38 protein-coding genes, 1 tRNA gene and 2 pseudogenes are annotated in these 42,096 nt (G+C 69.2%); 23 read left to right on the plus strand and 18 right to left on the minus strand.

All coding sequences use genetic code 11. The annotated features are described in order from the left end of the window. From AO398_RS18665 to AO398_RS18670, 3 genes and pseudogenes are all read right to left on the minus strand, one after another. Positions 1-364: pseudogene (locus tag AO398_RS18665) on the minus strand (sugar transporter); the annotation flags it as partial. A gap of 191 nt (positions 365-555) precedes the next feature. Beyond that, positions 556-807, minus strand: a complete 252-nt coding sequence (locus AO398_RS27595; protein ID WP_082643342.1) for a hypothetical protein — start codon at positions 805-807, stop codon at positions 556-558. Between the two features lie 230 nt (positions 808-1,037). Further along, a complete protein-coding gene (locus AO398_RS18670; protein ID WP_058193625.1) occupies positions 1,038-1,289 on the minus strand; it encodes a DUF3072 domain-containing protein in 252 nt (83 codons plus the stop codon). A gap of 177 nt (positions 1,290-1,466) precedes the next feature. Between AO398_RS18670 and AO398_RS18675 the strand changes: the two genes are divergently transcribed. From AO398_RS18675 to AO398_RS18705, 7 genes and pseudogenes are all read left to right on the plus strand, one after another. Continuing rightward, positions 1,467-2,042, plus strand: a complete 576-nt coding sequence (locus tag AO398_RS18675; RefSeq protein ID WP_058193627.1) for a gluconokinase — start codon at positions 1,467-1,469, stop codon at positions 2,040-2,042. A 3-nt stretch (positions 2,043-2,045) separates the two neighbouring features. After that, complete coding sequence (locus tag AO398_RS18680) at positions 2,046-2,867, plus strand: Cof-type HAD-IIB family hydrolase (RefSeq protein ID WP_058193628.1); 822 nt, start codon at positions 2,046-2,048, stop codon at positions 2,865-2,867. Between the two features lie 188 nt (positions 2,868-3,055). Then, entirely contained in the window at positions 3,056-4,018 is a 963-nt protein-coding gene (locus tag AO398_RS18685) for a transglycosylase SLT domain-containing protein (RefSeq protein WP_058193630.1), read from the plus strand. A gap of 335 nt (positions 4,019-4,353) precedes the next feature. Further along, positions 4,354-5,238, plus strand: a pseudogene (locus AO398_RS18690) (helix-turn-helix transcriptional regulator); the annotation flags it as partial. 333 nt (positions 5,239-5,571) lie between these two features. Beyond that, positions 5,572-6,435, plus strand: coding sequence for a serine O-acetyltransferase (gene cysE / locus AO398_RS18695; protein WP_058193634.1), 864 nt, complete (start codon positions 5,572-5,574; stop codon positions 6,433-6,435). A gap of 105 nt (positions 6,436-6,540) precedes the next feature. Beyond that, positions 6,541-6,756, plus strand: a complete 216-nt coding sequence (locus AO398_RS18700) for a DUF3126 family protein (protein WP_007565940.1) — start codon at positions 6,541-6,543, stop codon at positions 6,754-6,756. A gap of 128 nt (positions 6,757-6,884) precedes the next feature. Beyond that, complete coding sequence (locus AO398_RS18705) at positions 6,885-7,214, plus strand: hypothetical protein (protein WP_058193636.1); 330 nt, start codon at positions 6,885-6,887, stop codon at positions 7,212-7,214. 7 nt (positions 7,215-7,221) lie between these two features. Here the strand turns inward: AO398_RS18705 and AO398_RS18710 are convergent, their stop codons facing one another. Further along, on the minus strand, positions 7,222-7,929 hold the full coding sequence (locus AO398_RS18710) for a transglutaminase-like cysteine peptidase (protein ID WP_058193638.1): 708 nt from the start codon (positions 7,927-7,929) through the stop codon (positions 7,222-7,224). A 319-nt stretch (positions 7,930-8,248) separates the two neighbouring features. Between AO398_RS18710 and AO398_RS18715 the strand changes: the two genes are divergently transcribed. Next, positions 8,249-8,506: a hypothetical protein gene (locus tag AO398_RS18715; protein ID WP_007565945.1), complete on the plus strand. Its 258-nt coding sequence runs from the start codon at positions 8,249-8,251 to the stop codon at positions 8,504-8,506. Between the two features lie 90 nt (positions 8,507-8,596). On the opposite strand, the gene AO398_RS18720 is transcribed toward AO398_RS18715, so the two are convergent. From AO398_RS18720 to AO398_RS18750, 7 genes are all read right to left on the minus strand, one after another. Continuing rightward, positions 8,597-9,229 carry a transglutaminase-like cysteine peptidase gene (locus AO398_RS18720; protein ID WP_058193640.1) on the minus strand — a complete coding sequence of 211 codons (633 nt, stop codon included), beginning with the start codon at positions 9,227-9,229 and terminating at the stop codon, positions 8,597-8,599. A 209-nt stretch (positions 9,230-9,438) separates the two neighbouring features. Further along, positions 9,439-11,172, minus strand: coding sequence for an AMP-binding protein (locus tag AO398_RS18725; RefSeq protein ID WP_058193642.1), 1,734 nt, complete (start codon positions 11,170-11,172; stop codon positions 9,439-9,441). A gap of 229 nt (positions 11,173-11,401) precedes the next feature. Beyond that, positions 11,402-12,178 (minus strand): enoyl-CoA hydratase, encoded by a 777-nt coding sequence (locus AO398_RS18730; RefSeq protein ID WP_201025799.1) that lies wholly within the window; start codon positions 12,176-12,178, stop codon positions 11,402-11,404. Continuing rightward, positions 12,178-13,071 (minus strand): 3-hydroxyisobutyrate dehydrogenase, encoded by an 894-nt coding sequence (gene mmsB / locus AO398_RS18735; protein ID WP_058193682.1) that lies wholly within the window; start codon positions 13,069-13,071, stop codon positions 12,178-12,180. The genes AO398_RS18730 and mmsB overlap by 1 nt, the downstream gene beginning before the upstream one ends. A 185-nt stretch (positions 13,072-13,256) precedes the next feature. Continuing rightward, positions 13,257-14,318 (minus strand): enoyl-CoA hydratase/isomerase family protein, encoded by a 1,062-nt coding sequence (locus AO398_RS18740; protein ID WP_058193646.1) that lies wholly within the window; start codon positions 14,316-14,318, stop codon positions 13,257-13,259. Beyond that, positions 14,318-15,460 (minus strand): isobutyryl-CoA dehydrogenase, encoded by a 1,143-nt coding sequence (locus tag AO398_RS18745; protein WP_058193648.1) that lies wholly within the window; start codon positions 15,458-15,460, stop codon positions 14,318-14,320. Before AO398_RS18745 ends, AO398_RS18740 begins: the two co-directional genes overlap by 1 nt. Before the next feature lie 258 nt (positions 15,461-15,718). Further along, a complete protein-coding gene (locus AO398_RS18750; RefSeq protein WP_058193650.1) occupies positions 15,719-17,215 on the minus strand; it encodes a CoA-acylating methylmalonate-semialdehyde dehydrogenase in 1,497 nt (498 codons plus the stop codon). A gap of 119 nt (positions 17,216-17,334) precedes the next feature. Between AO398_RS18750 and AO398_RS18755 the strand changes: the two genes are divergently transcribed. Both AO398_RS18755 and AO398_RS18760 read left to right on the plus strand, forming a co-directional pair. Beyond that, entirely contained in the window at positions 17,335-18,246 is a 912-nt protein-coding gene (locus tag AO398_RS18755) for a LysR family transcriptional regulator (protein WP_058193686.1), read from the plus strand. 86 nt (positions 18,247-18,332) lie between these two features. Beyond that, a complete protein-coding gene (locus tag AO398_RS18760) occupies positions 18,333-19,496 on the plus strand; it encodes an iron-containing alcohol dehydrogenase (RefSeq protein WP_058193652.1) in 1,164 nt (387 codons plus the stop codon). A gap of 144 nt (positions 19,497-19,640) precedes the next feature. Here the strand turns inward: AO398_RS18760 and AO398_RS18765 are convergent, their stop codons facing one another. After that, the gene (locus AO398_RS18765; protein ID WP_058193688.1) at positions 19,641-20,816 is read right to left on the minus strand and encodes an ABC transporter substrate-binding protein; all 1,176 of its coding nucleotides are present in this window, start codon (positions 20,814-20,816) and stop codon (positions 19,641-19,643) included. 324 nt (positions 20,817-21,140) lie between these two features. Here AO398_RS18765 and cpaB point away from each other — a divergent pair, with 324 nt between their 5' ends. The 7 genes from cpaB to AO398_RS18800 all read left to right on the plus strand — a co-directional run bounded on the left by cpaB (position 21,141) and on the right by AO398_RS18800 (position 29,109). Then, positions 21,141-21,950, plus strand: a complete 810-nt coding sequence (gene cpaB, locus AO398_RS18770) for a Flp pilus assembly protein CpaB (protein WP_058193654.1) — start codon at positions 21,141-21,143, stop codon at positions 21,948-21,950. 5 nt (positions 21,951-21,955) lie between these two features. After that, entirely contained in the window at positions 21,956-23,527 is a 1,572-nt protein-coding gene (locus AO398_RS18775) for a type II and III secretion system protein family protein (RefSeq protein ID WP_058193657.1), read from the plus strand. A gap of 24 nt (positions 23,528-23,551) precedes the next feature. Next, positions 23,552-24,310 (plus strand): CpaD family pilus assembly protein, encoded by a 759-nt coding sequence (locus AO398_RS18780; RefSeq protein ID WP_058193659.1) that lies wholly within the window; start codon positions 23,552-23,554, stop codon positions 24,308-24,310. A gap of 68 nt (positions 24,311-24,378) precedes the next feature. After that, positions 24,379-25,623 carry an AAA family ATPase gene (locus AO398_RS18785; protein WP_058193662.1) on the plus strand — a complete coding sequence of 415 codons (1,245 nt, stop codon included), beginning with the start codon at positions 24,379-24,381 and terminating at the stop codon, positions 25,621-25,623. Between the two features lie 54 nt (positions 25,624-25,677). Beyond that, the gene (locus AO398_RS18790; RefSeq protein WP_058193664.1) at positions 25,678-27,123 is read left to right on the plus strand and encodes a CpaF family protein; all 1,446 of its coding nucleotides are present in this window, start codon (positions 25,678-25,680) and stop codon (positions 27,121-27,123) included. Position 27,124: 1 nt separating this feature from the next. Then, complete coding sequence (locus AO398_RS18795; protein ID WP_058193666.1) at positions 27,125-28,102, plus strand: type II secretion system F family protein; 978 nt, start codon at positions 27,125-27,127, stop codon at positions 28,100-28,102. Between the two features lie 26 nt (positions 28,103-28,128). Beyond that, entirely contained in the window at positions 28,129-29,109 is a 981-nt protein-coding gene (locus AO398_RS18800) for a type II secretion system F family protein (RefSeq protein ID WP_058193668.1), read from the plus strand. Between the two features lie 27 nt (positions 29,110-29,136). On the opposite strand, the gene AO398_RS18805 is transcribed toward AO398_RS18800, so the two are convergent. Next, complete coding sequence (locus tag AO398_RS18805) at positions 29,137-29,370, minus strand: GcrA family cell cycle regulator (protein WP_039903524.1); 234 nt, start codon at positions 29,368-29,370, stop codon at positions 29,137-29,139. Positions 29,371-29,787: 417 nt separating this feature from the next. On the opposite strand from AO398_RS18805, the gene sseA reads away from it, so the two are divergent. Continuing rightward, positions 29,788-30,633 carry a 3-mercaptopyruvate sulfurtransferase gene (sseA, locus tag AO398_RS18810; protein WP_058193670.1) on the plus strand — a complete coding sequence of 282 codons (846 nt, stop codon included), beginning with the start codon at positions 29,788-29,790 and terminating at the stop codon, positions 30,631-30,633. 118 nt (positions 30,634-30,751) lie between these two features. Here the strand turns inward: sseA and AO398_RS18815 are convergent, their stop codons facing one another. The 4 genes from AO398_RS18815 to AO398_RS18830 all read right to left on the minus strand — a co-directional run bounded on the left by AO398_RS18815 (position 30,752) and on the right by AO398_RS18830 (position 33,974). Next, positions 30,752-31,576 carry an FTR1 family protein gene (locus tag AO398_RS18815; RefSeq protein WP_058193673.1) on the minus strand — a complete coding sequence of 275 codons (825 nt, stop codon included), beginning with the start codon at positions 31,574-31,576 and terminating at the stop codon, positions 30,752-30,754. Positions 31,577-31,606: 30 nt separating this feature from the next. After that, the gene (locus AO398_RS18820) at positions 31,607-32,923 is read right to left on the minus strand and encodes a 4Fe-4S binding protein (protein ID WP_244498821.1); all 1,317 of its coding nucleotides are present in this window, start codon (positions 32,921-32,923) and stop codon (positions 31,607-31,609) included. A 112-nt stretch (positions 32,924-33,035) separates the two neighbouring features. Continuing rightward, on the minus strand, positions 33,036-33,356 hold the full coding sequence (locus AO398_RS18825; protein ID WP_243957827.1) for a cupredoxin domain-containing protein: 321 nt from the start codon (positions 33,354-33,356) through the stop codon (positions 33,036-33,038). Between the two features lie 42 nt (positions 33,357-33,398). Beyond that, the gene (locus tag AO398_RS18830; protein WP_082643344.1) at positions 33,399-33,974 is read right to left on the minus strand and encodes an iron transporter; all 576 of its coding nucleotides are present in this window, start codon (positions 33,972-33,974) and stop codon (positions 33,399-33,401) included. Between the two features lie 354 nt (positions 33,975-34,328). On the opposite strand from AO398_RS18830, the gene AO398_RS18835 reads away from it, so the two are divergent. After that, positions 34,329-36,440, plus strand: a complete 2,112-nt coding sequence (locus tag AO398_RS18835; RefSeq protein WP_082643347.1) for a carbohydrate porin — start codon at positions 34,329-34,331, stop codon at positions 36,438-36,440. A gap of 10 nt (positions 36,441-36,450) precedes the next feature. On the opposite strand, the gene lipB is transcribed toward AO398_RS18835, so the two are convergent. Then, on the minus strand, positions 36,451-37,182 hold the full coding sequence (gene lipB, locus AO398_RS18840; protein WP_082643345.1) for a lipoyl(octanoyl) transferase LipB: 732 nt from the start codon (positions 37,180-37,182) through the stop codon (positions 36,451-36,453). Positions 37,183-37,283: 101 nt separating this feature from the next. Between lipB and AO398_RS18845 the strand changes: the two genes are divergently transcribed. The 4 genes from AO398_RS18845 to AO398_RS18860 all read left to right on the plus strand — a co-directional run. Continuing rightward, the gene (locus AO398_RS18845) at positions 37,284-37,589 is read left to right on the plus strand and encodes a FliM/FliN family flagellar motor switch protein (RefSeq protein WP_058193676.1); all 306 of its coding nucleotides are present in this window, start codon (positions 37,284-37,286) and stop codon (positions 37,587-37,589) included. Between the two features lie 122 nt (positions 37,590-37,711). Further along, a tRNA-Leu gene (locus tag AO398_RS18850) sits at positions 37,712-37,796 on the plus strand. A gap of 621 nt (positions 37,797-38,417) precedes the next feature. Next, on the plus strand, positions 38,418-40,364 hold the full coding sequence (locus AO398_RS18855; RefSeq protein ID WP_058193678.1) for an oligopeptide transporter, OPT family: 1,947 nt from the start codon (positions 38,418-38,420) through the stop codon (positions 40,362-40,364). 379 nt (positions 40,365-40,743) lie between these two features. Then, positions 40,744-42,096: DEAD/DEAH box helicase (locus AO398_RS18860; protein WP_058193680.1), on the plus strand; the 1,353-nt coding region annotated here is incomplete at its 3' end.

The raw sequence follows: 42,096 nt of genomic DNA on the forward strand, positions 1-42,096 counted from the left end.
CGGGGATGAGGGCGGATTTGGAGCCGGCGGAGAACCGGTCGGCGACCAGCGGCCCGGAGAACAGGCCACCGGATCCGGCTTCCCAGACCGAGACCGAGACCATGTCGCCGATGCCGATCACCGGCTCCGTGGACGGGCGGTGGTCGCCGAAGGAGGCGAGCAGGCTGTCGAGGGGGCGTCCGCGCAGGGCCTCGATCACGGATGGGGTGACGTCGATGATCTCGTAGCGGGCGAGCACGCCCCCGTCGGCCGTCGCGACTTCCGCGCCCGCCTCGATCGCGCTCGCCGTCGGACCCGCCGCGGGCAGATACGTGCAGCCCGACATCGCCGTCATGGCGAGCAGAGCGAGGGGAAGTTTGCGCATCCAGATGTTGCCCATCGGTTTTGCCGAGCCCGTGCCTAGCCCATAGCGGCTAGGGTGTCCGTAGCGGGTGGGCCACACTCCGCCCGCGACGGGCGAGAGGCCGGTTTCATCCTCGCTAAGCACAGCTTTTTCGGGGCAGACGCGGGATAAATGTGCGGCATGCGCCGGTTTCAGGCGGCGGACGACCGGGGTCAGTTGGCCTGGGTCACCGTCGTGCTGATCTGATCGTAGATCGGGACCATTCGGGAGCCGTAGTACCGGATGCTGCCCGCCACCACGGCGAAGATCAGGGCGCCGATCATGGCATATTCAATCGCCGTGGAGCCTCGTGCATCGCGGGCGAACCGCGCGGCGCGGGTGGGCGCCTGCCAGGCGCGGGCGCGGGCATAGAAACGGGATCGTCCGAGACGCGTCCCTGGCCTGTCGCAGCTCGGCTCAGCCATCCGTAACTCCGACTCCCGTTGCACGCGTCCACCTGGACGGACGCGCCGCACAGGCAGTGTCTAGCGCAGCGCCCATTGCCACGGGCTTAAGAGAGTCCGCGAAACGAGGCGTTTTCAGTACTGCACTCCGAAACATCGAAGGGCCGAGACCTGGACAGGTCCCGACCCCCTCTGAAGCATCCGTGTAGAACCGGGATCTCCCCGAGCTACAGAGCCAATGAAGAAAATACTCAGGCGTGGCCGGCCTTGTGCCGCAGATCATCGATCCGCTTGGACGCTTCGGCCTTGTCGATCTCGGCGTCGAACGCCTCCGGCTCCTTGGCCTCTTCCGACAGAGTCTTGAGATACGAAGCCTGCGCCCCGGTCATCGGCTCACCGCCGGTGGTCCACTGATCCGGATCCTTGATCTGGTTCGAGACATCCTTCGGATCCGTCTTCGGGTTCTCCTGGGTCGCGTCGTGCTTGTCCGCTGCCTTGGCCATGGGATTCTCGTTCCTGAAATGTTCCGCACTCGCCAATGAGAACGCGGCGCCCTCCCCGGGGTTCCGGCGGATATCGCGGCAGGACCGGTGTTCCCCAAAAAACCTTTCCTTCCCGTCCCCCGGTCCTATTGATGAAACGCGCGGCGCGCGGTTGCGCCCCTGAGCACGGGGATCCCGATGGCCTCGGAGAAGCGGATTCAGAACGCGGCCGAAGCGGCGGCCAGCGCAGCGCAGGTCCTCGTGGTGATGGGCGTCTCGGGCTCGGGCAAGAGCACCGTCGGCGCCCTGATCGCCGAACGACTCGGCTGGATCTTCGTCGACGGCGACAGCTTCCACACCCCCGAGCACGTGGCCAAGATGCACGCCGGCCACGCCCTGGACGACGAGGACCGCGCCCCGTGGCTGGCCCGGATCGCGGTCTGGATCCAGCACCGGCTCGCGGCCGGGGAATCCGGGGTGGTCGTCTGCTCGGCCCTGCGCCGGGCCTACCGGGACGTGCTCACACACGGAAGCCGGCGCGTGCGCATCGTCTACCTGGACGGCGACAGGGCCGTGGTTGCCCGGCGCCTCGCCGAGCGCCACGGCCACTTCATGTCACCCCGCCTGCTCGACAGCCAGTTCGCCACCCTGGAAGCCCCCGGCCCCGACGAGCACCCGATCAGCGTGGGGATCGATGCGCCGCCGGAGGTCATCGCCGACCGCGTCGTGGCGCAGCTCGCCGAAGAAGCCCACATCCGAGCCGAACGGAGCTGAACGATGGCAACGGACGCACAGAAGGCGACCGGCATCGCCCTGGTCATCTCCGATGTGGACGGCACGCTGGTGACCGACGACAAGCGGCTCGCCGCCTCGACGGTTGCGGCGGTGAAGCGCCTGCGCGCGGCCGGGATCGGCTTCACCATCGCCTCGGCCCGCCCGCCGCTCGGGCTGCGAACCCTCGTCGCCGAGCTGGGCCTCGACCTGCCGATGGGCGCGTTCAATGGTGCGAGCGTTGTCCGGCCGGACCTCTCGACCATCGAGGAGCGGCTGATCCCGGAGGCCGCCGCCCGCGAGGCCCTGGAGCGGCTCGAAGCCGAAAACCTCGATGCCTGGGTCTTCGCCTCGGGCGCCTGGTGGCTGCGCGACCCGGTCGGGCCCTATACCGACCTCGAGCGGCGGACGATCGGGGCCGAGCCGCGCGTGGTGGCCGATCTCGGCACGCTCATGGGGGCGGCCTCGAAGATCGTCGGCGTCAGCCCCGATCACGCCCATCTCGCCGCCTGCGAGGACCGGATCGGCACGGCGCTCGCCGAGCGCGCCACGGTGCACCGCTCGCAGGCCTATTACCTCGACGTGACGCCGCCCGGGCTCGACAAGGGCCAGTTCGTGACCTGGATGAGCCGCCATCTCGGCATCCCGCCCGAACGGATCGCGACCTTCGGAGATGCCGGCAATGACCGTCCGATGTTCGAACGCAGCGGTCTCTCAGTGGCGATGGGCAATGCCGAGCCGGCCGTGAAGGCCGCAGCCAGCGCGGTCACGGAAGGCAACGGCGCAGACGGCTTCGCCCACGGCGTCGCGCGCTTCATCCTCACCTGACGGCCGGCGGATCCCGCCCTCCTGTGGATAACCGGGATGGTTAATCCGACGGCGCATGCCTGTGGCTCACGGGGCACAGACGCGCCCGACATCCCCGTCGCCCACAGGCCGTCGAATCCAGGCCGCTTTCCGGCCTCATTTCCCCGCGACCTAGCTTGACCACAGAACAAGCAGGACCGGGTCCAAGAATGCATCGCCTTCTCCTGGCTGCCGCTCTCGCGGTCGTGCCCGTCGCCGCCTTCGGGCAGGGCGCGCACGACAACATCGACGCACTGATCGAGCAGCAGGCCAAGGCGAACGGCGTCCCGGCGAGCTTCGTCCACGCGGTGGTCAAGCGCGAGAGCAACTACAACCCAAAAGCGAAGGGTGGCAGCGCCCTCGGCCTGATGCAGATCAAGCACGCAACGGCGCGCAGCCTCGGCTATACCGGCGACGCCGCGGGGCTCTACGATCCGGCGACCAACCTGCGCTACGGCGTCGCCTATCTGGCGGGGGCCTATCGCACGGCCCAGGGCAACGTCAGCCAAGCCTACCAGTATTACAACCGCGGCTATTACTACGCAGCCAAGCGCCAGGGCATTTCCAGCGAAGTCGCAGCGGTGGTGGCCCCCGTGGCGGCCTCGGCGAGCGCCCTGGCGAGCCTGTTCGGCGGCGGCGTCAGCGATTCCAGCGCCGCTTCTGCGGCCCTGGCCTACGCGCCCACGTCCGCGGCGGTGGCGGCCGTGCCGACCGAGACGGTCGAGGTGCCGCTTCCGCCCCGGCGTCCGGCCGCCCTTAGCGGCGTGGCCGAATATGCGAGCCTCTCCGTCGAGCCGGCCGCTGCCGCCGCGAGCCCCATCGTGCAGATGGCCTCGGCCGAAACCGTGGAGGTGCCGCTGCCGCCGCGCCGGCCAGCCGGCCTCGCCAACGCGTTTGCGGAGGCCGCCCCGGCCCAGCTCGCCGAGCTGCGCCTGTCGCCGCAGGCCGAGACGACCGCCGTGACGCAGGGAATTGCGATGACGCCGGCGGCTGCGACGGCCCCGGTCGCCGAAGCGATCGAGGTGCCGCTGCCGCCGCGTCGGCCGTCGATCCAGCTGCTGGCCGCCGCCGCACCGCGCCGCGCGCCCGCAACCGCGCCCGTGCGCGAGGCTACGGCGATCCCCGTCGAGTGATACGGCGCACGGCAGGATCGGGCTTGGACAACCAGCGCTTGTCCAACATCTGCCCACACGAGGATCCTGCTCAAGGCTTGACCACCGGGCCGTTCCGCAACACATAGGCGCCACGCCAGCAACAGGGTTGGATCGATGCGGCCAGAGCCCGTCGATCGGTTGAAGCCGCCGGGCACAGGCGGCGCAATACAGATTTCAAGGCAGGATACGCCGGGCTTCGTACGAACAGTCGGGCAGCACCCGCTCAATCTGCGGGTGCGAATCAGAATTCATCTTGAAGTGGCAGACATGCAGGGCAAGCACTCTGCTTTCGGGCTGGCAGGAAAGCGGACGACGCCATGACCGGCGTGTTGGAACAGGAATCGCTCTTTCTCACGGATCTCGGGCGGCGCGTCAGGCACGCGCGCACCGTGCGCGGTTTGTCGCGCAAGGTGCTGTCCCAGACCTCGGGCCTCTCGGAGCGCTACATCGCGCAGCTCGAGGGCGGGCAGGGCAACGTCTCGATCATCCTGCTGCGGCGGGTGGCCAACGCCATGGGCGTTCGGCTGGACGACCTGATCACCGGCAATGACGGCCTGCCCGATTGGCCGGTTGTCCGCGACCTCCTCGGCCAGGCGAATCCGGCCCAGATCGCCGCCGCCAAGGAGGCGCTCTCCGGCGGCAGCCGCCCGGAATCCAGCGGCCGCCTGCGCGTGGCGCTGATCGGTCTGCGCGGCGCCGGCAAGTCGACCCTGGGCAAGCTCGCCGCCGAGCGCCTGGGCTGGACCTTCGTCGAGCTGAACGCCGAGATCGAGCGCGAGAACGCGCTCTCGGTGCAGGAGATCTTCGCGATCTACGGCCAGGAGGGTTACCGCCGGCTGGAGCAGGCGGCTCTGCGCCGCCTCACCGAGCATCCGGGCCCGCTGATCCTGGCGACCAGCGGCGGCATCGTGGCCGAGCCGCTGACCTACGACCTGCTGCTCCAGGCCTTCTACACGATCTGGCTCCGCGCCCGCCCCGAGGAGCACATGAGCCGGGTCCGCGAGCAGGGCCACCTGGCCACCACCGGCGACCATGCCTCGGCCATGCAGGAACTGCGCGCCGTGCTGGCGAGCCGGGAGCCGCTCTACGCCCGGGCTTCGGCCACGGTCGACACCTCCGACATCCCCCTCCAGACCATGGTCGACCGGCTGATCACGGCGATCGAGGCGCGGTTCGGCGACGCGATGGTTGCCGGCTGAGCAGCCTTCGGGACCGGTGACAGGGACGCCAGTGCGGCATCTCCCTCGCCCCCTGTACCCTTGATCGGCGTGGTGCGGCGCACCACGCTATGGCTTCGTCCCGCCCCAGTCCGCCAAGTTTGGGAACGCACGATGCCTGAGACCAAGCGCCCCGCGCATGGCCCCGCCGGTAGGACGATGTGCTAGGATGACCCGCGGTGGCAGGGCCCTTCACCGCGTCTGCCGCTGCGCCAAAGCTCCGCTGCAGCGTTCGGCCAGGGCAAGTGACCGGGCCCGATCCGCCGCCGCACCAGCGAAGCGCGAGCCCGACATCTCGATCATGAGCCACCGTCCATGAGCGCCAGCCCAGCCCTCAGCCCAGCCTTCCGTCAGGACACGGGCGACGTCGCGGTCTGCGATCCGGTCTGGTCGCGGCTGCGTGCCGAGGCCGAGGACGTGCTGCGCACCGAGCCCCAGCTCGCCTCCTTCATCGTCGCCACGGTCCTGAACCACGCCACCCTGGAGGGCGCCGTCTCCCACCGGGTCGCGGCCCGGCTGGGGCACCCGTCGCTGCCCGCCGAGCTCGTCGCCCATGCCTTCCACGAGGCGATCGGCGCCGATCCCGCCATCGGGCAGGCGTTCCGGGCCGATATCGGCGCGGTGATCGACCGGGATCCCGCGACGCTGCGGGCTCTGGAGCCGGTCCTGTACTTCAAGGGCTTCCACGCGCTCCAGGCCTACCGCTTGGCCCACCACGTCTGGACCCGGGGGCGGCGCGACCTCGCGCTCTACCTGCAGAGCCGGGTCTCCGAGGTGTTCCAGTGCGACATCCACCCGGCCGCCCGGATCGGCCGGGGCGTGTTCCTCGACCACGCCACCGGCCTGGTGGTCGGCTCGACCGCGGTGATCGAGGACGACGTGTCCATCCTCCACGGGGTGACACTCGGCGGCACCGGGAAGCAGCGCGGCGACCGCCATCCCAAGATCCGCCGCGGCGTGATGATCGGTGCCGGCGCCAAGATCCTCGGCAATATCGAGGTCGGCGCCTGCGCCCGCGTGGCGGCGGGCTCGGTGGTGCTACGGCCCGTCCCGGCCAACACAACGGTGGTGGGCGTGCCGGCGCGGGTCGTCGGCACCGCGGGCTGCGACGATCCGGCCCGGGCCATGGACCAGCTGGTCGCCCTCGACCAGTTCATCCACGTGGGCGACGGGATCTGACCCCGACAAGGCTGCGCTTGCCGCTCCGCCGCTCGCGTGGCAAGCCCTCCGCCGATCCGGGCGTCAGCGCCGCAACATCATTGTCGCCATGGGAGGCCAGACAGCGTGACCAAAGCCGAGACCGCGAAGCTGCAGGACTACCTGCGTCGCAAGTTCGCCAACAACAACATCCGCCTGACCGCGATGAAGACCGGCGATTCCGCCGAGGTGTTCATCGGCGAGGAGTCGATCGGCGTCATCGCCGACGACAAGGAGGACGGCGACGATTCCTTCGTCTTCCGCATGGCGATCCTCGACATCGACCTCGAGGAAGAGGCCTGAGGCACCCGACGCGGGCCGGGTTCCACCGGCCCGCGCCTGTGTACGGGTTAAGGCTAACCCGCGTGATTGCTTAACAATCAGTAAACCGTGTGGCTAAACTGCGCGCAGCCTTTTTAGGAGCGCGAATAATGGTCCTCACGCCTGCGGCCCTCGAATCGATCCGGACCTTGTGCATCGGCCTGGCCCTGTCCGGGCTGATTGCCAGCGCCTTCGAGCTGTTCGCGACGCGGCGGGCGAGCTTCAGCCTGCTGGAGCGTGGCGGCCTGCCGGCGGTGGCGGCCCTGCCGATGCTGGCCTTCTCGGCGCCGTTCATCATCCTGCGCAACACCCTGCGCGGCCGCAAGATCGAGGGCCGGCCGATGCCCTTCGTGATGCTGGCGACCGTCATCGCCTGCGGCTGGGGCCTGCTCTCAGGCCGGGTCGCCCTCGATCTGGCGGCGATGCTGGTCGGCGCCTGACGCTGTCTCACGGCTCCGCGGTCGCCACCTGCGCGGCGCCATCCCGGCCCTCCAGGGAGACCCAGGTCTGGCCGTCCTGGCCCGCGCGCTTGATGAAGCTGTAGCCGGTGCGCCGCCAGGGGCGGATCGCGTCGGTCTTGTTGTCGAGGATGAAGTCGCCCTGATCGGTGCGGACCGTCAGCACCGCGTGGCCCGCATTGGTCTCGTCGATCACCACGGTCATCAGCAGGGCCCGCCGCGGCAGGCCGCGCTCGGCCAGCATCCGCCGCTTGAGCAACTGGTAATCCTCGCAATCGCCGAACCCGTCATCGGGAAAATCCCAGCGGTCGACGACGCCCCAATGCGCCTGGTCGGTGATCGGCCGGATGCGGCTGTTCACCCGATGATTCACGCTTCGCAGGGTCCGCCACACCGCCACGGTGAGCGGGATCGCCGCGGGCTCTGCGGCGTCGATGCGGCATTCCTCCGGCATCCGCTCGCAGAACTCGGTCCAGCCGGTGATCGCGCCGACGGGGCCGTTGGCTTCGGGGGCGGTCGCGCCCTCCGGCAGGGTCAGGCGGGCATGGGCGTGGGTGTTGGCGCCGCCCAGCATCAGGATCGTCCCGACCAGGGCAAGGCTCGCGGCCTGGCGGGCTCGGCGGAGCGGCATCGACCATCCGCGCCAGTGCGGCGCGACGAGCGCGAGAGCCGGAATCCCACCATCCGCGTGCCGCATGGATCACGCCCCATCGACCGATGATGACGGGAAGGTGACACGCGCGGGTGCAACGCACAATGGTGGAAACGGCCGAATAAACGTCCGGCGCGCTCGATCGGTTCCGCTTTTTATGAGTGCGGCATCGGCGTTGCTGCCGCTTTGCGCATGCGCTGGCGGAATGGCCGCCCTGCCAGCTCACGGAAGCGCTTGATTCGAACCAGCTTTGCCGGCTTGAGACAGGGGATGCCCGCGGGTGGATTCGCGGGTGGATCAATCATTTCGCAAGAACCCGGCCATCCCCGCGCGGGATTGCCTCAGGCCAGAGAAGGATTTCACGATGCAGCCCGCCATCCAGCAGGTGATCAGAGCGCTCGCCGAGGATGGTCGGGCCGGGGCCATCGGCATCGCCGAGCACGCCGTGGAAGCCTATCTCGCCGGGTCGCCCACCGAGGGCGACCGTGCCCTGTCGCGCGACATCCTGGTCCGCGACCTCGCCAGCCTCCGGGGCATCGCCCCTCACCTCGCCGGCTTCATCGGCCGTGTCGAGACCTTCGTGGCGAACCTCGCGCAGCCGTCGCTGAGCCGCGCCGCCTGAGCAAGACCTCTCGGGACCCCGTCCCGAGCCCGACCACAGGGCCTGAGGTCCTTTGGAAACCCCGAACGGACTGGCGGGCCGAAGGCCCGTTCAGCGGTTGGCGGTGGTGACCGGCGAGGTGACGCCGCCGAGCGAGACCCAGGCCGTCGCGTCCTGGCTCTCGCGCTTGATGAACACGTAGCCGGTCTTGTGCCAGGCCTCGATCACGTTGGTCTTGTTGTCGAGGATCAGGTCGCCCCGGTCGGTGATCAGGGTCAGGACCGCGTGGCCCTCGCCCTTCTCGTCGATCACCACGGTCATGCGCATCGCCCGCCGGGGCAGGCCGGCCTCGGCCAGCAGATGGCGCTTGAGCAGCTGGAAATCCTCGCAATCGCCGATGCCATCCTCGGCGAGGTCCCAGCGGTCGGCGACATGGAGATGCTCCATGTCGGTCTTTGGCTCGACCGACTTGTTCACCCGGCGGTTCACTGAGACGATCGTCGCCCAGATTGCCGGCGTCAGGCTGATGCGGGCCGGCTCGCTTCGGTCCACCGCGCATTCCACCGCGTAGGATTGGCAGAACGTCACCCAGGCCGCGATCGGGCGGGCATCGCCGAGCACCTTGGCACCGTTCTCCGCGGGCAGGCTCGCCAGGGTCTGGGCCTCGGCGGTCGCCGCGAGGCCGAACAGCACCAGCGCGCCAGCGAGCGTCACCCGAACCGTCTTGAGAAGCCCCGCGCCCATCGAACCCGTCCTCGTTGTTGAGGACAGGATTGCGCCGCAGAGCCTCCGCGGCGCTGAAGCGGATCGGCGCAATTTTATCGATTCGCCCGCGGCGGCGGGCTCTAGCGCGACACCGTCGATGGGCGCCTTGAGAAACCCGGACAATCCGCGGCTTCCGGTTCGGAAACCGGAAACCTTGAGGGTGCGTTACGGTCCGTAGAAGAGCCGGATCACCCCGCCGTCTGGTCGAGCTTGCGCTCCGTCTCGCCCTTCAGCTCCGGAAAATCCGCCTGCGTGTAGGCTCGGCCCCGGTGCGGGTCCTCGGTGACGCCGTCATGCTCCAGGCGGCGCAGTTGCACACGGCGGATCTTGCCCGAGATGGTCTTGGGCAGCTCGGTGACGAATTCGAGCCCGCGCAGCCGCTTGAACGTCGCCAGCCGGGCATTGGTGAAGCGGAAGATATCGAGCGCCGTCTCCGGGCCGACCGAGGCGCCCGCCACCAGCGAGACATAGGCCTTCGGGATCGTGTGGCGCATCGGATCGGGGATCGGCACCACCGCGGCTTCCGCCACCGCCGGATGCTCGATCAGCACGCTCTCCAGCTCGAACGGGCTGATCCGGTAGCCGGAGGATTTGAACACGTCATCGGCGCGGCCCACGAAGGTGTAGCATCCCTGGTCGTCCACGAAGGCGACGTCGCCGGTGCGGTAGAGCGCGCCGTCCGCGCCCGACAGGTTGCCGCTGCCGTCGTCGTAGCCTTGCATCAGACCCGCGGGGCGATGCGCGCCGAGTTCGAGGCAGACCTCGCCCTCGCTGGCCGGCTCGCCATCCGCGTCGAGGACGCGCACGCGATAGCCGGGCAGCGGCCGGCCGAGGGCGCCGGGCACCACCGGCTGTCCGGGCGTGTTGGCCATCAGGGCCGTGCTCTCGGTCTGGCCGTAGCCGTCGCGGATCGTGACACCCCAGGCGTCCTTCACCCGCTCGATCACCTCGGGGTTCAGGGGCTCGCCGGCGGCGCAGATCTCGCGCAAAGCCAGCGTCCGGCCGGTCAGATCCTCCTGGATGATCATCCGCCAGACGGTGGGCGGCGCGCAGAGCGTGGTGGCGCGCGTGCGCTCGAGTTGCGTGAGCAGCGCGGCCGCATTGAACGGCGCCTGGTTGATCACCAGGATGGTCGCGCCGGCATTCCAGGGGGCGAAGAACGACGACCAGGCATGCTTGGCCCAGCCCGGCGAGGAGACGTTGCAATGCACGTCCCCCGGCTTGAGCCCGAGCCAGTACATGGTCGAGAGCGCCCCGACCGGATAGGAGCGGTGGCTGTGGCGCACCAGCTTCGGCTTCGCGGTGGTGCCGGAGGTGAAGTAGAGCAGCAGCGGGTCGTCGGCCGCGGTCGGCCCGTCGGGGGTGAAGGTCTCGGGCGCGCTAAACGCGTCGTCGTAGGCGCTCCAGCCCTCCGTCGCCGCACCGGTGACGATGCGGATCGCGCCGCCGGTCTCCAGGCCGGCGAAGCGCCCGAGCTGCTCCGGGCCGGCGATGATTGCCCGGGGCCGGCCGCGGGCCAGGCGGTCGGCGAGCTCGTCCGCGGTGAGCAGGGTGGTGGCCGGGATGACCACGGCCCCGAGCTTCATCGCCGCCAGCATGGTCTCCCACAGGGCCGGGACGTTGCCGAGCAGCAGGAGCAGGTGGTCGCCGCGCTTCAGCCCGAGCCCGCGCAGGTGGTTGGCGACCTGGTTGGACCGGCGCGCCATCTCCCGGAAGGTCAGGCTCTGCTCGGCGCCGCTGGCGGCCTCGACGATGTGCAGCGCGGTGCGGTCGCGGCTTTCCGGGCCGGCGAGCTCGGCGTCGAACCAATCGAGCGCCCAGTTGAACGGCACCGGGTCCGGCCAGGCGAAGGCCGAAACGGCCGCCGCGTAGTCGGTACGATGGGCCAGCAGAAGATCGCGGGCCTCCCGGAAGCTAGGCATGGTCGTTCCCCCCGTCGTTATTCGTAGGCTCTTGGATCCCCTCCCCCCTCTGCGGGGGAGGGTGGCCCCTGCGTCAGCAGGGGTCGGGTCGGGACGAAGTCCCGCAAGAGGGGAGCGCCATATCCGGAATGGTCGCGACGGGCGTCATACTCTGCTGCGTCGCGCTGCCCCTCTCCCGACCCGCTTCGCGGGCCACCCTCCCCCGCAGAGGGGGGAGGGAAAATCGGAATTACGTGTTCTCGAACCGGGCCGGCCGCTTCTCCACGAAGGCGGCCATGCCCTCCTTCTGGTCCTGGGTGGCGAACATCGCGTGGAAGACCCGGCGCTCGAAGCGCACGCCCTCGGTCAGCGTGGTCTCGTAGGAGCGGTTGACCGCCTCCTTGGTCATCATGGCAATCGGCAGCGACATCGACGCGATGGTCTCGGCCGCCTTCAGCGCCTCGTCGAGGAGCTGGTCCGCGGGGATCACCCGGGAGACCAGGCCGGCGCGCTCGGCCTCGGCGGAATCCATCATCCGGCCGGTCAGGCACATCTCCATGGCCTTCGACTTGCCGACGAAGCGGGTGAGCCGCTGGCTGCCGCCGATCCCCGGCATGACGCCGAGCTTGATCTCGGGCTGACCGAACTGCGCCGTGTCGGCGGCCAGGATGAAGTCGCACATCATGGCGAGTTCGCAGCCGCCGCCCAGCGCGTAGCCCGCCACCGCGGCGATGATCGGCGTGCGCACGGACGTGAACCGCTCCCAGTCGGCGAAGCGGTCGCCAGCATACATCTCCGCGTAGGTCGCGTGCTGCATCTCCTTGATGTCGGCCCCGGCCGCGAAGGCCTTGGCCGAGCCGGTGATGACGATGCAGCCGATGCCCGGATCGGCATCCGCCTCGGTCGCCGCCCGGATCACCTCAGCCGTGAGCTGCGCGTTGATGGCGTTGAGCGCCTTGGGGCGGTTGAGGGTGATCAGCAGGACCCGCCCGCGCGTCTCCGTCAGGATCGTCTCGTAGGCGTCCATCACGACTCACTCCCCGATCCGCGAAGCATACGGATGATCGCGGAAAAGTCCTCTCCCCCGTGGCCCAGGCCCTCGAACAGCCCGTAGATCTGTGCGGCCTCGGCGCCGAGCGGCGTCGCCGCCCCCGAGGCCAGCGCCGCCGCCTGTGCCAGGCGGAGGTCCTTGAGCATCAGCGCGGCGGCAAATCCCGGCTTGTAGCCGGCATTGGCCGGCGAGGTCGGCACCGGACCCGGCACCGGGCAATAGGTGGTGAGCGACCAGCACTGGCCGGAGGAGACCGAGGCGACGTCGTAGAGCGCCTGGTGCGACAGCCCGAGCTTTTCGCCCAGCGCGAAGGCCTCGCTGACGCCGATCATCGAGATCCCGAGGATCATGTTATTGCAGATCTTGGCCGCCTGGCCGGCGCCGGCCGCGCCGCAATGGAACACGTTCTTGCCCATGGCCTTCAGCAGGGGCTCAGCCTTCGCGAAGGCCGCCTCGGCTCCGCCAGCCATGAAGGTCAGCGTCCCGGCCTTGGCGCCGCCGGTCCCGCCGGAGACCGGCGCATCCACCGACAGGCAGCCCCGCGCCTCGGCGAGGCCGTGGGCCTTGCGCGAGCTCTCGACATCCACCGTCGAGGAATCGATCAGCAGGGTGCCGCCCGGCAGGGCGTCGGCGAGCTGGGTCCAGACCTCGACCACGTGCCGCCCGGCGGGCAGCATGGTGACCACCACCTCCGCCCCCTCGGCCGCCTCCAGGGCCGAGCCCGCCACCGCGACCCCCGCTTCCCGGGCCGCCTCCAGGGAAGCCGGCGCGAGATCGAACCCGCGCACCTCATGCCCCGCCTTCACGAGGTTGGCCGCCATGGGCCCGCCCATGTTGCCGAGACCGATGAACCCGATGGTCTGTGCCATCATACCCCTCCCGTTCGCTTGTTATTGCCCCTCCAAACCATCCCCTCATCCTGAGGTGCGGCGAAGCCGCCTCGAAGGAGGGCTCCAGGGATCGCGCGGCGGCTGGAGGGCTCCTTCGAGGCCCGGCGATCTGTGTTCGCCGGGCACCTCAGGATGAGGGTGTGCTTGGGAGAAACCGCCTCACATCACACCGGCCCCGTGCGGCCTTGCGAAAACACCGGCTCCGCCCGCGGATCGAGCCAGCTTGCGATCCGGGCCGGATCGACCGCGTCGAGGCTCGGCGGGTTCCAGCGCGGGCTCTTGTCCTTGTCGATCACCGCCGCCCGGATGCCCTCGCGGAAATCGCCCTCCTCCAGCAGCGCCAGCGAGGCGTGGAACTCGCGCTCCAGGCAGGCTTCGAGGTTGGGCGAGCGCCGGCCGAGGCGCAGCAGGCAAAGCGTCAGGACCAGGCTCGACGGGGACTTGGTCAGCAGGGTCTTGCGGGTCGCCGCTGCGAAGGCGGAGCCGTCCGCCGCCAGGGCCGACAGGATCTCGTCGACCATGTCGAAGCCGAAGCAGCGTTCGATGGTCTCGCGATGCTGCGCCAGGGGCGGTTCGCCGGGATCGCGCGTCAGCCGGCCGAGCGCGTCCCGGACTCCCGCATCGCCGGCATTGGGGGGCAGCGCCGACAGCGCGTCGATCAGGTCGGGGAGCGCCTGCGTGGGCACCAGCAGATCGGCGAGCCCGCAAAAAATCGCTTCGGCGGCGCCGACCGGCTCTCCAGTGAGGCCGAGATAGGTGCCGACTTGGCCAGGCGCCCGCGGCAGCAGCCAGGTGCCGCCGACATCCGGCAGGTAGCCAATGCCGGTCTCCGGCATGGCGACGCGCGAGCGCTCGGTGACGACCCGGTGGGCGGCATGCCCCGCGAGACCGACGCCGCCGCCCATGGTGATGCCGTCCATCACCGCCACGAACGGTTTTTCGTAGGCCGCAATCCGCGCGTCAAGCCGGTACTCGTCCCGCCAGAAGGCTTCCGCGAACGCGGCACCCGGGTTGTCGTACAGGCCGCGCAGGTCGCCGCCGGCGCAGAGGCCGCGCTCGCCCTCGCCGGTGAGCAGCACCGCAGCGAGGCCGGGATCGGCGGAGAACTGGTTCAGGGCCGCGTCGATCTCCCGGACCATGCCGTGGGTCAGGGCGTTCAGGGCCTTGGGCCGGTCGAGGCGCAGGCGCCCCAGAGCGCCGACGCGCTCGACGATCACATCGGACATCAGCGTCCCCCGGTCAGCGCGCGGGCGATGATCACCCGCATGATCTCGTTGGTGCCTTCGAGGATCTGGTGCACGCGCAGGTCCCGGACGATCTTCTCGATCCCGTACTCGGCGAGATAGCCGTAGCCGCCGTGCAGCTGCAGGGCCTGGTTGGCGACCTCGAAGGCAGCGTCGGTAACGTGGCGCTTGGCCATGGCGCAGAGCTGCGTCGCGGCGGGATCCTTGGCATCGAGCGCGGCCGCGGCGTGGCGCAGGAAGGTGCGCGACACCTCCAGCGACGTGGCCATGTCGGCCAGCCGGAACTGCAGCGCCTGGAAGTCGGTGAGCTTCGCCCCGAAGGCGCGCCGGTCGCCCATATAGGCCAGGGTCTTGTCGAGGGCCGACTGGGCGCCGCCCAGCGCGCAGGCGGCGATGTTGAGGCGGCCGCCATCGAGGCCGCTCATGGCGATGCGGAAGCCCTGGCCCTCCGCGCCCAGGCGGTTGGCCACCGGCACCCGGCAGCCGTCGAACCGCACGGCCCGGGTCGGCTGCGCGTTCCAGCCCATCTTGCGCTCTTCCACGCCGAAGGAGAGGCCGGGCGTCCCCTTCTCGACCACGATCGCCGAGATGCCCTTCGGCCCCGCCGCGCCGGTGCGGACCATGCAGATGTAGAGGTCGCTGACGCCGGCGCCGGAGATGAACTGCTTCTCGCCGGTGAGGACGTAATGGTCGCCGTCCCGCTCGGCGCGGGTGCGGAGCGCCGCCGCGTCGGAGCCCGAGCCCGGCTCGGTCAGGCAGTAGCTGGCGATCGTCTCCATGCCCATCAGGGCCGGGATCCAGCGCTGGCGCTGGTCCGCGTCGCCGTAGGCGTCGATCATCCAGGCGCACATGTTGTGGATCGACAGGAACGCCGCCACGGTCGGGCAGCCGGTGCTCAGCGCCTCGAAGATCAGGGCGGCGTCGAGTCGCGACAAACCGGAGCCGCCGACATCCTCACGCACGTCGATGCCGGCCATGCCGAGCGCCGCGGCCGCCCGCAGGGTGTCGACCGGGAAGGTCTTGTCCCGGTCCCAGTCGAGGGCGTGCGGCGCGATATGCTCGGCCGTGAAGCCCAGCGCCATCTCGCGGATCGCGGTCCGATCCTCATCGAGCCCGAAACTCATGGGCGTCACTCCACTAGGTCAGAACACGGCACCTGCCCCTATGCGGGGGTAGGATCACCCGGCGGGTTCGGCACCAAACCTCTGAACCACCACGCTCTCCCCTCCCCCTTGCGGGGAGGGGTCAGGGGTGGGGGTGGTTCCGGATGGAACCCGGCGGTGCCTTCTGCACCGCCCCCACCTCCAACGCCTCCCCGCAAGGGGGAGGAGAGCGCGTCGTGCATCCGGCGCGCATCGGAGCCGGCAAGGGCGGAGGCGGCCCTACCGCATCGTCGGGATGGAGAACTCCGCCCCGCTCTTGATGCCGCTCGGCCAGCGCTGCGTCACCGTCTTGGTCTTGGTGTAGAAGCGGATCGCGTCCGGCCCGTGCTGGTTGAGGTCGCCGAAGCCGGAGCGCTTCCAGCCGCCGAAGGTGTGGTAGGCGATCGGCACCGGAATCGGCACGTTGACGCCGACCATGCCGACATTCACCCGGGCGGTGAAGTCGCGCGCCGCGTCGCCGTCCTGGGTGAAGATCGCGACGCCGTTGCCGTATTGGTGGGTCGAGGGCAGCGCCAGGGCCTCCTCGTAGTTCTGCGCCCGGACCACCGAGAGGACGGGACCGAAGATCTCTTCCTTGTAGATGGTCATGTCGGGGGTGACACGGTCGAACAGCGAGCCGCCCATGTAGAAGCCGTTCTCGTAGCCCTGGAGCTTGAAGCCGCGGCCGTCGACGGCCAGGTGCGCGCCCTCGGCGACGCCCTGGTCGATGTAGCCCGCGACCTTCCGGACCGCCTCGGCGGTGACCAGCGGCCCGTAATCGGCCGAGCCGTCATGCGACGGGCCGATCTTGAGCGACTCGACCCGCGGGATCAGCTTCTCCATGAGCCGGTCGGCCGTGGCCTCGCCCACCGGCACCGCCACCGAGATCGCCATGCAGCGCTCGCCGGCCGAGCCGTAGCCGGCGCCGATCAGAGCATCGACGACCTGACCCATATCGGCGTCGGGCATGATGATCATGTGGTTCTTAGCGCCGCCAAAGCACTGGGCGCGCTTGCCGGTCTGAGCGGAGCGTACGTAGATGTATTCGGCGATCTGCGAGGAGCCGACGAAGCCCACCGCGCGGATGTCCTCGTCGTCGAGGATCGCGTCGACGGCTTCCTTGTCGCCGTTGACGACGTTGAGGATGCCTGGCGGCAGACCGGCCTCTAGGAAGATCTCGGCGATGCGCAGCGGCACGCTCGGGTCGCGCTCGGACGGCTTCAGGATGAAGGCGTTGCCGCAGGCGATGGCCGGGGCGCATTTCCACAGCGGGATCATGGCCGGGAAGTTGAACGGCGTGATGCCGGCGACGACGCCCAACGGCTGGCGCAGGGAATAGACGTCGATGCCAGGGCCGGCGCCCTCGGTGTACTCGCCCTTGAGCAGGTGCGGGATTCCGCAGGCGAACTCGACCACCTCGACGCCGCGCTGAATGTCGCCCTTTGCGTCCGGCACGGTCTTGCCGTGCTCGGAGGCGAGCAGCTCGGCCAGGGCGTCGTTCTCGCCGCGAATGAGTTCGAGGAAGCGCATCATCACCCGGGCGCGCTTCTGCGGGTTGGTGGCCGCCCAGGCCGGCTGGGCCGCCGCGGCGTTCTCCACGGCGGCGCGCATCTCGGCCTTGCTGGCCAGTGCGACCTTGGCCTGGACCTCGCCGGTCGAGGGGTGGAACACGTCGGCGAATCGCCCGCTCTCGCCGCCGACGAGACGGCCGCCGATGAAGTGTCCGATCGTGCGCATGAGCGCCTCCCTGTTGTCGTTATCGATTTGGTTTTGGCGCAGCCTAACAGGATCGCTTGAACGATAAAGCCGGATGCGCTTACAGCCGTCGTGCATCGATGCACAGCGGGTTTGCGGGCATGAGCCGGACGGGGCGCAACTGGGACGACCTGCGGTTCTTCCTGGCAGTGGCGCGCACCGGCACCCTGAGCGCCGCCGCCGCGCGCACCGGCACCGAGCACACAACGGTTGGGCGCAGGATCCGCGCCCTGGAAGAGGGGCTCGGCGCCCGGCTGTTCCATCGCAGCAACCTCGGCTACGCGCTCACCGAGGATGGCGCCCACCTGCTGACCGTGGCCGAGGCCATGGAGAGCGCGTTCCTGTCGGCCAAGACCGCCACCGAGGCGGGCGCCCGGGCCGTCTCCGGCACGGTGCGGATCGGCGCCCCGGACGGGTTCGGCAGCCTGTTCCTGGCCTCGCGGATGCACCGGCTGACCGAGCGCCATCCGAGACTGGAGGTCGAGATCATGGCGACCGCGCGGATTTTCAGCCTGTCGAAGCGCGAGGCCGACATCGTCATCGGCCTGTCGACCCCGCAGCAGGCCCGGGTGGTGGCCCGCCGGCTCACCGATTACCGGCTGTTCGTCTACGGGTCCGACGCCTACCTCGCCGCCGCGGCGCCGATCACGGCCGTCTCGGACCTCACGGCGCATCCCTTCGTCGGCTATATCGAGGACATGCTGTTCGCGCGCGAGCTCAACTATCTCGGCGCCCTGGAGCCCTCCGTCTCGGCGCGGCTGCGCTCGACCAACCTGCTGGCCCAGGTCCACGCGACGCTGAACGGCGCCGGCCTGTGCATCCTGCCGGCCTTCATCGCGGCGGCCCATCCCGGGCTGGCCCCGGTGCTGCCCGAGGCGGTGTCGCTGACGCGCTCGTTCCACATGCACATCCACGAGGACCACCGGAAGGCGGCCCATATCCGGGCGGTGGCGGGCTTCATCGCCGGGGAGGTCGAGGCGGCCTTCCTGCTGTTCGCCGGGCCGGCGGTGTAAGCGGCGGCGGTTTCGCGGCGGCGGCCCGCACCGTAAGATCGACGCGTCCGCAGGCCGGCATGGCCACTGGGTGAAGGATCAAAACGATGGTCGCCTCGATCGCCCTGCCCCGGCTGATGCGCATCGGCGCCGGCGCCTCGCGGCTGCTGCCGGAGGTGCTGGGCCAGCTGGGCCTGTCGCGCCCCTTCGTGGTCACCGACCCCTATCTGGTCAGCAGCGGCCGCACCGACACGCTGCTCGAACGCCTGACCAGCGCCGGCACCCGCGCGACGATCTTTTCCGAGACCGTACCCGACCCGACCGTGGCCTCCGTGGAGGCGGCGCTGGCCGCGCTCCAGGCCGGCGACTTCGACTGCGTGGTCGGTTTCGGCGGGGGCAGCCCGATGGACACGGCCAAGGCGGTGGCCGTGCTGGCCCGCCACGGCGGCCATATGCGCGACTACAAGGCGCCCCGCCAGCAGGACGAGCCGGGCCTGCCGATCGTCGCGATCCCCACCACCGCCGGCACCGGCTCGGAGGCGACCCGGTTCACCATCGTCACCGACGAGGCCTCGGACGAGAAGATGCTTTGTATCGGGCTGGCCTACCTGCCCGTGGCGGCGCTCGTGGATTACGAGCTGACGTTGACCAAGCCCAAGCGCCTCACCGCCGATACCGGCATCGACGCGCTGACCCACGCCATCGAGGCCTATGTCTCGCGCAAATCCAACCTGTTCTCGGACGGGCTCGCCCTCCAGGCGATGCACCTGATCGCCCCGAACCTGCGCCGGGTCTGGACCGATCCCAGCGACCGGGCGGCGCGCGAGGCGATGATGCTCGGCGCGACCCAGGCCGGCATCGCGTTCTCGAACGCCTCGGTGGCGCTGGTCCACGGCATGAGCCGACCGATCGGCGCGCATTTCCACGTGGCGCACGGGCTCTCGAACGCGATGCTGCTGCCGGTGGTCACCGCCTTCTCGGCTCCTGCCGCGGTGCGGCGCTACGCAGCCTGCGCCCGGGCCATGGGCATCCCCGGCGTCGACGGAGACGACCGGGCCGCTGTCAGCGCCCTGGTGGCGGAGCTCGAGGCCCTCAACGACGACCTCGATGTGCCCGGCCCCCGGGAATACGGGATCGACCCGGACCGCTGGGAGGCGCTGCTCCCGACCATGGCCGCCCAGGCCCTGGCGTCCGGTTCCCCCGCCAACAACCCGATCGAGCCGACCGCCGAGGAAATCCAGGCGCTGTATCGGCGGGTGTGGGCGGCGTGAGATCCCGGGCGAGCGGGCGATAACCGGTGGCACTACCGTCTTTGCGAGCGGAGCGAAGCAATCCAGCAGCGCGACGACCATTCATGTCGCGCTACCCTAGGTCGCTTCGCTGCGCTCGCGATGACGGAGTGACCTCGACCGGACCTACTTCGCCGTCAGCGGGCAGCCGCTGTCGGCAGGCGATGCGTAGGCTTCCTTGCCCGGGATGGTCGCGAGCTGCCGGTAGAGGTCCCACTCGCCCTTCGACTCGGCCGGCTTCTTGACCTCGAACAGGTACATGTCGTGCACCATGCGGCCGTTCGGCTGGACGATGCCGCCATGGGCGAAGACATCGTCCACCGGGAGCGCCTTGAGCTTGGCGTTGACCGCCTCGGTCTCGTCGGTGCCCGCCGCCTTCACGGCCTTCAGGTAGGACAGGACCGCCGAGTAGGTGCCGGCCTGGATCATGTTCGGCATCCGGCCCGTGCGCTTCATGAAACGCTGGCCGAAGGCGCGGGTCTCGTCGTTGGCGTCCCAGTACCAACCCTCGGTCAGCGTCAGGCCCTGCGCCACCTTGAGGCCGAGCCCATGCACCTCCGAGAGGGTGAACAGCAGCGCCGCGAGCTTCTGGCCGCCCTCGACGATGCCGTATTCGGCCGCCTGCTTGATCGAGTTGGAGGTGTCGAGGCCGGCATTGGCGAGCCCGATCACCTTCGCCTTCGAACCCTGCGCCTGGAGCAGGAACGAGGAGAAATCCTGGTTCGAGAGCGGGTGGCGGACGCTGCCCAGCACCTTGCCGTTGTTGGCGAGCACCACGCGGCTGGTATCGGCCTCCAGCGCGGAGCCGAAGGCGTAATCGGCGGTCAGGAAGAACCACGTGTCGCCGCCGGCCCGGGTCAGCGCGCCGCCGGTGCCGACCGCGAGCGCCCGCGTGTCGTAGGCCCAATGGTAGCCGTAGGGCGTGCCGGCCTTGCCGGTGAGGTCGCTCGACGCCGCCCCGGTGGTGATCGTGATCTTCTTCTTCTCCTTCGACAGGCCCTGGACCGCCAGCGCCACGGAGGAGGTGGTCAGCTCCATGATCGCGTCGACGCCGTCGCGGTCGTACCATTGCCGGGCGATCCCCGAGGCGATGTCGGGCTTGTTCTGGTGGTCGGCCGAGAGGATCTCGATCGGCACGCCGTCGATCTTGCCGCCCATGTCCTCTACCGCCATCCGGGCGGCTTCGATGGAGCCCTGGCCGCCGAACTCGGCATAGAGGCCGGACTGGTCGTTGAGCACGCCGATGCGCACGACGTTGCCGGAGAAGGCCCCTTGCGCCGAGGCCGGGCCCGAGCCCAGCATCGTGCCCGCCAAAGCAGTGGCCAGCACTGCACTGCCAAATCGTCTGATCATGTCACTCCCCGGCATGTTTTGCCCGGATGATCCGAGCACCCGATTCTGACGCGGGTTCGGGATCAGACTATTGCAGCCGCGGAAGTCGCGCCACGGCCAGGATTGGGCCGAGATTGAGAGATCGCGCCGGTTGTGACGCACGCCGGCGACCGCCCCGATTTCGGACCGTATCCGATCGGCGCAGTTATAATACCTTAACCATAAGTACACGAATGGCCGCGCAGGGTCCGGTGATGGACGGCAATTCGGCCGTCTCCGGCGCGTGGCGATGCGATGAATCCAGCCCGTCTCGCCGTCCTCGGCATCGCTCTCGCAGCGGGCAGCGGGGCGGCGTTCCTGATGAGCGGCGGCGATCCGCCTCCGCCGCCCCCGCCCCCGAAGGCCGAGCTGCCGCCGCCGCCTCCGATGACCGAGGTGCTGGTGGCCGCCACCGACATGCCGATGGGCCAGGTCCTGCGGGCTGCGGACCTGCGCTGGCAGCCCTGGCCGGATGGCGCCATGACGGCGGGCTATATCAGCCGCAAGGACAACGCGAAGGCGTTGGACGAGACGGTCGGCGCCTCCGTGCGCTCCGGCTTCCTCGCGGGCGAGCCGATCCGGGCGCAGAAGCTGGTCCGGCCCGACAGCGGCTTCATGGCCGCGATCCTGCCCGCCGGGATGCGCGCGGTCGCCATCGTCACCGACAGCCGCGGCACCAATTCGGCCGGCGGCTTCATCCTGCCCAACGACCGCGTCGATGTGATCCGCACCTTTCGCGACGACGCCAACTCGCGCGCGAACAACAGCGAGGTCCAGTTCTCCCAGACCATCCTGACCGATATCCGCGTCCTGGCGATCGGTCAGCTGATCCAAGAGAAGAACGGCACCAACGTCGTCACCGGCGAGACCGCCACCCTCGCCGTCACCCCCGCCCAGGCGGAGACTTTGACGCTCGCCCAGAAGGTCGGCTCGCTCTCGCTCGCGCTGCGCAGCCTCGCGGATGCGGGCCGGCCAGCCGAGCCGGTCGAGTCCGCAATGGCGCAGACGCCCGAACCCGGATTGACCGTCGTGCGCTTCGGCGTCGCGCGGCAGCAGACGCCGTGATCCCCATGATTGCCCTGCCGACCCTCCTCCGCTCGGCGCGTGCCGTCGCGTTGCTGGCCCTGGTGCATGCCGGGCCGCTCGGCGCGCAGGAGCGCCCGACCCTCGGCCCTGCCCCGGTGCTTACGGTGGGCTCCGCGGAGGCCGCCTCGAGCCGCCGGGTCGAGCTGACCGCGGGCCGCTCGGTGATCGTCGACCTGCCGCGGGACGCCAAGGAGGTGTTCGTCGCCAATCCGGCGGTGGCCAACGCCGTCGTCCGCTCGACCCGAAAGGTGTTCGTGATCGGCATGGCCGATGGCGCCACCTCGATCTTCATCATGGACGCCGAGGGCCGCCAGATCGCCGCCCTCGACGTCACCGTGGCCCGGGACCTCAACCTCGGGACGCTGCGCGAATTGCTCGGCCAGAGCATCCCGGGCGGCCGCTTCGACGTGCGCTCGTCGGGCGCCTCGGTGCTGCTGTCGGGCTCGGTCAATTCCTCCTCGGACGCCCAGCAGGCGATCGACATCGCCAACGCCTTCGTCGGCCTGGGCGGCGCCGCGGCCGCCACGGGTGCGCCGAGCGGCGGCGTCTCGGGCGGCGCGCGGGGCGCGGTGATCAACAACCTCACGATCCGCAACAAGGATCAGGTGATGCTGCGCGTCACCGTGGTCGAGGTGTCCCGCAACGTCCTGAAGCAGTTCGGGATCAACATGACGGGGAATTGGTCGGCGCTGAATCCGGTCGGCACCCTTGGCCAGCAACTCATCGGAGCCGGAACCGCGTCGGCGACGCAGGTGCCCGCCATGGTGCCGAACGTACTGAGCAACGCCCTTCCCTTCCCAATCAACGGCAACATCGCTGGAAGCAATCAGATCGCGGCATCCGTCCAAGGGGCCGGCTTCTCGCTGCAGGCGACGCTGAAGGCCTTCGAGCAGGCGGGCGTCTCCCGCATCCTGGCCGAGCCGACGCTGACCGCGATCTCGGGCGAGGCCGCAAAATTCCTGGCCGGCGGCGAGTTTCCGGTGCCGTCCTCGGCCACCTGCGCGGTCGGCGGCCTGTGTACACCTGGGATCACCTTCAAGCCCTACGGTGTGGCTCTGTCCTTCACGCCCGTGGTGCTGGCCGACAACAGAATCTCGATCCGCGTGGCGACCGATGTAACCGAGATCGATCCACAGCAGAGCTTCAACTACACAATCGGCAATTCGACGGTGGCGGTACCCGGCACCCGGGTGCGCCGCTCCGAGACCACGGTCGAGCTACCCTCGGGCGGCGTGATGATGACCGCGGGCCTCATCCAGCAAGTAAACAAGCAGGCGATCACCGGCCTGCCCGGGCTGATCAATCTGCCGATCCTCGGCGCGCTGTTCCGGTCCCGGGACTACCAGCGCATGGAGACCGAGTTGATGATCATGTGCACCCCCTACATCGCCCGGGTGATGGAGCCCAAGCAGGTGGCCCGGCCCGACGACAACTTCGTGGACGCCACCGACGGGCAGGCCGTGCTGCTCGGTCAGGTCAACCGCATCTACGGCAAGGTCGGCGCCGCCCCGCTCGGGCGCACCTATCGCGGCCGTGTCGGCTTCATCGTCGAGTAGCGCCCCGCTTCCAGGATCGGACCCATGACTCGACGCCACTCGCTCGCCCCGGCCCGTCTTGACGTCGCACGCCGCCCGGCCAGCCTGCTGGCCGCCTGCGCGCTCGGCCTGCTGGCCGCCGCCTGCAAGGGCGAGCCCGCCACCACCGGGGGAATCGACCTGTCGGATTACCGCGCGCGGCACCCGATCGTGCTGGCCGACGGAACCCGCAGCCTCGACGTCTTCGCCACCGGGCCGGGCCATCTCGATCCGCGCCAGGCCGGCGATATCGACGCCTTCATGCTGGAATACCGCCGCTACGGCCGCGGCGGCATCCTGATGGAGGTGCCCCAGGGCCTGCCGCCGGCCCAGGCCGACGCCGTCGCACGCACGGCGGTGTCCCTGCTCCGGCGCGGTACCGAGGACGGCGTCGGCGCCCGCGAGATCGCCCAGTCGCCCTATCCGGTAGCGCCAGCAGGTTTGGCCGCGCCGATCCGGCTGAGCTTCCAGCGCATGCAGGCCAAGGTCGCCGACCAGTGCGGGCTGTGGCCCCAGGACCTCGGCACCTCGAACTTCGCGTCCGATTACAGCAACCGGCCGAGCTGGAACCTCGGCTGCGCCACCCAGGCGAACGTGGCCGCCCAGGTGGCCGACCCGATCGACCTGGTGCGCGGCCGGCCGGAGGGTCGGATCGACACGGTCAAGCGCGTCCGGGACATCGGCCAGTTGCGGGACGGCAAGGATCCGTCAACCACATGGCGGCAAGATGGGACCAACGCCGTCAAGTCTCAGGTCAGTAACTAGGACGGACGGTGCAACCTCTCACGCCGTCACCGAAGCCGCGACGCGACCACGAACCCGAAAGTGCCGTCATGGCGGACCCGTCCGAGACATCCGAGCGTACGATCGCCCCGGTGCCCCGGATCACGATCCAGGCCTTCTGCGAGACCGGCGAGACCGCCGCGATGCTCGAGGGCGCAGCCCTCGACCGGCGCATGCAGAAGGCGCAGATCAAGGTTCGGATGGGCGGCGGGGCCGCGGCGATCGAGGCCTACCGCCACGCGCCGACGCCCAATGTCATCATTATCGAGATGCAGGGCGTGCGCTCGAAGCCGGTCGAGTGCCTGGATGCCCTGGCCGAAGTCTGCGACGAAGGCACCCGCGTCCTGGTGATCGGTCACGTCAACGACGTGACCCTGTACCGCCAGCTGATCCAGCGCGGCGTGTCCGACTACCTGATGGCGCCGGTCGAGCCGCTGACCCTGATCGCGGCGATCTCCGACCTGTTCACGGCGCCGGGTGTCAAGCCGGTGGGCCGCACGATAGCGGTTTACGGGGTCAAAGGCGGCATCGGCGCCTCGACGGTGGCGCACAACTTCGCCTGGTCGATCGCCCGGAACCAAGGCGTCCAGACGGTGATCGCCGATCTCGACATCGCCTTCGGCACCGCCTCGCTCAACTTCAATCAGGACCCGCCCCAGGGCATCGCCGAGGCGGTGTTCGCCCCCGAGCGCCTGGATTCGGCGCTGGTCGAACGGCTGCTGTCGAAATGCAGCGACAATCTGAGCCTGCTCTCGGCCCCGGCGAGCCTCGACCGGACCATCGACCTGTCGGAGCCCGCCTTCGATTCGCTGATCGAGTACCTGCGGGCCAGCGTGCCCTGCGTGGTCCTCGACATCCCGCATCAGTGGAGCGCGTGGTCCAAGCGTGTGCTGACGGCGGCTGACGAGATCCTGATCGTCGCGGGCCCCGACCTCGCCTGCCTGCGCAACGCCAAGAACCTGCTCGGGGCGCTCCAGCATGGCCGCCCGAACGACCAGCCGCCCCGGATCCTGCTCAACGGCGTCGGCATGCCCAAACGGCCGGAGATCGGCGCCGCCGAGTTCGCCAAGGCGCTGGACGCGCCGATCGCCGCCACGATCCCGTTCGAGCCGACCCTGTTCGGCACCGCCGCCAACAATGGCCAGATGATCGCCGAGATCCAGGCCGGCTCGAAAGTGGCGGAGCTGTTCAACGATCTGGCGGCGGTCACCCTCGGGCGCCCCGAGACCCGGCGCAGCAAGTCCAGCCTGCTGGAGCCGCTGCTGGCCAAGCTCGCCGGCCGCAAGGCCTCGTGATGCGCGAGATCTTTACCGGGATGATGCCTCACGCGGGCGCCTTGGACCTGACCCATGTTCGGTAGGCGACAATCCGGAACCGCTCCGACGACACCCGCACCGGCCCCGCCGGTGCGGGCCGCTTTGCCGACAGCGCCGGTGCTGCGCGATTCCGCCCCGGCGCCAAAGCCGACGCCCAAGCCCGCCGCCCCGGCGGTGGTCGAGAACCTGCGCTCCGAGGATTACTACCGGACCAAGAGCCTGATCTTCGGCGCCCTGATCGAGGCGATCGATCTCACGCAGCTCTCGCGCCTCGACGCCGAGACCGCCCGGGAGGAGATCCGCGACATCGTCACGGAGATCATCGGGCTCAAGAACATCGTCCTGTCGATCGCCGAGCAGGAGGAGCTGCTCGACGACATCTGCAACGACGTGCTGGGCTACGGCCCGCTGGAGCCGCTGCTCGCTCGCGACGACATCGCCGACATCATGGTCAACGGCGCCAACCGGACCTTCATCGAGGTCAACGGCAAGATTCAGCTGACCAATGTGCGGTTCCGCGACAACCAGCAATTGATGAACATCTGCCAGCGCATCGTCAGCCAGGTCGGGCGGCGCGTGGACGACGCCTCGCCGATCTGCGACGCGCGCCTGCCGGACGGCTCGCGCGTCAACGTGATCGCGCCGCCGCTGGCCATCGACGGGCCGGCGCTCACGATCCGCAAGTTCAAGAAGGACAAGCTCACCCTCGAGCAGCTCGTGCGCTTCGGGGCGATCTCCCCGGAGGGCGCCGAGGTCCTGAAGATCATCGGCCAGTCGCGCTGCAACGTCGTCATCTCGGGCGGTACGGGCTCCGGCAAGACCACGCTGCTGAACTGCCTCACCGCCTTCATCGAGCACGACGAACGGGTCATCACCTGCGAGGACGCGGCCGAGCTGCAGCTCCAGCAGCCTCATGTCGTGCGCCTGGAGACGCGCCCCCCGAACATGGAGGGTCAGGGACAGGTCACCATGCGCGACCTCGTCAAGAACTGCCTGCGCATGCGGCCGGAGCGGATCATCGTCGGCGAGGTCCGCGGACCCGAGGCCTTCGACCTGCTCCAGGCGATGAACACCGGCCACGATGGCTCGATGGGCACGCTGCACGCCAACAGCCCGCGCGAATGCCTGTCGCGGATCGAGTCGATGATCTCGATGGGCGGCTTCACGCTGCCGTCGAAGACCCTGCGCGAGATGATCTGCGGCTCGATCGACGTGGTGATCCAGGCCATGCGCCTGCGCGACGGCTCCCGGCGCATCACCCACATCACCGAGGTGCTGGGCATGGAGGGCGACGTGATCACCACCCAGGACGTCTTCCTCTACGATATCGTCGGCGAGGATCCGAACGGGAAGCTGATCGGGCGCCATCGCTCGACGGGCGTCGGCCGGCCGAAATTCTGGGAGCGGGCCCGCTATTACGGCCTGGATCGCCGGCTCGGCGAGGCGCTCGACGCCGCCGAAGTCGTCAACGGGGCCTAGCATGCCCGATTCGTCCCAGATACCGATCGCGGCCGGCTTGATCGGCATCGCCGTGGCGGCCGTCGCCTACGTGGCCGTGCTGCCGCTGCTCGGCGGCCAGCGCCGGGCGAGCAAGCGCCTGAAATCGATCGGCGTCTCGGCCTCCGGGGCGGCGGTACGCGGCGTCGCGGTCAACCGCCGCGAGCAGGTCGCCAAGACGCTGAGCGAGATCGAGGCGAAGGCGAAGAACGCCAACAAGGCCACGCTGGAGCTGAAGCTCGCCCGCGCCGGCCTGAGCTGGACGAAGCGGACCTTCTACACCGTCTCGGGGGGCTGCGCCGCAATCCTCGGCCTGCTTCTGTTCCTCATCACCGACAGCCCGGTGGCCGCAGCCGGCGCCGCCTTCGCGGGGGGCTTCGGCCTGCCCGCCTGGCTGCTGCGCCACCTGCGGCTCCGGCGCATCGCGAAGTTTAACAAGGAGCTGCCCAACGCCGTCGACGTGGTGGTGCGCGGCATCCGCACCGGCATCCCGGTCGGCGACTGCTTCCGCATGGTCTCGCGCGAGGCCGAGGAGCCGGTGCGCAGCGAGTTCAGGACGGTGATCGAGACCCAGGCGATGGGCCTCTCGCTGGGCGAGGCCGTCTCGCGCCTGTTCGAGCGGGTGCCGACCGCCGAGGTGAACTTCTTCGCGATCGTGATCAACATCCAGCAGCAATCGGGCGGCAACCTGTCGGAGGCGCTGAACAATCTCTCGGTGGTCCTGCGCGACCGGGCCAAGATGCGGGGCAAGGTCCAGGCGATGAGCATGGAGGCCAAGGCCTCGGCCTCGATCATCGCGTGCCTGCCCTTCGGCGTGGCGGGCATCACCACGCTGACCAGCCCGGACTACATCTCGCTGCTCTGGACGACGGATATCGGCAAGATCGCGCTGGTGGGCGCGGCGATCTGGATGTCGATCGGCGTCTTAACGATCAAGAAGATGATCGCCTTCGATTTCTGAGCCGTAGCTGATCGGGATCCGGTTCCATGATCGACGCCATCGCGGAGAAGCTGTTCGATCCCCGTTTCATGGGGGCACTGCTGACCGCCATCGCGGCAGCCGCAACCGCCTTTGCGGTGGCGCAGCCTTTCTTCGAAACGGACAAGCTTGCCAAGCGGATGAAGCTCGTCAGCGACGAGCGCGAGCTTATCCGGCGGCGAGAGCGCCAGGTGGACCGGGTGCGGCCGAACGATCGGGCGACGCTGCGCGTCGCGCCCAAGGCTTACATGAAATCTATCGTCGACCGCTACCAGCTGAACCGCTGGCTCGGGACCGACACCGCCAAGCGCAAGCTGATGATGGCGGGCTATCGCGGCCAAGGCGCGGAAACCACGTTCCTGTTCTTCCGCCTGATCGTCCCGCTGGCCGCCGTGATCACGGCGTTCTTCTACCTGTTCGTGCTGGAGGCGATCGACGCCACATACCTGATGCGGATCGGGATGGTGATCGGCACAGCCTATGCGGGCATCAAGGCGCCGGAGCTGTTCCTGCTCAACACCGCCAAGAAGCGGCAGGCCGAGATCAGGCGGGCGTGGCCGGACGCCCTCGACCTGACGCTGATCTGCGTCGAATCCGGTATGGCGATCGAGAACGCGTTCCGGAAGGTGAGCACCGAGATCGCCACGTCCTCGGTGGTGCTGGCCGAGGAACTCGCCCTGATGACGGCCGAGATGTCGTTCCTGCCCGATCGGCGGCAGGCCTACGAGAACCTGGCGCTGCGGACCGGGCTTGAGCCCGTGAAGTCGGTGGCGACCGCGCTGATCCAAGGCGAGCGCTACGGCACGCCGGTGGGTCAGGCCCTGCGGGTCCTGAGCCAGGAGAGCCGCGACCAGCGCATGAACGAGGCCGAGAAGAAAGCGGCCAGCCTGCCGCCCAAGCTGACCGTACCGATGATTCTGTTCTTCCTGCCCGTGCTGTTCGTCGTGATCATCACGCCGGCCGTCATCCAGGTCATGCAGATGCAGTGACGGCGCGATGCTCGACGCGTCAGGCGCTCAGCGGATACGACCGGGCCGGGTCGGCTCGAAGACGATGCGGCGGTGGAACGCGCACCAGCTCTTACCGTCGGAGACCGGCGCACCGCAGCAGATCGCGCGGTCGTTCGGCTCGCCGATGATGTACTTGCATACGAAGGCCCCGGACTGCGCGAAGGGCACACGCAGATCAGCCGACGGCTCCTGGACGCCCTCGGCATCGCCGATCTGAGACATACGGACGAGTTGATTCATGGCGGTGATCGGCTCAATAAGCAGACTGCACGGTCGGCGCAGGCGCCTCGGCAGAGAGGGAGGATCGGACGCTCCTCCTTCAGGCGGCGGCCCCGTCTCGCCTGTCCGGAGCTTGCGTCGCTCGGAACGGCATCGGGGGCGACCCGCCCGAACCGGCCTCGACGGCTGGCGCGGTGAGCGTCATCGTGTTGTCGTAACTGGGGTTACAACGATTGAAAACAAGACCAGCGTGCATTCGCTGCATCGGACCACGGTGCGCGGTGCGTAGCTGGCTGTCGGATTGCGGGCGCGCCACGACCGGCGTCGCCCCTGACGAAACCGCCCGACCGCGAAGCCGCAGGGCCGCGACCGGGCGTGCAACCCGCCCCGGCCTGTGGTTTGGTGGGTGCTCTCGCGAACAGAGCCGGATTGCGGATCATGGCCCACCCGCCCCTCGTGACCCCCGAATGGTTGCACGACCGCCGCGATGCCCCCGACATCGTGGTGCTCGACGCCTCGTGGTACCTGCCGGCCGCCGGCCGCGATGCCGCCGCCGAGTACCAGGCCGCGCATATTCCCGGGGCCCTGCGCTTCGACCTCGACGCCATGAGCGACACTGAGTCGAGCCTGCCGCACATGCTGCCCCGCTCCGACGTGTTCGCCTCGCGGATGCGCGCGCTGGGCATCGGCGACGGCCTGCAGATCGTCGTCTATGACGGCCAGGGCCTGTTCTCAGCCCCCCGGGTCTGGTGGATGCTCAAGACCTTCGGGGTGCGGGACGCGCTGGTGCTGGATGGCGGCCTGCCCGCCTGGATCGCCGCGGGCTACCCCACCGAGGACGGCGACCCCGTCCCCCGCGAACGGCGCCACTTCACCGCCCGGCTCGACCACGGTGCCGTAGCGGACGCCAACGACGTCGCCCGGGCCCTGGAGACCGGCTCGGCCCAGGTGGTCGATGCCCGCTCAGCGACCCGCTTCCGCGGCGAGGATCCGGAGCCGCGGCCGGGCGTGCGGCCGGGGCACATGCCCGGGGCGCACAACCTGCACTACGCGTCCCTCCAGCGCGACGGTCGGCTGAAAAACCCGGAGGAGCTAGAGAAGGTGTTCGCGGAGAGTGGCATCGATCCCGACCGGCCGGTCGTGACCACCTGCGGCTCCGGCGTCACCGCGGCGATCATCGCCCTGGCCCTGGAGACCATGGGCCGGCCGGCTCGCGGCCTCTACGACGGGTCCTGGTCCGAATGGGGCGCCGACACGGCACGGCCAGTCGCGACGGGCGCATAAGGCCAAGTCCCGGTTTCAAGAGGTCGCCGACCGTTTGGGGGGGCAGGGCAACGCCCTGCTCATCAGGGCTCCGCCCCGATACCCCGCCAAAGCGCCCGGCCCTTTGGAAACCCTTGACTCAAGCGGTGCGCACCGTCGGGCGCTTGTCGGCCGAACTCCACTGCATCAGCCCGATCATCACGGCGATGGTGCCGACATAGACCAGCCCCTGCAGGGCGGTGGGCCGGTCGGTGTAGCCGACCAGGGCGTGCAGCACCCGGCCCGGCCAGGAATTTTCCGCGATCACGCCCGAGCTGTTCCACAGGGTCTGGCCGAGAATATCAACGACACCGGCATTGGCCAGGAACTGGGCGGCCTGCGACGCGAGCCCCGCGGCAAGGAAGATGATCAGCGCGCTCGTGATCGAGAACACGTAGCGGCTCGGGATCGAGGCCAGACCGAGATAGGTCACCGCGGAGAGGAGGATGCCGGCCCCGATGCCCGCGAAGGCGCCGAACTGGATGTCCGCGCCCGAGGTGCCGGAGGCCACAAGGCCGTAGAGGAACAGGACCAGCTCGGCCCCCTCGCGCAGGATCGCGGCGCCGACGACGATCGAGAGGGCGGCGGCCTCACGTTCGCCCGAGCGCACCGCCTCGCCGGCCGCGCGCAACTCGCCCGCGAGCTCCTTGCCGTGCTTGCTCATCCAGGTGTTGTGCCAGATCAGCAGCAGTACCGCGACGATCAGCACGGCGGCGTTCAGGATGTCCTGGCCGCTGCCCTCGAAGGCATCGGAGATCGATTCGGCGAACAGAGCGACGAGGCCGGCCCCGGCGAGACCGCCGACGACGCCGAGCAGCACCCAGCGCATCCGGCCCGGGATGCCCCGTGTGGCCGCGAGCACGATGGAGATGATCAGGCCCGCCTCGATGACTTCGCGGAAGGCGATGATGAACGCGCCGATCATGGCGTTCTCCTCAGTTGAACGCGGACCGCGCTACCAGACCCAGAACAGGAGCACCCAGTTGGCGACCGAGAGGGTCACCGCTGAGGCAATGGAGGCTGTGGCCGCAGCCCGCCGGAGACCGCCCGCCCCGAGGCCGGCGACCCGCCAGGCGAGCCACACGCTCCACAGGCCGGAGCCGATCAGCATGGCCGCGCGGATCTCCGACACGTACGGGATGACGATACCGTCGCCCCGCAGGAACGTGACGGTCAGCGCCGAGAGGCCCAGGAAGACGCCGCAGCCCGCCACCGGGATCAGCGTCTGCGTCAGGTGGTGGAAGCGCCGGAGCGACCAGCCGCCGAGCGCGACGGTCGCGAGCGCAACGATCCCCGACAGGGCCAGCCCGAGGATCACGGTCGCGGCGCCGATGTAGGCCAGCAGCAACCCACCGTCGAGCAGGGTCATCACGTCGCTGTGGTCGGGGTAGTTCGTCAGGATGAACCAGGGCGCGGACATCTCCAGCGGCCAGGTGATTCCGTGCCCGATCAGCCAGGTGGCGGCCCCTTGCTTGGCCTCGACGAACCAGGGGCTCGACGACCACTGGAACGCGCCCACCGCCAGGGCCAGCATGCCGAACAGGATCAGCACCGTCTGTTCCAGGCTCGGCTCCTGGCCGGCGACGTGGACGATCTCGTGGTTGGGCGAACGCAGGGCGAGGCGCACCGCGCCGCGATGGCCGCTGCAGCGCCCGCACATATGGCAGGAACCGGAGCCGCGCATCGCCTTGACCGGGACCAGGGGCGCGCAGTTGAAAGCCTCAGTGCCCTGCACGGGCTTGGGCGAGGCCGCCCAGGCGGCGCGGTCGACCTGGAAGCTGATCGGCGCGAGCTTGGACAGCACCGCGAAGACGCCGTTGACCGGGCAGAGATAGCGGCACCAGACCCGCTTGTTGCGGCCGTAGAGCAGACCGACGATGATCGCCGCGACCGTCGAGCCGCCGAGCACCGCGAGCACCGGCTTCGGATAGCCGTAGACGCTGGTCATCTGCCCGTAGACGGTGGTACCGGCAAACGCCAGGAACGGCCAACCCTGCCAGGTGATCCAGCGCGGCACGGCATAGCCGCGGCTCCACCGGCTGGCGAACTCGCTCAGCGCCCCCTCCGGGCAGAGCACGCCGCACCAGGCCCGGCCGACCAGCACCATGCTCAGGAGCACGAACGGCCACCAGATGCCCCAGAACGCGAATTGCGCGGCGAGCGTCAGGTTGGTCCAGATATGCGCGGTGTTGTCAGGCAGCGGGAGCAGAGCCGGCACGATCACCAGTACGCCGTAGACCCCGACGATCACCCATTGCACGGCGCGGATCATCCAGCCGTGCCGCCGCAGCCAGTCGCCGAAGCGGGCGAGCCGCGCGTCGATCAGGTCCCGGCGTGCGGGTGCGTCGGCGAGGAGGGTCGGGGCGGTCACCGTCAAGACGCGCTCATTTGGCCACCAGGGTGGCCTTCGCCTCGGGATGGAAGTCGTCGAACACCTGGTAGGTGCCGGGATCGAGGGTTCGGAACACGATCGCCGAGGTCGACCCCGCCGCCAGCGCCTTCTCGCGCTTGAGTTCCGTGCTCTCGAACTCCACCGGCGACTGGCCGGTATTCGAGATCTCCAGCTTGAATCGCATGTTGGCCGGCACTTCGATGACCGCCGGCAGGATCACGCCGTCGCGCATCTCGACCTTGATGACCGGCATGTCGTCCGCGCGCGCGGAGACCGCCGCGCCAGTGACGGCGAGGAACGCGGCGATGCCCAGCCGAAGGGGGTGCAACGAGCGTGACACGGCTATCCCTCCGGTTCAGTAGGCGCCCTTCTTGCCGACGCCGGCGAAGGTGAAGTCCTGGGTCACGTCGAAGGGCTCGAACCACGGGCCCACCCCCGTCTCCTTGTCGACATGGCGGCCAAAATGGCTGTCCTTGCCGGGCGGGGCGACCGTGACCTTCAGGCGGTAGCGGCCGGGGCCGAACAGCTTGACGTTGTCGCCGTAATGCGGGCCGTCATTGGCGACCATCGGCATCAGCATGCCCGACACCTTCTGGTCCGTCGGCTTGTCGCCGTCGAGCTTCACCGCCTCGAACCGGACATCGAGGGCCGGCACCCAATCCCCCTCGGCGAAGCCGTTCCGGTTATCCTTGGCGGCGCGGATATCGGTCTCGAGATGCAGGTCCGACTGGGCGGCGGCGCGCATCATGCCGGGCGGGTCCATCTCGATCGGCTGGAGGTAGACAGCAGCGACCTCGAGGCCGTTCTTGGTCACGTGCGGACCAATCGGCACCTCCTTGGCCGAAACGGCCCCGGCAGTCGCAAGGAGGGCACCCGCAGCGAGGCCGCGGAGAATCGGGAGAAGAGTCGAGACGCGCATGGCGTCGCACATAACGCTCTCGGCAAAAGTTTCAAAGAGGCAAACCGACGCAAATCAAATCATAATAATTCTAATCTGATACCATTACAGCGTTTGCGTATGGTAGTTCTTGGGCTTTACCTGCGGATCTGTTGAGATTTGGTCCGAGCGTTAAAGTTATTCGGCCCGCTGTGGCCGCGCGTATCTTGACCGGCGGAGAGATGTGGGGATCGTCATGCCGTTGCCATGCGCGGCCTCGACAATGCGGCGCGGGACGAGAAAACGGTGCGGCCTGTGTTCGAGACGATCCAAGACGGCTTGCGCGCCCGCAATCCACATTATAGCAATTGCTATATCCCTCCCGTGCGTGTGATGCCGTTCCGTCCTATGCTTCTCCTCCGCGCAGCTGCCCTCGTACTCGCAGCGCCCCTCATCGCATCCTCTCCGGCGGCTGCGGCCGACCCGGCCACGCTGCGTCCCCTGGCAGACCTCCCCGTCTACACGGATTGGTCGGGCGGCTATGTCGGCCTCCAGGGCAGCGCGGGCGGATCCTATGGGGCCTATAATTTCGGACCGACGACGATCGGCGGCCGGGCGGTTCCGGCGTTCAAGAGCGGCGATTCCACGGGCCGCAGCGACCAGGGCCGCAACGCCACCACGGCGGTCGGGGGCGTGTTCGGCGGCTGGAACTGGCAGACCGGCCCCTGGGTCTACGGCGTCGAGGGCAGCCTCGACGTGGCGAACCTGAAGCGGCCGGTGCCCTCGACCATCACGGGCTTCGGCTACGAGGATGCCGATCCGACCTTCAACATCGTGCGTGCCAAGACCGACGTGTACGGCACTCTCCGGGCCCGGATCGGCTACAGCTTCGACCGCTACCTGGTCTACGGGAGCTTCGGGCTCGCGGGCGCCAACGCCCGATTCCTGGCCAATTATCCGGATCTCGACGCGGGCGGCCAGAACACGGCGCGGCGCGAGCTCGGCTATCTCGGGTTCACCCTGGGCGCGGGCATCCAATACGCGATCAGCGATTCGCTCGCGCTCGGGATCGACTACCGTTACATCGATCTGGGCGGCAGCCGGCGGTTCTCCCTGGGCAGCGTGCCGGGCGACGATGGCGGTCCGGTCACGTCCCGGGCCCGGTTCACCTCGAATCAGCTGTTCGCGCGGCTGATGTGGTTCCCCGACGGCCTGAAGGTGCCGGCCGATCCGGACGAGACCGCCCCGCACGATCCCGACAACGGCGATACCGGGCGCTTCTCGCTGCACGGCCAGACGACGCTGATCGCCCAGGGTGTGCCGGGCTTCCGCTCACCGTACGAAGGGGCGCAGAGCCTGATCCCGCACCAGGCCCGCCAGACCACCACGGCGACGATCTTCCTCGGCCTCAAGCTCACCGACAGCACCGAATTGTACTACAACCCCGAGTTCAGCCAGGGCTTCGGCCTGTCGCGGACGCTGGGCGTTGCGGGCTTCGTCAACGGCGAGGCGCAGAAGGCCGGTGCCCCGTTCCCGAAACTGCGCTCGAACCGCTACTACGTGAAGCAGACGATCGGGCTCGGCGGCGAGACCGTGGAGGTACCGGACGGGCCGAATCAGGTTGCGACCCGGTACGATGCGGAGCGGATCACCCTGATCGCCGGCAAGTTCGCGCTGGGCGACTTCTTCGACGGCAACGTCTACGCGCACGACCCGCGGGTCGACTTCTTCAACTGGTCGCTCTGGGGCGCCTCGGCCTGGGACTTCCCGGCCAACCTCCCGGGCTTCACCCAGGGCGTCTACGCGGAATACAACCGACCCGACTTCGCGATCCGCGCCGCCTACACGCAGGTGCCCAAGGAACCGTCGAGCGACGTGCTCGACCCGCGGGTGTTCCGGCGCGCCGGCCTGAACGCCGAGTTCGAGGAGCGCCACGTGCTCCCGTGGCTGGAGCAGCCCGGCAAGATCCGCATCGGCCTGTTCTCGAATGTCGGGGTCTCGGCCAACAACCGGGAGGTCGTCACCCTCACGCAGCTCGGCCAGTTCGACGATATCAACGACGCCGTCGCGGCGACACGGCGTCCCCGCCGCAAGACCGGCGGCTACATCAACCTGGAACAAGCCCTGACCCCCGAGCTCGGGCTGTTCGCCCGGGCCAGCCTGAACGACGGGCGCACGGAGAACATCTCCTTCACCGATATCGACCAGAGCTTCTCCGGGGGCCTGTCGCTGAAGGGCAAGGCCTGGGACCGACCGGACGACACGATCGGCATCGGCACGGCGATGAACCGGCTCTCGCCCTCGCACCGCGCCGCCTTCGCGGCCGGGTATTTCGGCCTGCTGATCGGTGACGGGCGGCTCAACTACGGCAGCGAGCGGGCGGTCGAGACCTATTACGCCCTGAACCTCACGAAGTTCGTGACCCTCACCTTCGATTACCAGTTCGTCGACAACCCCGGCTACAACCGTGATCGCGGGCCGGCCCACTTCTTCGCGTCACGGCTGCACGCAGATTTCTGATCGCGGGCGGCTACTCCGCTGCCTCGATCACCGTCGCCCCGAAGATCGTCTCGAATGCCGCGCGCAGCTGCATGTCGACCTCCGCCAGGCTCACCGGCAGACCGAGATCGACCAGGCTCGTCACCCCGTGCTCGCGCACGCCGCAGGGTACGATTCCGGCAAAATGCGACAGGTCCGGCTCGACGTTCAGGCTGATCCCGTGGAAGCTGACCCAGCGGCGCACCCGGATGCCGATGGCCGCGATCTTGTCCTCCACCCCCGACCCCTTCTCCGGGCGGCGCACCCAGACACCGACCCGGTCCTCCCGGCGCTCGGCCCGGACGTTGAACGCCGCCAGCGTCTCGATCAGCCAGCCCTCTAGGCTCGCCACGTAGGCGCGCAGATCCCGGCTGCGCCGGTCGAGGTCGAGCATCACGTAGGCGACCCGCTGGCCCGGGCCGTGATAGGTGTACTGCCCGCCCCGCCCCGTGGCGTGGACCGGGAATCGATCGGGCGCCACGAGATCCTCGGACCGCGCCGAGGTGCCGGCGGTGTAGAGCGGCGGGTGTTCGAGCAGCCAGACGCATTCGGGCGCCGCGCCGCGTGCGATCCGCTCCACCCGCGCTTCCATCCAGGCGATCGCCTCCACGTAGTCCACGGGCGCATCGCTCACCCGCCAAGTCACCGGACCGGCGGCTGGATCCGAGCCTGGCCGCTTGGGAAAGGCGTGCGGCGAGACCGTGAGGCGGGGCGCGTTTACCAAGGGTTCACCATCCTGCGTTGATGGTCGAAGCCTTCAACATCCGCGGCCGGCGGTGGCAAGGTTTTGATGCTCGGTCGGCTGCGAGACGGGATGGGCAGGCGGTGGCGGTCTTCGAGACCCTGAAGGTCGATCTGACGGTGGTGCTCGGGCGCGCACGGATGCCGCTGCACATGCTGCTGCGCATGGGCCGCGGCGCCGTGATCGAGCTCGAAGCCAGCGACAGCGACATGGTCGAGATCCTGGCCAACGACCACCCGATCGCCCGTGGCCAGATCGTGGTGACCGGCGACCGCATCTCGGTCGAGGTGACGGAGCTGATCCGCAAGGCGGCGGCAATCGTCGAGCCCGGCACCACCATCGGCGACAGCGCGACGCCGTTCCTGGACGATAGCTACGCGTCCAGTTGAGCGAAGCGCTTGTCGGCGGCGGATCGATCTGTTATCCGCTGCGCCGCCCGACATGACGGCGACCCGAGGGATTTCCCGGAGGCCGCAGCGTTCGGGCAAACGGGCGGATCTTTGCGTCCGATGCGGCCATGGCGGAATTGGTAGACGCGCTAGCTTGAGGTGCTAGTCCCGCGAGGGGTGGAGGTTCGAGTCCTCTTGGCCGCACCACACGTTCGATGTGGTGCTTTCCTCAGACGGCGGATCGTTCGGCGCGAGACCGCGATCGCCGGTTCGAGGATCGTCTTTTTCCTGATCACGACGAATTGCGAGTGGGCAACCAGAGCTCAATGGTCGGGGCGGTCCGTCCTTATGAATGGACAGGGCTTCGAACAGAGTCTCCGATCGGCGCAGGCCTTCCTCGATCAGCATACGGGCTGGCCTTGCCGACCGGGTCGTCATCAGGCTCGTCGTGTGCAGACAGCCGAGCGTTGCCCCGTCGCCCCCCTTCGAGACCCGGCATTCGTTGCGGAGCGCCAGCCACGGAAGGGCGAGTGCCGTCTCGTTGGTGCGCGCCTCGTCGATCTGCATGGCCGCGTGTTCGCTCCGCGCGGCCACCACACCCACGATTCGAAGCCCTGGCGGCGGAACGCGTCGGCTCGACTTGCCGATATACCCATATCCCAATATTTCAATTTTTGGTTTAGGCTTTCACTGACAAAACAGACGTCGCGCAAACAAAGCCGCCCGGCCCGATCCAATTTGGATCGTGATGATGCGCCGGCAAACCGGTTGTGTCCTTCCGCCGCCCATCGATAAACTCTCTGGACGAGGTCGCGGAGCCCGATTCGTATGTCCAGCAGCGCCCAATCCGCCGAACTGACCTGGCGCGGCATCCTGCTCGGCGGCGCGCTGACGCTGCTCTTCACTGCCGCCAATGTCTATCTCGGCCTCAAGGTCGGGCTCACTTTCGCCACATCGATCCCGGCCGCGGTGATCTCCATGGCGGTGCTGCGCCACCTCCCCGGCGCGACGGTGCTGGAGAACAACATTGTGCAGACCGTCGCGTCGGCGGCGGGCACGCTCTCGGCGATCATCTTCGTGCTGCCGGGCTTGGTCATGATCGGCTGGTGGCACGGCTTCCCCTGGCTCACCACCGCGGGGATCACCGCAACGGGCGGGATCCTGGGCGTGATGTTCTCCGTGCCCCTGCGCCGTGCCCTCGTAGTCGATTCGGACCTGCCCTATCCCGAGGGGCACGCGGCCGCCGAGGTGCTGGCGCTCGGCACCCAGGGCACCGCCGGGGCGGCGGACAGCGCGCTGGGCCTGCGCATTCTGGTCTGGAACAGCTTGGCCTCGGCCGGCTTCGCGGCCCTGGCCCAGACCCGGCTGGCGCTCGACAGCGCCGCGACTTGGTTCCGGGTCGGTGCCGGCGCCACCGGGCTCGCCGGCAACTTGTCCTTCGCGCTGCTCGGCGTCGGCCATCTCGTCGGCCTGTCGGTGGGTGCCGCGATGGCCCTCGGGCTGGTGATCGGCTGGGTCGTTCTGGTGCCGATCCTGACCGCACAGCAGCCGATGCCGGGGCTGAGCGTCGACGCCTGGGTCGGCGCGGTCTTCCGGCAGGAGGTGCGGTTCTTCGGCGCCGGGGTGATGGGCGTCGCCGCGATCTGGACGCTGATCCGGATCGCCCGCCCGGTGCTGGGCGGCATTGGCTCGTCCTTCGCGGCTGGGCGGGCGCGTCAGGCCGGCGCGACGCTGGCGCTGGAGGAGCGCGACCTGCCGATCGCGGTCGTCCTCCTGGTCGCGAAGGCCCTGCTCCTCCCGATCGGCTGGCTCCTCTGGGACGTCCTCGCCGGCACAAGTCTGGAGCGTCACGGCGTGCTGCTGATCGCGGGCGGCCTGCTGTTCGTCCTGGTGCTCGGGCTCGTGGTGGCGGCTGTCACCGGCTACATGGCCGGGCTGATCGGCGCCTCCAACTCGCCCGTGTCGGGGATCGGTATCCTGGCCGCGCTGGCAAGTTCCGCGATGCTGCTGGGTCTTCTCGGCCGCGATGCGGATGCCGAGAGCAGCGGTGCGCTCGTCGCCTACGTACTGACCGTCACCGGCATCGTGTTCAGCATCTGCACCATCGCGAATGACAACCTGCAGGACCTCAAGACCGGCCAGCTGGTCGGGGCGACCCCGTGGAAGCAGCAGGCGGCGCTCATCGTCGGCGTGGTGTTCGGGTCGGCGATCATACCGCCGGTGCTCAACGTGCTGGCGACGAGCTTCGGCTTCGTCGGGACGCCCGGTGCCGGCCCGAACGCGCTGGCCGCACCACAGGCCGGCTTGATCTCGACTCTGGCCAAGGGCGTGCTCTCGGGCGAAGGCAATTGGCGCATGCTGGGCTGGGGCGCCGCCGCGGGGGTGGGGCTGATCGCCCTGGATGAGACCCTCGGCCGTCTGAAGCGCCTTCGCCTTCCGCCGCTCGCAACCGCCTTCGGGATCTACCTGCCCATGAAGCTGATCGTGCCCCTCGTGGCCGGCGCGGTGATCGGCACGGTCTACGAGCGCTGGGCGCGCCGCCAGGCCGATCCGGAGCGGGCAATCCGGCTCGGTACGCTGACAGCCACGGGCCTGATCGTCGGGGAGAGCCTCTGGGGGGTCGCCTTCGCGCTGATCGTGTACGTGTCGGGCGACGATGCCGCCCTGGCGCTGGCGGGCGGCGGTTTTGGCGGCCCCGCGCTGATCGGCGGCCTGGTGTTGTTCGCGGGCCTTGTGGCGTGTCTCTACCGTCAGACGCAGCGCTTGGTGGGCTGACGCGAACCCATCCAGCCGACAGGGTACGCCATCGCGGCGTGATTTGCGTTCGTCTCGATCCAGAAGGACAAGATCGATAGCCGAGCCGTGCGCCCAGGCGATCGGTGCCATGTCGTGCCGGGCACAGCTGTGCATTGACTTGGCAGCTGCACACCCGCATATCGGCGATGCAGCGTCAGCGGCCGTCATGGTCCGCTTGAGGGGGCTGCGTGACGGATCGAGCGCCTTCCGGCGTGATCCGGCCCCCCTCTTCATAACGTGCATGCACCCGGGCCGCCCCATCACGCGGGCTGCCCCCTGCCAACGGACCGACCTGAATTCTGCGCTGCTCGCATATGACGCGAAGCGCCCGGCCGGCCCTGCTGCATCGGATATCTCTTTGACCCAATTCACCGATTTCGGCCTTGCCCAGCCCGTGCTGAGGGCGCTCGGCGAGGCTGGCTACGTCACGCCGACCCCGATCCAGGCCCAGGCGATCCCGCCGGCCATGGAGGGCCGCGACCTCTGCGGCATCGCCCAGACGGGCACCGGCAAGACCGCAGCCTTCGCGCTGCCGATCCTGCACCGCCTCTCCCTCTCGGATCGCCGGGCACCTCACCGCGGCTGCCGGGTGCTGGTGCTCTCGCCCACCCGCGAGCTCGCCAACCAGATCGCCGAATCCTTCGCGGATTACGGCCGCCACCTGTCCTACACCACCACGGTGGTGTTCGGCGGCGTCACCATCAGCCGCCAGGAGCGCGCCTTGGCACCCGGCGTCGACATCCTCGTCGCCACCCCGGGCCGGCTGATCGACCTGATCGAACGCCGCTCGCTGACCCTCGAGGGCGTCGAGATCCTCGTCCTCGACGAGGCCGATCAGATGCTCGACCTCGGCTTCATCCACGCCCTGAAGCGCATCGTGAAGATGCTGCCGGCCCAGCGCCAGAGCCTGTTCTTCTCGGCGACCATGCCGAAGAACATTGCGGGCCTGGCCGGCCAGTACCTGAAGGATCCCGTGCAGGTCGCCGTGACCCCGGTGGCCACCACGGCCGAGCGCGTCGAGCAGAAGGTGATCTTCGCCCATACCGGCGCCAAGCAGGCGCTGCTCGCCCATATCCTGCGGGATCCGGCCATCGACCGGGTCCTGGTCTTCACCCGCACCAAGCACGGGGCAGACCGGGTCGTGCGCGGCCTCGACAAGGTCGGGATCGCCGGCGCGGCGATCCACGGCAACAAGAGCCAACCGCAGCGCGAGCGGGCGCTCCAGGCCTTCCGCGACGGCGATTGCCGGGTGCTGGTGGCCGCCGACATCGCCGCCCGCGGTATCGATGTCGACGGCGTCAGCCACGTCGTCAATTTCGACCTGCCGAACGTGCCGGAGAGCTACGTCCACCGCATCGGCCGCACCGCGCGCGCCGGTGCGACCGGTCTGGCGATCTCGTTCTGCAATGACGAGGAGCGGGCTTACCTGCGCGATATCGAGCGGCTGACCCGCCAGAGTGTGCCGGTGGCGGGCTTCCCCGAGGGCTTCACGCCCCCGTCCCGTCAGGAGGCGGCCGACATCGCGCGTGAAGAAGAGCGCCGGCCCGAGCGCCAGCAGCAGCGTCCGGCCGGTGGCCGTCCGGGCCAGCGGTCCCGTCCGCAGCAGGGTCGCCCCCAGCAGGGACGCCCGGAGGGCGGCCGCGGGTTCGGCGGGGGTCAGGGCCAGGGTGCGCCCCGCCAGGGCCGTCCGCAGGACGGTCGCGGTGACGGT

Origin of the sequence: Methylobacterium sp. GXS13, assembly GCF_001455965.1 — a bacterium.
Taxonomy (GTDB): Bacteria; Pseudomonadota; Alphaproteobacteria; order Rhizobiales; family Beijerinckiaceae; genus Methylobacterium.

What these genes read in the sequence shown, in the direction of transcription:
- AO398_RS27595 (WP_082643342.1), bottom strand. Translation starts at nt 807, where the DNA reads ATGGCTGAGCCGAGCTGCGACAGGCCAGGGACGCGTCTCGGACGATCC.
- AO398_RS18670 (WP_058193625.1), bottom strand. Translation starts at nt 1,289, where the DNA reads ATGGCCAAGGCAGCGGACAAGCACGACGCGACCCAGGAGAACCCGAAG.
- AO398_RS18675 (WP_058193627.1), top strand. Translation starts at nt 1,467, where the DNA reads ATGGCCTCGGAGAAGCGGATTCAGAACGCGGCCGAAGCGGCGGCCAGC.
- AO398_RS18680 (WP_058193628.1), top strand. Translation starts at nt 2,046, where the DNA reads ATGGCAACGGACGCACAGAAGGCGACCGGCATCGCCCTGGTCATCTCC.
- AO398_RS18685 (WP_058193630.1), top strand. Translation starts at nt 3,056, where the DNA reads ATGCATCGCCTTCTCCTGGCTGCCGCTCTCGCGGTCGTGCCCGTCGCC.
- cysE (WP_058193634.1), top strand. Translation starts at nt 5,572, where the DNA reads ATGAGCGCCAGCCCAGCCCTCAGCCCAGCCTTCCGTCAGGACACGGGC.
- AO398_RS18705 (WP_058193636.1), top strand. Translation starts at nt 6,885, where the DNA reads ATGGTCCTCACGCCTGCGGCCCTCGAATCGATCCGGACCTTGTGCATC.
- AO398_RS18710 (WP_058193638.1), bottom strand. Translation starts at nt 7,929, where the DNA reads ATGCGGCACGCGGATGGTGGGATTCCGGCTCTCGCGCTCGTCGCGCCG.
- AO398_RS18715 (WP_007565945.1), top strand. Translation starts at nt 8,249, where the DNA reads ATGCAGCCCGCCATCCAGCAGGTGATCAGAGCGCTCGCCGAGGATGGT.
- AO398_RS18720 (WP_058193640.1), bottom strand. Translation starts at nt 9,229, where the DNA reads ATGGGCGCGGGGCTTCTCAAGACGGTTCGGGTGACGCTCGCTGGCGCG.
- AO398_RS18725 (WP_058193642.1), bottom strand. Translation starts at nt 11,172, where the DNA reads ATGCCTAGCTTCCGGGAGGCCCGCGATCTTCTGCTGGCCCATCGTACC.
- AO398_RS18730 (WP_201025799.1), bottom strand. Translation starts at nt 12,178, where the DNA reads ATGGACGCCTACGAGACGATCCTGACGGAGACGCGCGGGCGGGTCCTG.
- mmsB (WP_058193682.1), bottom strand. Translation starts at nt 13,071, where the DNA reads ATGGCACAGACCATCGGGTTCATCGGTCTCGGCAACATGGGCGGGCCC.
- AO398_RS18740 (WP_058193646.1), bottom strand. Translation starts at nt 14,318, where the DNA reads ATGTCCGATGTGATCGTCGAGCGCGTCGGCGCTCTGGGGCGCCTGCGC.
- AO398_RS18745 (WP_058193648.1), bottom strand. Translation starts at nt 15,460, where the DNA reads ATGAGTTTCGGGCTCGATGAGGATCGGACCGCGATCCGCGAGATGGCG.
- AO398_RS18750 (WP_058193650.1), bottom strand. Translation starts at nt 17,215, where the DNA reads ATGCGCACGATCGGACACTTCATCGGCGGCCGTCTCGTCGGCGGCGAG.
- AO398_RS18755 (WP_058193686.1), top strand. Translation starts at nt 17,335, where the DNA reads ATGAGCCGGACGGGGCGCAACTGGGACGACCTGCGGTTCTTCCTGGCA.
- AO398_RS18760 (WP_058193652.1), top strand. Translation starts at nt 18,333, where the DNA reads ATGGTCGCCTCGATCGCCCTGCCCCGGCTGATGCGCATCGGCGCCGGC.
- AO398_RS18765 (WP_058193688.1), bottom strand. Translation starts at nt 20,816, where the DNA reads ATGCTGGGCTCGGGCCCGGCCTCGGCGCAAGGGGCCTTCTCCGGCAAC.
- cpaB (WP_058193654.1), top strand. Translation starts at nt 21,141, where the DNA reads ATGAATCCAGCCCGTCTCGCCGTCCTCGGCATCGCTCTCGCAGCGGGC.
- AO398_RS18775 (WP_058193657.1), top strand. Translation starts at nt 21,956, where the DNA reads ATGATTGCCCTGCCGACCCTCCTCCGCTCGGCGCGTGCCGTCGCGTTG.
- AO398_RS18780 (WP_058193659.1), top strand. Translation starts at nt 23,552, where the DNA reads ATGACTCGACGCCACTCGCTCGCCCCGGCCCGTCTTGACGTCGCACGC.
- AO398_RS18785 (WP_058193662.1), top strand. Translation starts at nt 24,379, where the DNA reads ATGGCGGACCCGTCCGAGACATCCGAGCGTACGATCGCCCCGGTGCCC.
- AO398_RS18790 (WP_058193664.1), top strand. Translation starts at nt 25,678, where the DNA reads ATGTTCGGTAGGCGACAATCCGGAACCGCTCCGACGACACCCGCACCG.
- AO398_RS18795 (WP_058193666.1), top strand. Translation starts at nt 27,125, where the DNA reads ATGCCCGATTCGTCCCAGATACCGATCGCGGCCGGCTTGATCGGCATC.
- AO398_RS18800 (WP_058193668.1), top strand. Translation starts at nt 28,129, where the DNA reads ATGATCGACGCCATCGCGGAGAAGCTGTTCGATCCCCGTTTCATGGGG.
- AO398_RS18805 (WP_039903524.1), bottom strand. Translation starts at nt 29,370, where the DNA reads ATGAATCAACTCGTCCGTATGTCTCAGATCGGCGATGCCGAGGGCGTC.
- sseA (WP_058193670.1), top strand. Translation starts at nt 29,788, where the DNA reads ATGGCCCACCCGCCCCTCGTGACCCCCGAATGGTTGCACGACCGCCGC.
- AO398_RS18815 (WP_058193673.1), bottom strand. Translation starts at nt 31,576, where the DNA reads ATGATCGGCGCGTTCATCATCGCCTTCCGCGAAGTCATCGAGGCGGGC.
- AO398_RS18820 (WP_244498821.1), bottom strand. Translation starts at nt 32,923, where the DNA reads ATGATCCGCGCCGTGCAATGGGTGATCGTCGGGGTCTACGGCGTACTG.
- AO398_RS18830 (WP_082643344.1), bottom strand. Translation starts at nt 33,974, where the DNA reads ATGTGCGACGCCATGCGCGTCTCGACTCTTCTCCCGATTCTCCGCGGC.
- AO398_RS18835 (WP_082643347.1), top strand. Translation starts at nt 34,329, where the DNA reads ATGCTTCTCCTCCGCGCAGCTGCCCTCGTACTCGCAGCGCCCCTCATC.
- AO398_RS18855 (WP_058193678.1), top strand. Translation starts at nt 38,418, where the DNA reads ATGTCCAGCAGCGCCCAATCCGCCGAACTGACCTGGCGCGGCATCCTG.